Raw genomic sequence first — 56,520 nt, 5'->3', positions numbered from 1 at the left:
CCGCGCCCGGACACGTCTCGCCGCGAGGCCCGTGCAGCGCCCCGCCGAGGCCGGCGACGACCGGCGGCGGGCCCGTGGTGCGGCACCGCGTCCGGTGCACCCGGCAGCGGGATCCGACGGTGCGTCAGACGGGTGCCGGTACGGCTCGGGACGCGTGCGGAAGCCGGCCGATTCCTTGCGGTGGAGGACGAGTTGGCGAACGGGATTGAACATGTCACGCGCCCCGTGCGTATCAAAGGCCATCCAGGCGTCCCCCAACCACCGCTGGACGGTGGCCAGGACCCCCGTCCACAGGAGGTCGAGAAGTTGAGTCACAAGCGAATTCCGAAGCGCAAGGCCGCGATTGCGGCAGGCGGCGTGGTGGCGCTCGGTGCGGCGGCGATACTGCTCCCGAACGCCAACGCCTCCCAGGACGGCGCAACGGAGAACGTCACCCCCAGGACCCTGAAAGCCAAGGACGCCTCACACCTGTCCGCACAGCTCGCCAGAACCCTCGGCGACTCCTACGCCGGCGCGTACTACGACGGTGACAGGCAGCGGCTCGTCGTCAACGTGGTGCGCGGCGACACCGCCATGGCCGCCCGGGCGAGGAAGGCGGGCGCGGTCGTCCGCCAGGTCGACAACAGCATCGCCGAACTGAAGTCCGCCGAGCAGACCTTGAGGAGCAAGGCCGCCATCCCCGGCACGGCCTGGACCGTCGACCCGCGCACCAACAAGGTCCTGGTCACCGCCGACAGCACGGTCACCGGAGCCAAGTGGAACAAGCTGGAGTCCACGGTCGAGAGCCTCGGCTCGGGCATGGCCACTCTGAAGAAGGCCCCCGGGACCTTCAAGACGTTCGCCTCCGGCGGCGACCCCATCTTCTCCCGGGCCCAGGGCGGCACCGTCCGCTGCTCCCTCGGCTTCAACGTCACGGCCTCCGACGGCAGCCCCGCCTTCCTGACCGCCGGGCACTGCGGCGACCCGGGCACGCAGTGGTCGGACTCCGCGAACGGCCGGCCGATCGCCACGGTCGAGCAGTCCACCTTCCCCGGCAGCGACTTCGCCCTCGTCAAGTACGACGACCCGAACACCCAGGCACCGAGCGAGGTCAACGTCGGCAACGGGCAGACCGTCCGGATCAACCAGGCCGCGGAAGCCACCGTCGGCACGACCGTCTTCCGGATGGGCAGCACCACCGGGCTGAACAGCGGCCAGGTGACCGGCCTCAACGCCACCGTCAACTTCCAGAGCGACACCAGCCCGACCGGCGTCGACACCGTCACCGGCCTCATACAGACCACCGTCTGCGCCGAGCCCGGCGACAGCGGCGGCTCCCTGTTCACCCAGGACGGCAACGCGCTCGGCCTCACCTCCGGCGGCAGCGGCGACTGCACCCAGGGCGGCGTGACCTTCTTCCAGCCGGTCACCACGGCCCTCGAGGAGACCGGCGCGACGCTCGGCGCCGCGGCCGGCAACGGCGCGGGCGACCAGGCCGGCGGTGACCAGGCCGGCAACGGCGCGGCTGACCAGCAGGGCGGCGATCAGGCCGGCAACGGCGCGGGCGACCAGGCCGGCAACGGCGCGGCTGACCAGCAGGGCGGCGATCAGGCCGGCAACGGCGCGGGCGACCAGGCCGGCATGGGCGACCAGCAGGCCGGCGGCGGTTACAACTCCGGTGCGGCACGGGGCTCCGGGCGCGGCTGGAACCACTGACGGCACCCTTCGGGCGGCTTCCCCCCTGAGCCGCCCCACGGGTCCGGCCCTCCGGCCGGAGGGCCGGACCGTCAGCCGTCGTCCCGCATGCGCAGCAGGAGCACCGCCACGTCGTCGATCCGCTCCCGCGCCGCCATGCAGCGCTGCACCAGCAGATCGGCCAGCTCGTCCGGCGGCGCGTCCCCGGCCTCACCGAGCTGGTGCCCCAGCTCCGCGATGGCGTTCTCGAGGTCCGTCTCCGGCGACTCCACCAGTCCGTCGGTGTAGAGAAGGAGCGTCGAGCCGGGAGCGAGGCCGACTCGCGTCGTCGTGTACACCGCCGTCGCGTCGATGCCCAGCAGCGGGCCTCCGGCCAGGTCGAGCACCCGCACCCGTCCGTCCGGCAGTCTCAGCAGCGGCGGCGGATGCCCCGCCCGGGACATCACGGCCGAGTGGCTCGCCGGATCGAGCCGCAGATACAGGCAGCTGGCGAACAGTTCGACCCCGAGGTCCATCAGCAGCCGGTTGGTGCTGCGCATGACCTCCCCCGGTTCCTGGCCCACCGTGGTGTACGCCCGTACCGCGGTGCGCAGCTGCCCCATCAGCCCGGCTGCGGTCACGTTGTGCCCCTGCACGTCCCCGATCACGGCGGCCGCCGTCGGCGGGGTGGCCACCATGTCGTAGAAGTCGCCGCCGATCTCCATGTGCTGCGTGGCCGGCAGATAGCGTCCGGCCGCGTCGAGGCCGGCCAGCCGCGGCAGCGAGTGCGGCAGCAGCGCCTGCTGCAGACCGTGCGCCAGCCGGTGCTTGGCGTCGTAGAGCCGGGCCCGCTCCAGGGCCTGCGCCATCAGCCCGCCCAGACTGATGAGCACCGCCCGCTCGTTCGTGGAGAAGTGGTGCGGCTCGGCGTAGGAGAGCACACAGGTGCCCACCGGGCGCCCGGAGGCGATGAGCGGCAGATACGCCCAGGCGGCGAAGCCGTCGGGCACCGAGAGGCAGTCCGGGTACAGCCGCTCCATCTGCTGCCGTGACTCGAAGAAGGCGGGCACTCCCTTGGCCAGCACATGGGCGCCCGGCGTCGGCGCGGTCAGCGGGACCCCGTCGAACATCTCGACGACGCGCGGGTCCTGGTATCCGCGGTGGCCGAGCACATGCAGCCGCCCGGACTGCGAGCCGAGGATCATCAGGGCCTGGCCGCCCACCGCCGGGACGATCTCGTCCGCGATCAGCCGCACCACGTCCCGTACGCTGACCGTCTCGGTCAGCCCTCCGGCCAGGTGCAGCACATGCGAGATGGTGATCAGCCCGGTCCGTTCCGCACCGGGCTCCGGCGCGCCGCGGCTCAGCGCCTCCACCGCCCGGGTCCGGCTGATCCTCATGCTCAGCCCGGTGGTGTCCGGATACATCCGGAACGACAGCCAGTCGCCGGGCGGGCGCAGCGCCACGAAGGAGGTGACGCGCTGGCTGATCAGCGCGGCCCGGTAGCGGTCCTCGTACACCGGGTCGTTCAGCCACGGCACCGACTTCCACAGCGGGACGCCCAGCAGTGTGCTCACGGGCAGGCCGATCAGATCGGCGGCGGCGGGGTTGGCGTAGGAGACCCGGCCGTGCAGATCGAGGGCGACCAGCCCGTACGGCAGCCGCGCCACCAGGCGGGCCGCCTCGGCCGAACCGGGGGCGTCGGCCGCCTCGTCCGCGGGGTCCAGGGTGAGGAGATCGGGCCCGGGGCGCACCGGGCGGTTCTCCGCCGCGGCCTGCTCCAGCTGCGTCGCGAGCCGGTCGCAGGACGCGGTCAGATGCTTCCGCTCCCAGTCGGACAGCTCCGGCGGATGGGACGCGGGCCAGACCACGAAAACGGCCCCGTACACGGCCTTCCCGGTCGCCAGGGGCAGCGCGGCCATCGCGAAGGGATACGGCGCCACGACGGAGATCCGCGGATAGCGGCGGGCCATCTCCTCCTCGTCGCCGACCCAGACCAGCCGCCGGTCGCGCACCGCGTGGGCGATCGGGAACGGCGCGTTCAGCCCGACCCGCTCCCAGGGGGAGGCGAACGTCCGGGGCAGGCCCGCCATCACCGCCATCTCCAGCACCGGCCGGCCGGGCGCCGGCAGATACACCGCACCGGCGTGCGCGTGGACCTCGTCCAGCAGGGCGGCCAGCGCCCGGGACAGCACCGGGCCCTCGGCCGTCCGGTCGGCGGCCGACGGTTCCCGGTGAGGCGCGTTCCCGTCGGACACGCCCGACCACCTCCTCGCTCGGCCGCGCGTGGGTCCTGGCACCCAGACTCCCCCTTGACGGCCCGGCCCGCACGGTGAACCGGACCGCGGGACGGCCGGCAGCACCGGCCGCACGCCCGTCCCCCGGACCACCGCGCACAACGCGCCCCCCGGATCGCCGTGCACACCGCGTACGCCACCGCACATTCGACATGTTTCGAGCGCCGTCCACCGTGGAATCCCGTGAAACCGTCCCAGGGGCTGCACAACCGGGTGATACGCGCTGTAATGGCCACGTGGTCAGTGAGGGAGCTGCGGTACGCAGTACGAGGACACTGCGGGCCGAATCCGCCCTCAGGACGCTCGCCGCCACCTCCGCCCCCGATCGGTCGCGTCGCGTCCTGGAACAGGCCCTGGTCTTCGCCAACGCGGCGTTCGCCGGTGTGTACGTCCCCGGCGCGACGGGCGAGGTGCTGTCCTTGTCGGAGTCGGCCGGTGTGCCGAGGGCCCTGTACGGGGTGAGGGACAGCTACCGCCTCGCCGGGCGGTCCCCGGCCGCCGACGCCCGCCGCACCGGGCGGGCCGTGTGGCTGGGTCCCGAAGAGCTCGCCAGGCGCGCCGATTCCCGGCGGATGCCCGCCGGGAACATGTCCCTGGCCGCGCTGCCGCTGCGCGGACCGGAGGGCGGCGTCCTGCTCGCCGTCACCGAGAGCCCGGTCGGTTTCGACAGCGAGGACCGGGCGTGCCTGGAGCTGATCGCCGAGGCCGTCGCCTGTCCCGCCGCCACCGAGGTCACGCACACCGAGGAACTGCCGCCGGACGCGTTCAGCCTCGCGACGGACAGCGGACGGGTGGAGGTCGGCGACGCCCTCCTCGAACTGTTCGGCCTGAACCGGTCCGGTTTCGACGGCAGGGTCGAGACGCTGCTGGCGCTGACCGTGCCGGAGGACCTGCCGTCGCTGATGTCCGTGGTCGAGGCCGACCACATGTTCAGCGGCGAGCGCGAGCTGGAGTTCCGCGTCCTGCAGCCGTCCGGCCCGCCCCGGTGGGTGCGGCTGCGCGGCCGGCTGCTGCCCGGCGGCGAGGGCCGCCCCGCCCGGCTGGTCGGCACCGTCGCCGACGTCTCCACCCTGCGCCCCGGTGTCACCGACGCCGCCCGGGTCCAGCGGCTCGCCGCGGCCCTGGCGACCGCGGGCACCGTCCACGACGTCAGTCAGGCGGTGGTCGCCGCGTTGCGCGACCCCCTGCGGGCCGACCGGATCGCGCTCGCCGAACTGGAGAACGACCGTCTCGTCGTCACCGCCCTGGACCCGCCCGAACCGGAGGCCTGGCCCGAGCTGTGGCGCCTGCAGTGGCGCACCGAGTGGCCGGACGCCCCGGTGCGGGCCATGCCCACCCTGGCCGCCGTCCTGCGCGAGGGACGCGCCCGGATCTGGTCCGGCGGCACCGACCTGGAGCCGGCTCTCGCCGGGGTCGGCCCCGGCGGTCTCGCGGTCCTGCCGCTGACCGCCGAGGGCCGCACGGCCGGGGTCTGCCTGGTCGGCTGGGACGCCCCGCACGACTTCACCCCCGACGAGCGTGCCCTGCTCACCGCCTCGGCCGGTCTGGCCGGGCAGGCCCTGGTGCGCGCCCGTGCCTTCGACGCCGAGCACGAGCTCGTCGGCATGCTCCAGCGCACCCTGCTGCCCCGCCGCCTGCCGGGGCTGCCCGGTGCCACGGCCGTCGCCCGCTATCTGCCCGCGACGGCCGGTCTGGAGGTCGGCGGCGACTGGTACGACGTGATCCCGCTGGCCGACAATCACGCGGCCCTCGTCATCGGCGACGTCCAGGGCCACAACGCGGGCGCCGCCACCTTGATGGGCCAGATGCGCACCGCCCTGCGCGCCTATGCCACCGAGGGGCACCCGCCGGACGTGGTGGTCTCGCACGCCAACCGGCTGCTGCTGGAGATGGAGACCGACCGGTTCGCCACCTGCACCTATGTCGACGTCGACATGGAACAGGGCACCGCCTGGTGCGTGCGCGCCGGGCATCTGCCGCCCGTGCTGCGCCACCCGGACGGCCGCATCGAGGTCGTGGAGGCCGAGGTCGGCCCTCCGCTCGGGGTCCTGGACCAGGCCGACTTCCCGATGACCCCGCTGCGGTTCAGGCCCGGCACCGTACTCGCCCTGACCACCGACGGCCTGGTGGAGTCCGCCGGCAAGGACATCGACGAAGGCCTGGAGCAGTTCGGCCGCGACCTGGTCGGCGCCGACCCCGCCCACCTCGGCCTGGTCGCCGACGCCCTGCTCGGCGACGCCCGCCGCAATGACGACATCGCCCTGCTCCTGATGCGCTACGACGGCATGGCCGTACGCCCGCTCAGGGAGAGCTGGACGGTGTGGCGGGTGCCCGAGGCGGTCCGGCACGCCCGTCGCTTCACCCGGCGCACTCTGCGCTCCTGGGGGGTGACCGAGGGCATGGACGTCGCTCTCCTCGTCGTCTCCGAGCTGGTCACCAACGCCCTTGTGCACACCGGCGGCCAGGTCCGTCTGGACCTCAGTCTCGTCAACGGCAGACTGCGCATCGCCGTCGCCGACAACTCGCCCCGCACCCCCGTCAAGCCGACCGGCATCGGCTGGGAGGCCACCGGAGGCCGCGGCATCCTCCTCGTCGAGGCCGTGTCGGACGCCTGGGGCGCCGTGCCGGTGGGCGGCGGCAAGCAGGTGTGGAGCGAGGTGCTGCTCGGGTCGTGAGACCGCCCGTGGACCGCGCGAGGCCGCCACACGGGTGCGCCGCGCCCCGGTCACGGCAGGTCGCGGCGCCGTGCGGACCCCTCGTGCTTAGGGTCCTGGGCTGTGTCACACACCTTCGAAGAGCTCGTGGCCAAGCAGCGGGCGGTCGACGAGGCGCACACCCGGGTCGAACAGCTGCGTGAGCACTATGGGTCGCCCGCGCAGGAACGATGGGCCGGACCCCAGAGCGAGACGTACGAGACGGCGTGGCGTGCCTGGCGCGACCTGGTCCGTGATCTGCAGGCCGCCCTGGGCGAGTACGCGAGCGACGAGGGCAGGACCCGTGCCGAGGTCGAGGCCGAGGTGGTACGGGCGGCGCGTTCGACCGGGGAGACCGGGGAGACGGGGCAGGGCGGCGCCGGCGCCCCGGACGGGTCATGAGCCCCGCACGGCGGCCGCGGAGCGAGCGGGCCGGGGCACGTCCGCCGTCGGCGGCAACGGGACGGACCCGGCCGTACCGGCCGGGCCGGAGCCGCGTCCCGGCCGGTTCTCGCGGGCATCCGCCGGCCGGGGCGGGGTACCCGCGGCCCCATGCATGTCTCTTGGTACGAAGCAGCCACCGCGACCTCGGTCCTCGGAGGCGCCGTCATCGTCGTCGGCGGCCTGGTGATCGCCACCGCCCTGGTGTGGGCCGTCCGGCTCGGCATCGGGGTCGCACGGAACGAGCCCAGGACCCCCCGAAGCGGTGAGCACCCGACGCCGCCCGGGTCCGGACCGGTCCACGAGACCCACCAGCGGCGCGAGCCCGCCGAGGTGCCCCGGGCCGAGGAGACCGGCCGGCGGCTGAGCCCGCACGAACTCGGCTCCCCGGGCAGCAGGCCCAGCGGGGACCAGGGCCGCCCGCGCTGGGACGGGGACTCCGGCGGCTCGTTCGGCAGCGGAGGCCCCGGCGGCCGGTGACCGGGTACGGGCGTACCGGGCGGGTTTGCCCCGGCCCCTCGCGGGGGACCCGGCCGGGGCCGCTCGGGGGACACGGACGGAGAGCGGGCGGAGAAGTGACGAAGGACGAGGAGACGTCGTGACCGCGCACACCACCGGGAAGTCCGCCGCGAAGCCCGTTGCCCAGCAGCCCGAGACGGGCTGGGCGGAAGCCCGCCGCCTGCGGAAGAAGAGGGTGCGCACCTGGCTCCCGGCCGTCGAGGACCGTTCCGGACCGCCCCAGGACCGCACGGGTCCCGAGTGGAACATCGTGCGCGGCGAGGACTGAGCGTGTGCGACTGCTGCTGGTGAGCGACACCCATCTGCCCAAGCGGGCCAAGGAGCTGCCCGCGCCTCTGCTCGCCGAGCTTCCCCGTGCCGACGTCGTCCTCCACGCGGGGGACTGGGTCGACACCGCCACCCTGGATTTGCTGCGGAGCCGCAGCCGCCGTCTGATCGGCGTGTACGGCAACAACGACGGACCCGAGCTGCGCGCCCGCCTGCCCGAGGTGGCCCGCGCCGACCTCGGCGGGCTGCGTGTCGGCGTCGTCCACGAGACCGGACCCGCCCGTGGCCGCGAGGCCCGCTGTGCCGCCCGCTTCCCGGACCTCGACGTCCTGGTCTTCGGGCACAGCCGCATCCCCTGGGACACCACCGCGCCCACCGGTCTGCGCCTGCTCAACCCGGGGTCCCCGACCGACCGCCGCCGCCTGCCCCACTGCACGTACATGACGGCCACCGTCGCCGACGGCCGCCTCACCGCCGTGGAGCTGCACCGGCTGCCGCGCTGACACGCGGAGGCCGTCGCGCCGGCACACAGGACCGGCACACAGAAAGGGCGGCCCCTGCAGGGGTCGCCCCGGTCACTCTTCCCTTTCTCGTGTGCGGCTGTTCGGTGAGATCCGGGCCGCTTCGTGGACGGAAGCGGCCCGGGCGCTGCGAGTGTGCGCTGTCACGGACCTCCTTCCGGCGAGGATGTGCCGCACATGTGCCGCAGAGGTCATGCATGCCTCATCCGTCGGAGGCGCGCGTACCCGCCCCTTCGCGGACTCACACCGGTGATCAAGGAAAAAATCTCCTTCACCGGGAAAAATGCCGGAAGGGCAAAACCACAGGTCACAGGGGCAACGCCGGCCGACTGACGACTCATGCGCACCGTGATGAACAGAGGAGCGGACGACCCGCCCCCGGCCCCCGAGGCGCGTCAGGGGCGCCGGAGCCGGCGTACGCCCATGACCAGCAGCACGACGGCGACGGCCGCACCCGCCACCGCGGCGGCCCGCTTGGCCACCGGTGCGCCGGCGGTGCGCAGCAGATCGAGCGGTTCGGACTCCGCACGCTCCGCCGCGGGCCGCTCACGGGCCTCCCCGGGGGCGCCCGCCACGGCGCCCTCGGCGGCCGGGGCCGACGGCGCCCCGGCGAGCCGTTCGGACAGACAGTCGGCGAACTGCCCGACCAGCCGGTCGCCCACCTCCGCCAGCACCCCGCGCCCGAACTGCGCCGGACGGCCGGTCACCGTCAGATCGGTGCGCACCGACACCGCCGTGACACCGTCCCGTTCCTCCAGGGTGCCCGTGACCGTGGCCCGCGCCGTCCCCTGCCCGCGCGTCTCCCGGCCGCTCGCGGCGAGCACCAGGCGACGGGCCGTCTCGTCCTGCTCCTCGAAGACCGCCGTCCCCTTGTACGTCACCGTGATCGGACCCAGCTTGACCTTGACCGACCCGGTCACGGTCCTGCCGTCGTACTCCTCCACGGTGGCCCCCGGCAGACAGGGCGCCACGCGCTCGATGTCGAGGAGCGCCCGCCAGGCGTCGTCGACCGGGACGGGCACGGTGAACTCGTGGTGCAGTTCCATGACATCGTCTCCTCGGCTGTCTCCTCAGCTGTCTCCTCGCCGGCGCCTCGCTCCGGCGCCTCAGGCGGAGTCGGCCGCGTGGATGGCCCCGGAGGTCTCGGTCAGGGGGGCGCAGGTGCCGCCCCAGCGCAGCGCGATGATCTCGGCTGCGACGGACACGGCCACCTCCTCGGGGGTGCGGGCGCCCAGGTCCAGGCCCACCGGGGACCGCAGCCGGGACAGCTCCTCCTCCGACAGGCCGGTCTCCACCAGCCGTTTCATCCGGTCGCGGTGGGTGCGGCGGCTGCCCATCGCCCCGATGTAGGCGGCCGGCCGGCGCAGCGCCTCCTGAAGCAGCGGTACGTCGAACTTCGGATCGTGGGTGAGGACACAGATCACCGTGCGCTCGTCGGTGTCCGTGCCGTGCAGATAGCGGTGCGGCCAGTCCACGACCACCTCCACCTCCGCGGGGAACCGTTTCGGCGTGGCGAACACCGGGCGGGCGTCGCACACCGTGACCCGGTAGCCGAGGAAGACCCCGACACGGGCCACCGCGGTGGCGTAGTCGATCGCGCCGAACACCAGCATCCGCGGCGGCGGGGCGAAGGAGTGCAGGAACACCGTGACGGCGTCCTCGCGGCGCTCGCCGTGCGGGCCGTAGTGCCTCAGCCCCGTGGCGCCCAGGGCGAGTTCACCGCGGGCGTCCGCCGTCACCGCCGCGTCCAGACCGGGCGTGCCCAGGGTGCCCGCCACCGTCCCCGGCCACACCGCGAGCGTCGCCCCGCGCGGAGCCGGACCGTCGACCACGGTCGCCACGGTCACCGGCTCACCGGCGGTGACGGACGCGGCGACCGCGCCGAAGGCCGGGTCGGTCTCGGGACTCACCGGCCTGACCAGGACGGAGATCTCGCCCCCGCAGGTGAGGCCGACCGCGAACGCGTCCTCGTCGCTGTAGCCGAAGGACGCCATCTGGGCCTCGCCGCTCGCCACGACCTCCTGCGCCAGGTCGAACACCGCCCCCTCCACGCACCCCCCGGACACGCTCCCCACCACCTCGTCGTCCGGGCCCACCGCCATCGCCGCGCCCGGCTCGCGCGGCGCGCTGCGGCTCACCGCGACGACGGTGGCGAGCCCGAACGGCACCCGTGCCGCGTACCACCGCTCCAGCACCGGAAGAATGTCCCGCACGCTCAGCTCCCTTCCCGCACATCCGCCGCGGCCGGGGGCTCGGCACCCCGCACCACCGCCGCCAGCCGTTCCAGCGCGGCCAGGCTGTGACCCTCCACGAAGGCGTCCACGCTGGGCAGCGCCGCCGCCATGCCGGCGGCGAGCGGGGCGTACCCGGGACGTGCCTTGCGGGGGTTGGCCCAGATCACCCGGTGCGCGAGCCGGTGCAGACGCCGCATCTGGGCGGCGAGCAGCCGTGGATCGCCCCGCTCCCAGCCGTCGGACAGCAGCACGACCACGGCGCCGCGGGCCATGCCCCGCTGGCCCCAGCGGTCGAGGAACTCCCGCAGCAGCTCGCCCAGCCGGGTGCCCCCGCGCCAGTCGGGCACCGCCTCGGCGACCGCGGCCATGGCCAGGTCCGGGTCCCGGTGCGACAGCTCCCGGGTGACCCGGGTCAGCCGGGTGCCGATGGTGAACACCTCCGTGCGCCGGCCCCGGACGGCGGCGTGCGCGAACCGCAGCAGGGCGTCGGCGTACGGCCCCATGGACCCGCTGACGTCGACGAGCAGGACGACCCGGCGGGGCCGCTCGGTGCGTGCGTGCCGCCGCAGCAGCGCCGGCTCGCCGCCGAGCCGCAGCATGTCCCGCACGGTGCGGTGCGGATCGACCTCCCCGCGCCGGGCCGGCCGCCTCCGCGCGGTGCGCCGCGTCTGCCCGCGCAGCGCGAACGCGGCCAGCAGCCGGCGCACCTGCGCACGTTCCGCGGGATCGAGAACCGCCACGTCGCGGTGGCGCAGGATCTCCACGGAACTGGCGAGCGAGGCGACGGGCGGACCCTCCCGCTCCCCCTCGGCCGGCTCGGCGGGCGGCCCGCCGGGCGCGTCCCGCACGACCGGCCGCAGCCGGGGCAGCGGAACGGCGGCCCGTGCCGCCCGGGCGGGATCCCGGTCCGTGCCGAAGTAGGCGGCGAACACCCGCTCGTACCGCTCCAGGTCGTCCCGGTCCCCGCACAGCGTCAGCCGGCCGGCCCAGTACACATCCGCCCGCACCCCGGGCCGCAGCACCGCCACGGCCCGCAGAAAGGCGTGCACCCGCTCGGCGCTCACCGCGACACCGGCCGCCCGCAACGACCGCGCGAACCCGAGCAGCACGGCATCGGCCCCGAGCGGCCCGTCCGGCGCCGGTGCCGTGCCGCACGGCGCCCGCCAGTCCCCGCCCGCCCCCCTCTCCCCGCGGCGTTCCCGCTCCACACCGATCACGCTCCCCGCCGTGCGAGGGCCGCCGCGAAGTCCAGGCCGCGGGCGCGCTCCAGGTCCTCGCGGTACTTCAGCACCGAGCCGAGCGTGGCCACCGCCAGCTCCGCATCGACCTCGGTGGCGCCGAGGGCGTCCAGGGCACGGGCCCAGTCCAGGGTCTCCGCGACACCCGGGGGCTTGAGCAGATCCTCGGCACGCAGGGCCTGCACCAGCGCGGTGACCTGCTCGGCCAGCCGCGCCGACACCCCGGGCAGCCGGCGGCGGACGATGGCGAGCTCACGGGCGAAACCGGGATGGTCGAACCAGTGGTACAGACACCGCCGCTTCAGGGCGTCGTGCACCTCCCGCGTGCGGTTGGAGGTCAGGACCACCACCGGCGGCACCTCGGCCCGCAGCGTGCCCAGTTCGGGGACCGTCACCTGGAACTCCGACAGCACCTCCAGCAGGAACGCCTCGAACTCGTCGTCGGCCCGGTCGATCTCGTCCACCAGAAGCACCGACGGCTGCGTCTGCAGCGCCCGCAGCAGCGGCCGGGCGATGAGGAACCGCCGGTCGTACAGCTCGCGTTCCAGCCGGTCGGCGTCCCGGACCCCGGCCGCCTCGGCGGCCCGCAGATGCAGCAGCTGACGGGGGAAGTCCCAGTCGTACAGCGCCTGGGAGGCGTCGATGCCCTCATGGCACTGCAACCGGATCAGCGGGGCGCCGAGCGCCTCGGCGAGGGCGGCGGCGAGCGCGGTCTTGCCCACGCCCGCGTCGCCCTCGCAGAAGACCGGACGGTGCAGCCGGAGCGCCAGGAAGCAGGCCACGGCCAGCCCGTCGTCGACGAGATATCCCGTCTCCTCCAGACGAGCCCGTACCTGCTCGGGGCTGTCGACGGGGATGATCGGCACTCACCCCATTCCGGCGGCGGCCAGGACCGCCCGCTTGGTGAGCACCCGCGCCAGATGCGCCCGGTACTCGGGCGAGGCCGACGCGTCCCGCGAGGGCCGTGTGCCCTCCGCCGCCGACTGCGCCGCCCGCGCCACCGCGTCCGGGTCCCCGGCACCGGCCAGCGCCTCCTCCGCGGCAGTGGCACGCAGCGGGGTGGCGCCCATGTTGGTCAGCCCGATCCGCGCCTCGGCGATGCGCCCGTCGTCGCGCCGCACCAGCGCGGCCACGCCGACCATCGCCCAGGACTGGGCCACCCGGTGGAACTTCTCGTAGCGGTACCCCCAGCCCTCCCGCTTCGGCACCCGTACCTCCACCAGGAGCTCGTCGGGGGCCAGCGCGGTCTGCAGATAGTCCGCGAAGAAGTCGCGCGCCGGGATCGTGCGCCGCCCGCCGGGACCCGCGGCCACCAGCTCGGCGTCCAGCGCCAGCGCCACCGCGGGCAGGTCCCCGGCCGGGTCGGCGTGCGCGAGCGAGCCGCCGAGGGTGCCCCGGTGCCGTACGGCCGGATCGGCGACCGTCTCCGTGGCCTGCGCCAGCAGGCCCGCGTACCGCCGCACCAGCGGGTCGTGGACCACCTCGTGATGCGTGGTCAGCGCCCCGATGGCGAGCATGCCGCCGTCCTCGCGGACCCCGCGCAGCCCGGGGATCCGCCCGATGTCGACGACCAGTTCGGGAAAGGCCAGCCGCAGCCGCAGCAGCGGCAGCAGGCTCTGCCCGCCGGCCAGCACCTTCGCCTCCTCGCCCGCGTCGGCGAGGAGGCGCACGGCCTCGTCCAGGCCGGCGGGCCGGACGTAGTCGAATGCGGGGGGAATCATGCCGAGGCCTCCTTCTGCGCCGTGCCGGACGGCTGCGCCGCCCGGACGGCCTCCCAGACCCGCTCCGGTGTGCACGGCATCGGCACGTCGTGCACACCCAGGGGCCGCAGCGCGTCCACGATCGCGTTGACGACGGCCGGGGTCGAGGCGATCGTGCCCGCCTCGCCGACGCCCTTGACCCCGAGCGGGTTGGTGGAGGCGGGCGTCTCGGTCCGGTCGGTGACGAACTCGGGCAGATCCGCCGCCGACGGCACCAGGTAGTCGGCCAGCGTGCCGGAGACCAGGTTGCCCTCCGTGTCGTACACCGCCTCCTCGTACAGAGCCTGTGCGATGCCCTGGGCGAGACCGCCGTGCACCTGTCCCTCGACGATCATCGGGTTGATCACCCGGCCCACGTCGTCCACGCAGACATAGGACCGGATCCGGGTCCGCCCGGTCTCGGTGTCGACCTCGACCGCGCACAGATGGGTGCCGTGCGGATAGGAGAAGTTCTCCGGGTCGTGCACGTGTTCGGCGTTGAGGGTGGGTTCCATGCCGTCGGGCACGTTGTGCGAGATGAAGGTCTCGAAGGCGACCTCCTGGATGGTCTTGCGTGCCTCGGGCGAGCCCTTGACGGAGAACACCCCGTTTGTGAACTCCAGGTCGTCCTCGCTCGCCTCCAGCAGGTGCGCCGCCACCTTCCGTGCCTTCTCCACCACCTTCTCGGCGGCCCGGTGCACGGCCGCCCCGCCCACCGCCAGCGAGCGCGAGCCGTAGGTGTCCATGCCCTGCGGGGCCGTCTGGGTGTCGCCGTGCAGCACCTCGATGTCCTCGAACGGCACGCCCAGGACGTCCGCGGCGATCTGGCTCCAGGAGGTCACATGCCCCTGCCCGTGCGGGCTGGTGCCGGTGACCACCTCGACCTTGCCGGTGGGCAGCATCCGGATGCTCGCCGCCTCCCAGCCGCCGGCCCCGTACCTCAGGTCCCGCAGCACCCGGCTCGGGGCCAGTCCGCACATCTCCGTGTACGTCGACACCCCGATGCCGAGCCGTACGGGATCCCCGCGCTCGTTGCGCTCGCGCTGCTCGGCCCGCAGCTCGTCGTAGCCGAACAGGGCGAGGGCCTTGTCGGTGGCCGCCTCGTAGTGGCCGCTGTCGTAGGTCAGGCCCGCGATCGTGGTGTACGGGAACTCCTCGTGCCGGATCCAGTTGCGGCGCCGCACCTCCACCGGGTCCAGGCCCACCTCGGCGGCCAGTTCGTCCATGATCCGCTCGATGGCGTACGTGGCCTCCGGGCGACCGGCGCCGCGGTAGGCGTCGGTCGGGGTGCGGGTGGTGAACACCCCGGTGCAGGTGAACTCGTAGGCGTCCATCTTGTAGATCCCCGGGTACATGAACGCGCCCAGGATCGGGATGCCGGGCGTGACCAGCATCAGATAGGCGCCCATGTCGGCGAGCAGATCGACCTTGAGGCCGAGCAGCCTGCCCTCCCGGGTCGCGGCGAGCTCGATGTCCTGGATCATGCCGCGGCCGTGGTGGGTGGCCAGATAGCCCTCGGAGCGGGACTCGGTCCACTTCACCGGCCGTCCCAGCTTCCGGGCGATCGCCAGCGCGAGGGCCTCCTCGCCGTACACCTGGAGCTTGGAGCCGAAGCCGCCGCCCACGTCGGGGGCGACCACCCGCAGTTTGTGCTCGGGGACGCCGGTGACCGTCGACAGCATGATCCGCAGGATGTGCGGGATCTGGGTCGCCGAGTACACGGTGTACTCGCCGGAGGCGGCGAGCGGGGCGACGACGACCGCGCGCGGCTCCATGGCATTGGGGATGAGCCGCTGCTGCCGGTAGCGGCGCTTGATCACGACATCGGCGCGCTCCCTGACCGACGCGTAGTCCTCACCGGTTTTCAGCGGCCACACATAGGCACGGTTGGTGCCCTTGTCGGCGTGGACCAGCGGGGCTCCCTCGGCGAGCGCCTCCTCCAGGTCCAGCACCGGGGGCAGCGGCTCGTAGTCGACCTCGATCGCCTCCAGCGCGTCGGCGGCGGCGTACCGGTCGCGGGCCACCACGACCGCCACCGGGTCGCCGGCGTGCCGCACCTCGTCGAGGGCGAGCGGCGGGTGGTCGGGCAGGACCATGTCCTCGGTGACGGGCCAGGCACAGGGCAGCGACCCCAGGTCATCGGCGAGGTCGCGGCCGGTGAACGCGGCGACGACGCCGGGGCGTTCGAGGGCGGGGGAGACGTCGATGCGCTCGATGCGGGCGTGCGCCATGGGGCTGCGCAGGACGGCCAGGTGCAGCAGTCCGGGGACGCCGATGTTGTCGGTCCAGTTGGTCTGGCCGGTGATCAGCCGCGCGTCCTCCTTGCGGAGCCGGGCGCGGCCGACCTCGGGTGCGACGGCCTGGTCGGTCATGCCGTCACCTCCTGGGTGCTCTGTCGTGCGGATGCGCTCGTCTCCTCGGCGGCGGCGAGCACCGCCCGGACGATGTTCTGGTAGCCGGTGCAGCGGCACAGGTTGCCCTCGAGCGCCTTGCGTACCTCGTCGGGGCCGGGGCGGGGGTTCTCCCGCAGCAGATCGCGCGCGGCCATGATCATTCCGGGGGTGCAGTAGCCGCACTGCAGGGCGTGCTGCTCGTGGAACGCCCGCTGCAGCGGCGTCCACTCGCCGTCGCGGGCCAGCCCCTGGACGGTGGTCACCTCGCACCCGTCCGCCTGGACGGCCAGCACCGTGCAGCTCTTGACGCTCACACCGTCGAGCTCGACCGTGCAGGTCCCGCAGTTCGAGGTGTCGCAGCCGATCGGGGTACCGGTCAGGCCGAGCCGGTCGCGCAGATAGTGGACCAGCAGGAGACGGGGCTCCACGTCGTCCTCGTAGGCCGTGCCGTCCACCGTGACCGAGATGTAGGTCATGTGCCCTCCAGGACCTTATGGGCATGAGCGAGGGAAATCAGCGACCTCGTGATGTATGTCACTCTATGTCCACGTTCTGGGGGCGGCGAGTGGTGCGCATGCGGGAGGACGGGCGCCGGGCCCGGTCGCCCCGTGTTCCCGCGGTCCGCCCGGGGCCGTCCGGTGCGATGAGGGGTCCCCGCCGGGTCGAGAGGCCGAGAGCGCGGGGGAGCGTGCGCGCACACGACGGAGGGCCGTCCGCGTACCGGGGGTACGCGGACGGCCCTCGTGTGCGGACCCGTCCGAGTCCTGCGTCCGGGTCCTGGAGGAGCAGGTCCCGGCTCCCCGTACAAGGGTGTGCCGGATCTCATCCGCCGGGTGGGTGAGGGAACGGGCGGGCCGTCACCCCGCCGACGGCCCCGTCCAGCCGGCCGGCACATGGCCCAGACGGACCCGCTGCGGATGGTCGCCGACCGGGACCGACGTCACCTTCCGCCCGGTGGCGAAGTCGATGGCCGTGACCTGGTCGGAGCCGCTCTCCGAGACGACGCAGCTCTTGCCGTCGCCGCTGACCGTGGCCCAGTAGGGCTTGGAGGCGGTGACCAGCGGGCCCTCCTGCAGGGTCGCGCGGTCGACGACGGTCGCGTAGTCGTCCATGGTGCCGGCCACGCACAGCTTGGTGCCCTCGGGGTTCATCGAAAGGCCGTGGTGGCGTGAGTCGTTGACCCAGGTGGTGCGGTCCTCGCTGGTCTGCGGGTTCTTCGGCAGCGTCTTGACCCGGGTGATGGTGTCGGAGGCGACGTCGTACTCCAGGAAGCCGTTGAAGAACGACACCTGGAAGTACAGCTTGGACTCGTCGGGGGAGAAGACCGCGGGCCGCACCGCGTCGGAGAAGTTCTTCAGGCCGATCGCGTCCAGGCGCGGGCGCATGTCGATGTTCCGGACCTGCTTGTACGTCGTGGCGTCCGCGACGGTGATGCGCCGGTCGCCCTTGGTCCAGTCCCAGAACGGGTCGTCCAGCGCGGTGTGGACCTCCCCGATGGACATGTTCCAGAGGTACTTGCCGTCCCGGGTGAAGATGTTCTCGTGCGGCTTGTCGCCGGTGGCGAACGAACCGAGCTGCTTTCCGGTGTTGATGTCCAGCACATGCACGGTGTTCGCGGTGGAGGCGGAGACCGCGACCCGGGTGCCGTCGGGGGAGACGGCCATGTGATCGGAGCGGTAACCGGCCACGGGGAAACGCCAGTTGATGTTTCCGCTGGCCAGGTCTATCGAGACGACGTCGGCGAAACTGGGCCGGGAGACCACCACGGACTTCCCGTCCGGGGTGGAGTACATGTCGTCGACGAACTGGTCGTGGCCCTCGCCGACACTGTTCCGGATCACCTGGAAGTAGATCCACCTGATCGGGTCGGCGTTGATCTCGGCCATCCGTTGCTTCTTGTCGGGGATGACATTGATACGGCCGATCTTCGCGAAGTCACCGCTGGACTTCAGGACATCGGCGGTGCCGTCCCAGTTGTTGCCGACGAACAGGACCTCCCGCAGCCCGGCCGGGTCCTGCGGTGCCGCGGTGGCGGTGGTGGGGGCGGCGACGGCCAGGGCCAGGGCGGCGGCCATGGAGCAAAGGTGCCTGATTCTGACAGCAGGCATGACTGCTCTCTTCTCTGTGATGGGGAGCCGGGATTCTGAACACCACTGGTTTCACAGTTGACTTACTGAAAAGTAAGGAGGGGGCGCCTGCTTCACAAGACCGTGTACACGACAAAATTGGAGCGGGCGTACGAAGGGGGAGAGCGTGGCGGGCAGACTGAGGGCGCCGACCGGCCGTTACGGCGGCAGATCGGCCGCCGAGCGACAGGCCGAGCGGCGCCGCCGCTTCCTGGACGCGGCACTGCGACTGTTCGGCGACACCCCCGGCTACCGCGCGACGACCGTCGCCGCGCTCAGCGAGGCCGCCGGACTGTCGACCCGTCAGTTCTACGAGGAGTTCTGCACCCTCGAGGACGTTCTGGCCGCCCTTCACCTCGAGGTCAACGCCTGGGCCGAGCAGGCCGTCCTGGACGCCCTCGCCGAGGCCGGGCGACTGCCGCTCGCCGAACGCGTCACCGCTCTCTTCCGCGCCTACGCCGCCAATGTCACCTCGGACCCGCGCCGGGTCCGCATCGCCTTCGTCGAGATCATCGGCGTCAGCCCGCGTCTGGAGGAGCAGCGCCTTCGGCGCCGCTCCCGCTGGGTCGATCTCATCTGTGCCGAGGCCCGGGCCGCCGCCGAGCGCGGCGAGGCGGCGCCCCGCGACTACCGGATCGCCGCGACGGCCTTCATCGGCAGCGTCAACGGCCTTCTGCACGACTGGAGTGCGGGCTGGGTGGAGGCCTCCCTGGACGAGGTGGTCGACGAACTGGTCCGCCAGCTGCTGGCCATCCTGCGGCCACCGGGCTGGTGTCCTGAGACATAGCCGGCCGGGGACACGGCGTGTCCCCGGCCGGGCGGATCCGGGCCGGCCGGGAGCCGGCCCGCGACCTCACGGCCTGCCTCTGTTCTTTTACTTGTCCTGCTCGTTCTGCTCGTCCCGGTCGTTCTGCTCGTTCTATTCGTTCTATTCGTCCCAGGCCTGGATCATGACCTGATCGGCGATCCTGCCGTCGCGCAGCGAGACCATGGACTCGGCGAGCACGCGCACGCCGTCCGGATACTCGCAGGACTCGACATAGGCGGCGTGGTCGCCCTGCAGGACGCACTGCTCCAGCTTGTGCGTCATGTCGCGGCCGTAGATGTCGTCCAGCATCGAGCCGATCTCCTCGCGTCCGCGCAGAACCTTGGGATGGCTGGGCGGGGCGTCGCGGTCCACGATGCGGATCTCCGCGTCGTCCGCGTACAGCGACAGCAGCGCGGACGCCGTGTCTCCTTCGATGCCGCGGCGCAGCGTGTCGATGTCGAAGACGGGGCTTGACCTGGTAGCCATGGGGTGACCTCCTGCGGGGGCGGCGGTCCGGGAGGAGCGGGCCGCGGCGGGTTTCACTCTTCGAGACTCCTCCGCTGCGGTGAGCCGGGCAAACGCAGCCCGGTCGCCGCGCTTGTCGGTGCTTTGCCGATCCATCGCGCGTAGGGTCGAGGGGGACGGAACCGCTCGACGGAAGGGGACAGCACCATGGCGCAGGAAGTGCGCGGCGTGATCGCACCCGGGAAGAACGAGCCTGTGCGGGTCGAGACGATCGTCGTGCCGGATCCGGGGCCGGGTGAGGCCGTCGTACGGGTCCAGGCCTGCGGCGTCTGCCACACCGACCTGCACTACAAGCAGGGAGGCATCAACGACGAGTTCCCGTTCCTGCTCGGTCATGAGGCCGCGGGCGTGGTGGAGTCGGTCGGCGAGAACGTCACCGACGTCGCACCCGGCGACTTCGTGATCCTGAACTGGCGGGCCGTGTGCGGCACGTGCCGTGCCTGTGAGCGCGGGCGGCCCTGGTACTGCTTCGACACCCACAACGCGCGGCAGAAGATGACGCTCACCGACGGCACGGAACTCTCCCCGGCCCTCGGCATCGGCGCCTTCGCCGAGAAGACCCTGGTGGCGGCCGGCCAGTGCACCAAGGTCGACCCGTCCGTCTCCCCGGCGGTGGCCGGTCTGCTGGGCTGCGGTGTGATGGCCGGCATCGGCGCGGCGATCAACACCGGGAATGTCGGCCGCGGCGACTCGGTCGCCGTCATCGGCTGCGGCGGCGTCGGCGACGCGGCGATCGCCGGGTCGTACCTGGCGGGCGCGGCGAAGATCATCGCCGTCGACATCGACGACCGCAAGCTCGAGACCGCCCGCACCATGGGCGCCACGCACACGGTCAACTCCACGAAGACCGACCCGGTCGAGGCGATCCGCGAGCTGACCGGCGGCTTCGGCGCCGACGTCGTCATCGAGGCCGTGGGCCGCCCGGAGACGTACCGGCAGGCCTTCTACGCCCGTGACCTGGCCGGCACGGTCGTCCTGGTGGGCGTACCGACGCCGGAGATGAAACTGGAACTGCCGCTGCTGGACGTCTTCGGGCGCGGCGGTGCGCTGAAGTCGAGCTGGTACGGCGACTGCCTGCCCTCCCGGGACTTCCCGATGCTCATCGACCTGCATCTGCAAGGACGCCTGCCGCTGGACAAGTTCGTCACCGAGACCATCCAACTGGACGAGGTGGAGAAGGCGTTCGAGCGGATGAACTGCGGCGACGTGCTGCGTTCGGTGGTGGTGCTGTGATGGCCGCGCGCATCGAACGCGTCGTCACTTCCGGGCAGTTCACGCTCGACGGCGGCACCTGGGACGTCGACAACAACGTCTGGATCGTCGGCGACGACCACGAGGCGATCGTCATCGACGCCGCCCACGACGCCCAGGCCGTCGCCAAGGCCGTGGGCGACCGGCGGCTGACCGCGATCGTGTGCACCCACGCCCACAACGACCATGTCAACGCGGCCCCCGCCCTCGCCGATCTCACCGGTGCGAAGATCTGGCTGCACCCCGACGACATGCCGCTGTGGCGGATGACCCACCCGGACCGCGAACCCGACGAGCACCTGGCCGACGGCCAGGTGATCGAGGCCGCGGGCGCCGATCTGAAGGTCATCCACACGCCCGGCCACGCCCCGGGCGCGGTCTGCCTCTACGACCCCGGACTCGCCACGGTCTTCACCGGCGACACCCTCTTCCAGGGCGGTCCGGGAGCCACCGGGCGCTCGTACTCCGACTTCCCGACGATCATCGACTCGATCAGGGACCGTCTGCTGACGCTGCCACCGGAGACGAAGGTCCTCACCGGTCACGGCGACTCCACCACCATCGGCGCCGAGGCCCCGCACCTTCAGGAGTGGATCGACCGCGGTCACTGACGGACGGACGCGGGCCGCACGAGCCCGGAAACCGCTCGTGCGGCCCGGTCCGCGGCGGCTCCTCGGCGGACCGGCCGCAGCCGCACACGCGGACGCCGCATACGACGAGTCGACCGCCCCATGGGGCGGACCGGCCGCACAGGACGAGCCGGTCGAAGAACCGCGCAGGACGAGTCGATCGAAAAAGTGCCGGCCCAAAACGTACCGGCCGTAAAAGACGACAGAAGATGTCCGGTTTCCCCGGCACCCTCGGTAACGGCAATCGCACCGACGGGACGACACACAGGAGGCCGGGTATGCCGGGTCCGCTGCAGGGCAAGGTCGCGCTGGTCGCGGGAGCGACACGGGGAGCGGGGCGGGGAATCGCGGTGGAGCTCGGCGCGGCCGGTGCCACCGTGTACGTCACCGGACGCACCACCCGCACCCGCCGCTCGGAGTACAACCGCCCCGAGACCATCGAGGACACCGCCGACCTGGTGACCGAGGCCGGCGGCCACGGCATCGCCGTACCCACCGACCATCTGGAGCCGGACCAGGTGCGTGCCCTGGTGGACCGCGTCGAGCGGGAACAGGGCCGGCTCGACGTCCTCGTCAACGACGTCTGGGGCGGGGAGCATCTCTTCGCGTGGGACACCCCGGTGTGGGAGCACGATCTCGCCGACGGGCTGCGGCTGCTGCGCCTGGCGGTGGAGACCCACGTGATCACCAGCCACTTCGCCCTGCCCCTGCTGCTGCGCCGCCCCGGCGGCCTGGTGGTGGAGATGACCGACGGCACCGCCGAGTACAACCGGGACACCTACCGCGTCAACTTCTTCTACGACCTCGCCAAGGCGGCCGTCCTGCGCATGGCCTTCGCCCTCGCCCATGAACTCGGTCCGCGCGGTGCCACCGCCGTCGCCCTGACGCCCGGCTGGATGCGCTCGGAGATGATGCTCGACCACTACGGGGTGACCGAGGAGAACTGGCGCGACGCCCTGGAGAAGGTCCCCCACTTCGCCATCTCCGAGACTCCCCGCTATGCGGGCCGTGCCGTCGCCGCCCTGGCCGCCGACCCGGACGTGGCCCGCTGGAACGGCCGGTCCCTCTCCAGCGGCGGTCTCGCCCAGGTCTACGGCTACACCGATCTGGACGGCAGCCGTCCCGACGCCTGGCGCTACCTCCGCGAGGTCCAGGACCAGGGCAAGCCGGCGGACACGACCGGCTACCGGTGACCGCGCACCCCGTCCGCCCACCCGGTCGTCCGCTGCGCCGAGTCCGGCGCAGCGGGCTCGGCGCACGGGAAGGGGACGGACCACTGGGGCCGTCCGGAACCCGCCGGAGGCGGGTGTCACCGTCTCGTTCCATGTGAGTCGCAGCACAACCAATCGCCCCCGGCGAGCGTCTGGGTGTCCAGAAGCGCAGAAACGCACCGAGCGCCGGCACACCGGACATCAAGGATCGAGGGGAGAGGGGTTGTCATGAGAGATCTGGGCAGACGGGGCGCGGTCTTACTGGCCGTCACAGGACTGGTGGCGCCGCTCACCCTCGTGGTCGGCGCCACGCCCGCGCAGGCGGCGAGCTGCACGAAGAAGGCCGGGCCGTACCAGAAGAAGGTGGAGAAGTTCCTCGGCCGGCCGGTCGACGGACGGCAGTCGTCCGCGGACTGCAAGGCCATACGGGCCTTCCAGAACAAGCACGGCATCAGGCCGAACATCGGCTACGCGGGTCCCGTCACCTGGGGCGTGATGGATCTGATGAACAAGCAGAAAGCCGTGGGCAAGAAGCCCAACAAGGCCGGCAAGTGCCCGGTGAACAAGGGCCGGATAGCCTGCGTCAACCTCACCCTCCAGCTCAGCTGGATCCAGGACGGCAGCCGGCTGGTGTACGGGCCCGTGCCGGTGCGCACCGGCCGCAAGGGATACCAGACGCGCACCGGCCTGAAGAAGATCTACTGGCGGAACATCGACCACGTCTCGACCATCTACAACGTGCCCATGCCGTACAGCCAGTTCTTCGACGGCGGCCAGGCCTTCCACTCGGCCGGTCTGAGCATGTGGAACCCGCCCGGCTCGCACGGCTGCGTCAACATGACCTCGAAGGACGCCAAGAAGTACTGGTCGCTGCTGAGGACGGGCGACGACGTGTACATCTACGGCCGCAAGCCGGGCACCTGAGCGCGGGCGGACACCGGCGCCCGGCGGCGGTTGAATCGCGAACTACCGCCGGGCTCCTGGTGAATGGACGTGATGAGCAACACGGTCCGATAGGTCCGTATCGCTCGTACTTATTCACAGCGCCTTCACCTCGGGCGGCCTATGCTTCACGGCATGTCCACCACTGTTGAACTCGTCTCCGAGCGATCGGCCGCGGAGGTCAACGAGGAGATCCGGGCCCTGTGGCGCCGGTCGGGCGGGACACTGACCAGCGAGCAGCGCGAGGAGTACCAGCGTCTCGTGAGGGAGTGGGCCGCCGCTCACTCGTCGCTCAGGGCCGCCTGAGCCGTCTCTCCTCCGCGGCCCCGCCCCCGGGCTCGCGGACCCCTCTTCCGGGCACCCATGGGTCCATGGGTGCCCTGTCTCACATCAAGTGCCCTTCCCGGGCCGTCCCCGACGGGCTCCGGACGGCGGCCGGCCCCGGTCAGCCCCAGGTCGCCGAGTAGTACCGCTGATAGGCCTTTCGCTCCTGTTCCGTGCGGATCCAGCGGGCGGCGACCAGGACGATCAGGCTGCCGGCGATGACCATGAGGCCGGGGCCGACATTCGAGGGGTCGGAGAGACGGGAGAGCAGGGTGGTGCTGCCGGTGCCGCCGGTGACCGGGGCGGAGGAGCCGGGGGAGGCGGCGTCGGGGGCGACGGCGCTCTGGGGGGTCTCCTCGGAAGACGAGCCGGAGGACGTCCCGGTGTCCTGCTGCGGCGGCGCCACGATCAGCTTCACGTCGAGCGCGGCCAGCGCCTTGGTGACCGGCTGGAAGAACGTCGTGCCGCCCGTGGTGCAGTCGCCGCTGCCGCCCGAGGTCACTCCCAGGGCGATGCCCTCGGAGAACAGCGGGCCGCCGCTGTCGCCCGACTCGGCGCACACCGTCGTCTGGATCAGACCGGTGACGGTGCCCTCGGGGTAGTTCACGGTCGCGTTCAGACCGGTCACCTCGCCGGTGCGCAGCCCGGTCGTGCTGCCGCTGCGGAACACCCGCTGCCCCACGACCGGATCGGCCGCCCCCGTGATCCGTACGCCCCTGCCGCCGCCGATCGCCACGATCTCGGCGCCCTGGCCGGCACCGCCGGAGGTGTACTGGACCAGGGAGAAGTCACCGCCCGGGAAGGAGGACTTGACGGTCCTGCCGAGTTCCTGGCCGCCCTGCCCGTCGGCGAACCAGATGGACCCCGTGGGCCCGCAGTGCCCGGCGGTGAGGATGAAGTCGCGCTGCCCGTCGGTCACGTTGAAGCCGGCCGAGCAGCGTCCGCCGGTCGACAGCATGGCCTGCGCCCCGTTGAGGCGGGTGGTGAAGGTGCCCTTGGTGCGCTGCATGTGCACGAAGGTGCCGATGCGGTTGGCGACCTTGGTCATCCGGCTCCAGTCGGCGGCGGAGACGGTGCTGTCGGCCTGGACGATCACCCGGTTGTTGCGGTAGTCCATCACCCAGGCCGTGCCGGGCACGCGCGGCGCGGCACGCAGGGTCGCGGTGGCCGCCTTCAGCTCGTTCATGCTGTGCCGTACGAGTTTGGCCTCGGCGCCCGCCTGCCGTACCTCGGCCGCCGCCTTCTCGTCGGTCACGGCGACGACCGGCCGCCCCTCGGCGTTGATCCAGCTGCCCGCGGTACGCGAGGTTCCCAGCCGTGCCACCAGCTCGGAGCCCTTGTCGGCGGCGGCCGGCCGCGCCGTGCTGCGCAGGGTGGCGGGGGCACCGGGAGTCTCACCGGCCATCGCCGCCTGCGTGACCATCGCTCCTCCGAGAACAAGTCCCGCGACGGCCGTCAGCCGTGTCACTCGCCGGACGACTCGTCGTCGTACGTGCCTCATGCCTGGCTCCCCGAACCCCGAACACACGGTCTCAACACCTCAACACCGCGGGGCACTCCGGTCGTTGAGCGCCCTGTCCTTCATACGGGGCGCGGCACGGCCGTGTTCAGCGCGCGGGTGATCTTCTTCCGGGGCGCCGGCCGGCGGGTGAGCGGCACCCCGGAGTCGGCCCACGGGCTCCCGCCGGGAGCCGTCCGCGGGCGGCCCGGGGCAGGACCGGTCCGGGCAGGTACCGGACGGAGGCCGCGGCGGCAGCGGGCGTGCGACGTCCGTGGTGCGGCCGGTGGGTGCGGTGTCGCGGGTGGTCAGTCGGTGACGAGGTCCTCCGGTGCCGACCGGGCGAGTTCGACGAGGGTGCCGAGCGCCTGGGAGAGGACGTCCGGCGGGGGCGAGGCGAGGCCCACGCGGATGGCGTTGGGGGCATGGTGGCGGCCGACGGCGAACGCGGCCGCGGGCACGACGCCGATGCCGTGCCGTGCGGCGGCCGCGACGAAGGTGTCCGCGCGCCAGGGCCGGGGCAGCTGCCACCAGCAGTGGTAGGAGCGCGGATCGCTTTGCACGGTGAAACCGGCGAGATGCCGGGCTGCGATCTCCTGCCGTACGGCCGCTTCCCGCTGCTTGGCCTCGACCAGCTTCCTCACGGTGCCGTTCTGCTGCCAGCGGTGGGCGGCTTCCAGGGCGAACCGCATGGGGGCCCAGCCGCCCGAGCGCAGAGCGGCGGAGATCTTGCCCGCGAGGGCGGGAGGTGCCACGGCGAAGCCGAGTGTCAGGCCGGGCGCGACGCGCTTGCTCAGGCTGTCGATCAGCACGGTCCGTTCGGGGGCGTGGGCGGCGAGCGGCGGCAGTTCGTCCCGCAGGAAGGCCCAGATGGCGTCCTCGACCGCGGGGATGCCGAGCCGCAGCAGCACCTCGGCCAGCTGCTCGAGGCGCTGGGCGGGCAGGGAGAGCGAGAGGGGGTTGTGCAGCCGGGGCTGTACGTAGACGGCGTGCAGGGGGGTGCCGGCGTGCGCTTCCTCGACGGCCTCGGGAATCAGGCCGGCGTGGTCCATGGCCAGGGGGACGAGGGTGATGCCGAGCCGGGCGGCGACGGCCTTGACGACGGGGTAGGTCAGCTCCTCGACGCCGAGTCGCGCGCCGGGCGGCACCAGTGCGGTGATGACGGCCGAGAGGGCCTGCCGCCCGTTGCCCGCGAACAGGATGCGCTCCGGGTCGGGGCGCCAGCCGCCGCAGGCGAGGATGTCGGCGGCGGACTCCTGGACGGCCGGGAGGCCGGATGTGCCGACCGGGCGCAGGGCGCGGCCGAGTGCGTCGGGCCGCAGCAGTGCGTCGAGCCCTTCGGCGAGGAGGGCGCTCTGCTCCGGTACGGCCGGGTAGTTGAGCTCCAGGTCGATCCGGCTGCCGGCCGGTTCGGTGAGCGCGGGGGCGGATGCCCCGGAGGCGGCCGGTACCGCCCGGACGAAGGTGCCCCGGCCGACCTCGCCGACCGTCAGACCCCGGCGGGCCAGCTCCTGGTACACGCGCGCGGCCGTGGAGTCGGCGATGCCGTGCTGCCGTGCGAACTCGCGCTGCGGGGGAAGCCGGTCGCCGGGCCGGAGAATGCCGGCTCTGATGTCCTCGGCCACGGCGTCGGCGACGCTCCGATAGTCCTTCACGGCGTGCTCTCCCCTCGCTGGTCGCTTCACCCGGCCATAGTATTGCACCGAGAGCAATGCTGTCATTGCATCGAGTTATTGCCTCCCTTATGCTCCGGATATTGCATCGAGTCCGGAAGGGGGCCTGAACGCAGTGAACACGGCTACGCGATCCGGGTCGCCGCTCGGCCGCATCCCCCTGCCCTCGCCCGACTGCCGAAGCTGCGGTTTCACATCCGGCCTGATCCGGCAGGACGCGATCGCCGACACGCTTCAGGAGTACGCGGCCGGGTGGCAAAGGCTGCTGCGGGCGCCGGGGCTGAGCGGCCGCCGTACCGGTACGCCCTCCTGGTCGCTTCTGGAGTCCGGCTGCCATGTGCGGGACATGTGTCTGCTGTTCCACACCCGGCTCGATGCAATTCTCGGGCAATCGCTGATTGCACCGAGATTATCCGTGGGAGTGGGTACGGACACCGCCCGGCGCTATCGGGACGAGGAGCCGCAGCAGGTGGCGGAGGAACTGGGGCGGGCCGCCGAGGCTCTGGCCCGCCGTCTGGCCGCGCTCACCGACGACGACTGGGAGCGCGGCGATCCGCGCCTGGCCGACCCGAGGCTCACCGTCGGCTTCTTCACCCGTCATCTCCTCCACGACATCGCGCACGACCTGGCCAGGGCAGTGCGCGAGAGCAGCGGACAGTGAGCAAGCGGGCAAGCGGGCGAGGGAGGGATTTTCATGGTGGAACCGAGCGGGGTCCTCGGTGTGACGGTGGTGGCCCTGGGCATGGTGCTCACCCCCGGCCCGAACATGATCTATCTCGTCTCCCGCAGCATCACCCAGGGCAGGCGTGCCGGAATGGTCTCCCTCGGCGGTGTGGCGGTGGGCTTCATGGTGTACCTGGTCGCCACGAACCTGGGCCTCTCGGTCGTCTTCATCGCCGTACCGGAGCTGTACGTCGCGGTGAAACTGGCCGGCGCGGCCTACCTCGCCCATCTCGCCTGGAACGCCCTGAAACCAGGCGGAATCTCCGTCTTCGCCCCGCAGGACGTGCCGCACGACTCGCCGCGCAAGCTGTTCACGATGGGCCTGATGACGAACCTGCTCAACCCGAAGATCGCCGTCATGTACCTCTCGCTCATCCCTCAGTTCATCGACCTGGACAAAGGCCACGTCCTCCTTCAGGGCCTCGTCCTCGGCTCGGTCCAGATCGTGGTCAGCGTCGCGGTCAACCTCACCATCGTCCTCGCCGCCGGCACGATCGCCGTTTTCCTCTCCCGCCGTCCCTCCTGGCTCAGGGCGCAGCGCTACATGATGGGCACGGTGCTCGGCGCCCTCGCCGTCTCCCTCGCGGTCGACACCTCGGGCCCGGCCAGGGCGAGCTGACCGCATACCGGCGTCGGTCGTCGCCGGGTTCTGCCGCTTCGGCCGGCGGCCGTCGGCGTCCCCCGGCGTCCGCCGCCGCCAGGACTGCGGCCAGGACTGCGGCCGGGATCATCCCCCCGGGTGCCGTCCACGGCCCGTCCGAGCGAGGGTCTCGTCGGTGCTCACCAAACGGACGGACACATCCGATCGGCCGGCCACCTCCTCGAGAGACACCCCCTAAGCTTGGCGCATGGACGACAACACCCTGGTGGAGCGGCTCGCGGCCGGGAAGTACCTGCTGATCACCAGCTATCGCAGGAACGGCACCCCGGTCGCCACTCCGGTGTGGGTGGTGCGCGACGGCGACGCGCTCGGGGTGTGGACGGCCGCCGACTCCTGGAAGGTCAAGCGGATCCGCAACCGCGCCGACGTCCTCGTCGGCCCCTGCGACGTACGGGGCAACCCCACCGGCGAACAGGTGCCGGCGACAGCGGAGATCTGCGACCCGGCCACCACCGCGCGCTACCGCGCTCTCATCGCCCGCAAGTACGGCGTGCTGGGCCGCCTCGTACTGCTGGGCAGCCGACTGCGCCGCGGCACCCAGGGCACCGTCGGGATCCGGGTGACTCTCTGAACCCGGGGCTCCTCCGATCCGGTCCGATCCGGGCTCCTCCGCTTCCGGGAGCCCTCCGATCCGGTCCCTCTGCCTCCGGGCGCTCTGATCCCGGCCCCTCCTGCTCCAGGGGATCCCTTTGGCCCCGAGTGGCAGGAAAACGCCCCGTATTGCCGGTGCCCGGCGTGGCAGCGACCGGCCCATGGGTCCGCCGGGCTAGTCTGCGGGCGCTGCCGACACGACGGGGCTGGTGCGGTGAAGGGGATCTGGGCCACGGGCCGCAGGGCCGGACAGTGGCTCGCCGGTCATGCCGGCTGGTGTCTGGGCGTCTCCCTGGCACTTCACGTCCTCGCCGTCGTCACCCACCCGACGGACCCGCTGGACCTGCGTGTCTACCGCGAGGCCGCACCGCACGTGCTCTCCGGGGGCCTGTACGACTACGCGCTGTGGACCGTTCCGCCCATTCCCCGGCTGCCGTTCACCTACCCGCCCTTCGCGGCGCTGCTGTTCCTGCCGCTGGCGCACCTTCCGTGGGCGGTGCTGGTCGCGCTCTGGCAGACGCTCTCCGTGGCGGCGCTGCTCGTCGTCGCCGGGTGCGCGGTGCGGTTGCTGGACCCGCGTCCCGGCGATGTCCGGGTACGGGAACGCGCCCTGCTCTGGGCCGCCGCCGGGCTGTGGCTGGAACCCGTGCGGCACACCCTCGACCAGGGGCAGGTGAACCTGCTGCTGGGCGCCGTCGTCCTGTGGGGGCTGACCGTGCCGCGTGCGGCGGCGGGCCGGGGAGCGGGGGTGGGGCTGGCGGCGTCGGTGAAGCTGACCCCGGCCGTCGGCGGACTGTATCTGCTGGCGACCCGGCAGTGGCGGGCGGCGGCCTGGGCCGTCGCGACCGCCGCCGCGGCGGCGGTCCTGGCCTGGTGCGTCGCCCCGCACGAGTCGGCACGCTACTGGTCGGCGCTCGTCACGGACACCCGGCGCGTCGGCCCGGTCTGGTCGGTGCGCAACCAGTCCCTGCACGGGGCGCTCAGCAGACTGCTCGGGCAGGACACCGCCCTCTCCACGATTCTTCACGGGGTGGTGCTCGCCCTGGTGACGGTGGCGGCGGCCCGGGCCGTGCGCGCGGCGGTACGGCGGCACGACCTGCTCGGCGCCCTCGTGGCCGTGGAGCTGTACGGGCTGCTGGTGTCCCCCGTCTCCTGGAGCCACCACTGGATCTGGTGCCTGCCCGCCATGATCTGGCTGGCCCACGGCCCCCTCGGGCAGCGCCCGCTCGGCAGGATCATGCTCGTCCTGTGGGCCCTGGCGACCGTCACCCGGGTGGTGCCGTCCCTGATCCGGGTCGAGGACCAGCAGGTGCACGCCGGTGCCTATCCGGCGCTGCTCGCCTGGCCCGGTTGCGTCTACGCCGGGTGCGCGGTGCTGACGCTGGTCGCGATCGCGCGAAGGGCCGGGGGAAGCAGAGGACCGGGCGCGGCCCTGAGTGCCGTGCCGCGGCGGAGCCGGGCGGACGAGTCCTTTGGGCACCGGCCCGGTTGACGGAAGGTCAGGTCCAGGCGCGGTACGGCTCGTCGATCAGCTGGAAGACGGGCTCGCCGCGCACCGGGTCCTTCGCCGTGGACAGCCGGACCCGGTCACCGCTGTGGATGCCGATGGGCGGTCCCATGACCCGGCCGCGCACGATGAAGCCCTCGCTCATCTCGATCAGGGACACGTTCCGCGCGGCGGGAGTGTTGCGGTGCACCACCGTGGAGTGGCGGACCGTGCCGACGCCCTCGCTGCGCTCGGTCCGCAGCTCGCTGCCCCGGCAGACCGGACACAGCAGCCGCTGGTACATGGCGGTGCGGCACCAGGTGCAACGCTGGAAGTACAGGGCCTCCGGGTCGTCGGCCCCGGACTCGAGGAGGCCGGTCACGGAGCCGACTGCCGGACGAACGGCGTTTCCTGAGTGGTGGTACACGCTGGTCAACTCCCTGCGCTCGGCCGGAAATCCCACGTGCGCGGCGCATCCGTGCACGCATGTGCACAGATGTCCGTGCCGCTGTGCACGGCCACAGGGTATGGCACTCAGTGTCACTCGTAAAGGTGTCCGGTCGCCCTGATGTTCCGTTACTTGGGGAAGGGGTGGTCTTCGCATCGGTTCCGGGGGAAAGCCGAGGTGAGAACGGGTGTCCGGGGTGGATGTCCATGGCACGCAGTGTCGTCCGTGCTGGACATCCCATGCGGCGGGAGGGGCGGAGCACCTGGCAAAGTAACCTTTCTGCGCCCTTGTTGCCTCCGCTTCCCAGCCCGTCCGTCCTGTCTTCCGTCCGTCCTACTCCGTCCGCCCGGCATCACGCCTCAGGAGCCCCCCATGCCCTTCGCGCGTCCCCGTCTCCTCTACGTCACCGACCTGGCGTACCCGGCGCGCGGGCGCCGCTACTGCGACGAGGACATTTACCTGACCTCCCGGCTGCGCGAGGACTTCGGCCTGGCCCTGTGCCACCCGAGGGACGCGGCCGCGCTGATGGACGCCTTTGAGGCCGTCGTCGTCCGCAACAGCGGGCCCGTCCTGGCGTACCGGGAGGCCTACGACGACTTCAGGGCCCGGGCCCTGGCCCGTGCGATGCCGGTCTACAACCCGCTCACCGGCCGGGCGGACATGGCCGGCAAGCAGTACCTCCTCGACCTGACCGCCGCCGGACATCCGGTCATCCCCACCGTCGACCGGCCCGAGGACCTCGACCGGCTGCCCGCGGCCGACCGGTACGTGGTCAAACCCAAGCTGGGCGCCGACTCCATGGGGCTGCGCATCGTCACCGCCGACGAGCTGCCCGGCCTCGCCGACGGCACCGTCCTGATCCAGCCGCACATCGACTTCGCCTACGAGGTCTCGTTCTACTTCGTCGACCACGACTTCCAGTACGCCCTGTACGCCCCGGACCCGGAGCGGCGCTGGGAGCTGCGGCCGTACGAACCCACCCCCGAGGACCTGGAGTTCGCCCGGCGCTTCATCGACTGGAACGGCCTCGACCACGGCATCCAGCGCGTCGACGCCTGCCGCGCTCCCGGCGGCGGGCTGCTGCTGGTCGAGCTGGAGGACCTCAACCCCTACCTGTCCCTGGACGCCCTGGACGACACCCGCAGGGACGCCTTCGTCGCCGCGCTGAAGTCCTCCCTGCGCCGCTTTCTCGCCACCGGCGGCCGCACCGCCGCCCGGTGACGGCCGGAGCCCTTGAACCGGCGGCGCGGCAGACACGTATCACTCCCCGGGACGAGGGCCGTGCACACGGACGGAAGGAGCGCCGAGTGTCGAAACCGCCGGAACACGGGGAGCCGTACGACAGGACGCCCCTGGAGCCGGTGCGGGTCATACGGCCCCGGCGCACCGACGCCCTCGCCGAGCTCATCAAGGCGTTCAAGGAGGCGCAGGAGCGCGAGCGCGAGGCCGGCGACGACCGCCGGGGCACGGTGCGGCCGACGCCCCCCGCACCCGCGGAGGAGACGACCGAGGAACTGCCGCCCGTGCCGCCCGCACCGCCCCCGGGATCTCCGCTCTCGGGGCCCGCGCCGCAGAGCGCACCGGACCGGACCCTCACCGGGGCGGGCAGTGGTCTGCGCCGGGCCGCCGTCGCGGTGGCTGTCGTCGCGGCCGCCCTGATCGGCTTCGGCTGCGCCCTGCTGCTGCCGGCCAGGAGCGCGGCCGACGCCGCCTCGGCCGCGCGGCCGTCCGGCAACGCCTCCGCCGCCACCGCCTCCACGGTCACCGCCACCGTGTCGATCGACCCGGACGGCCCCGGCACCCTGCGCGAGGGCGACACCGGCCCGGACGTCGTCGCACTGCAGCGGCGCCTCCTGCGCATTCCGGACGTCTACCGCGACGGCTCCGTCAACGGCCACTACGACGGCACGCTGAAGGAGGCCGTGGCCCGCTTCCAGCTCTGGTACGGCATCAGCGGCGACGAGAGGGGCGTCTACGGCGACGACACCCGCCGCGCCCTGGAGTCCCGTACGACGCTCGACGACGGATAGGACGGACAGGGCGGACAGGACGGACGGACAGGGCGGACAGGACGGGCGGCGACGGCGGGACAGGGCGACAGGGCAGACGGGACAGCCGAACAAGCGGAATAAAAGGGTATATGGGGCGATCGGGGGTGATGTCCGGGCCGGGGCTGCGCAGGGGCGTGCCGGCCCGGAGGGGCTGACGAGGGGTCAGCGCTGGGTGCCGTGCTCCACCAGGGCCTCGGTCACCGCGCGGACGCTGCGGGCGATGTGCTGCAACTGCAACAGCTCCGCCGCGTACAGCTTGATCGTGTGCTCGATGGTCGACTCGGACACGCCGAACCGGGGCAGTTCGGCGCGAGCCGTCTGCAGGGCGGTGCGGACCACCCGGATCTCCTGCTGGACCTGGATCTGCGCATGACGGGCGAGCAGCACCGGATGGCGGATCAGTGCGGGGTAGCTGCCGTAGCGTGCCGGCACCAGTCCGCGCAGCCACTTGGTGGCCGAGCGCTCCCAGTCGTAGCTGCCGGGGGCCTTGACCTGGCAGGGCCAGTCCGGGCTGATGCGCGTGGTCGTCAGGGGCATGGTCTCGCTTCCGGGTGTGCGGCGTCGGGAAGGGACGTCCGGCAGGGGGGAGGCCCCGGCCTAGGGGATGACCGGGGCCGCCGTGGGCTCGCACAGGCGAGGCCCGGTGGGTACTCCGTACGCCGGCGCCGGAGGGAGACGGCGGCGCAGGGGTGCCCGTGTGCGGGGCGAGCACGGCCGGGCAGTGGACCGGCCGTGATCCGTGAGCAGTATTTATATATGCCGTCCACTTTGCAAGACGTATGAAAACATTCATGTCCGCTCTGAATGCCGGCCCTCGCCCCGGGGACGTCGAACCCGGTCGGCCCGCTCCCGGTCACCCCGCTCCGGGAGGACGGCTCACTCCGGGAGGAAGAACTGGTGCTGGTCGGCGACCTGCTCGTACTCCTCCAGCCGTGCCTGGGTCCGCTCGGGGTCGGCGTCGGTCATGGCCTGCAGCAGCGCCGCGCACATCACAATGGGCGCCGCGTAGGAGTCGAAGACCAGACGGGAGCCGGTGCCGGTGGCGAAGGTGACGTCGGCCTCCTCGGCGACCGGTCCGAGCGGCAGGTCGGTGATCAGGGCCACCTTGAGTCCGGCGCTGCGGGCGACCCGTACGGCGGCCAGGGTCTCGTGGGCGTGCCGGGGCATGGAGAACGCCAGCACCCAGGTGCCGCCGGCCTCGCGGGACTGCAGCAGCGCATCGTAGGCGACGCTGCCGCCGCGGGTCACCAGCCGCACATCCGGGTGGATGCGCCGTGCCGCGTAGGCGAAGTACTCGGCGAGCGACACCGAGATGCGCAGACCCAGCACGGTCAGCGGGGTCGACTGCGACAGCTTGCGGCCGGTGTCGATCACGCGGTCGGGGTCGGCGAAGTCCCGGCGCAGGTTCTCCAGGTTCTCGATCTCGGCGTCGACGGCCGCCTGGAGTTCGTTGCCCCGGTCCTCCTGGGCCGTTCCCGGTCCGCCGGCCAGCGTCTGCAGCGCGATGGACTGGAGCCGTTCGCGCAACGCGGGGTAGCCGCTGAAACCCACCGCCGCGGCGAACCGGGTCACCGACGGCTGGCTGACGCCGACCCGGTCCGCCAGTTCCGTGATCGACAAGAACGCCGCCTCGGCGATGTTCTCGATCAGGTACTGGGCGATGCGACGCTGCCCGGGAGACAGGTGCGGCCCGTCGAAGAGCGCTCTGAGCTGGGACGCCGGGGCGGCCTGAGCGGGGGGCGCCGTCTTCCCCGAGGTGATCGTGGATGCCTGTGCGCGGACTTGCTGCGGCGATGGCACCGAGGCGCCTCCTTTGTCTCCCACGGACGCCCAACATAGCCCACTCGCCGTCGTGACCAGCATGGGTGCGCACAAGGAACCGGCCATCGCCGCTGCCGCGGCCGTTCCCGCCCGTGTCCGCCGCGCCCCACCGGGCGCCCCGGCCCGGCTCAGGCCGCGCGCCGGCCGGCCGGCACGGCCGTCTGCGGCACGACCAGGTCCGCGCGGTGCCGGGTCGCCGCCACCAGCTCCGCATTGCGCTGGTCGGTGCCCAGCACCCACTCCACCGCCTCCTGGTGCGTCTTGCCGAACTGTTCGTGACGGGCGACAAGACGGCGGATGCGCTCGTCCTCGTCGAGCTCGCAGAACCACACCTCGTCCAGTTCACGCCGCACCCGCGCCCAGGCGCCGGTGTCCAGCAGCAGGTAGTTGCCCTCCGTCACGACCAGCCGGGCCGACGGCGGCACCGGGATCGCGCCCGCCAGCGGCTGTTCCAGGACCCGCTCGAAGCCGGGCGCGTACACCGTATCGTCCCGCTCCTCGCGCAGCCGGCGCAGCAGCGCCGCGTACCCCGCCGCGTCGAAGGTGTCCGGGGCGCCCTTGCGGTCCAGACGGCCGAGCCGGGCGAGTTCGGCGTCGGCGAGATGGAAGCCGTCCATCGGGACGTACGCCGCCCATGGCCCGCCGTCGCCGTTCAGGGCCCGTACCAGATGCCCGGCGAGGGTCGACTTGCCCGCACCGGGGCTGCCCGCGATGCCGAGAAGTGCGCGGCGCCCGGGCGCGGCGAGAGCCCGGGCACGGGTGAGGAGGTCGTCGAAGGTCAGCTCCACACGCCACAGTGTGGCACCCGGGCGGTGACGCCCACCGGCTGGTCGCGCTCACCCGTCTGCCGGAAAGTGCGCCGCATACGGAGCCCGGCGCCCCCGCGAAGCCGCCGCACGGGGAAGAGTGCCCGGTATGACACGGTTCGGTCTGCCCGATGACATCACGGCGTGCCTCTTCGACCTGGACGGGGTGGTCACCAGAACGGCCACGGTGCACGCGGCCGCCTGGAAGGAGACGTTCGACGCGTTCCTGCGGGAACGGGAGGGCGCGGACTTCCGGCCGTTCGACCCGGTCGCCGACTACGACGAGTACGTCGACGGACGCCCCCGCGCGGACGGGGTGCGCACCTTCCTCGCCTCCCGCGGCATCCGGCTGCCCGAGGGCAGCCCGGACGACCCGCCCGACGCGCGGACGGTCCACGGGATCGGCAACCGCAAGAACGCACTCCTGCTGCAGAGGATCCGTGCGGGGGGCGTGGAGCCGTACGAGGGCACGCTCCGCTACATCGAGGCCGTCCGGGCCGCGGGACTGAGGACCGCGCTCGTCTCCTCCAGCGCGAACGCCCGTGACGTCCTGCGCTCCATCGGCGCCGAGCACCTCTTCGACGTCTGCGTCGACGGAGTGGTCGCCCGTGAGCGCGCGCTGCCCGGCAAGCCCCACCCCGACACCTTCCTGGCCGCCGCCCACGACCTCGGCGCCGCCCCCGGGCGGGCCGCCGTCTTCGAGGACGCGCTGGCCGGCATGGAGGCGGGCCGCTCGGGCCGCTTCGGATACGTCGTCGGTGTCGACCGCGTCGGGCAGCGCGACGCCCTGTACGCGCACGGCGCCGACGTGGTCGTCGAGGACCTCGCCGACCTCCTCGCCGCGGGAGGTGCCGCATGATCGTCCACGGGGCGTACGCCGTCGAGCCGTGGCGCGTGCGCGAGACGGAACTCAACCTCGACGTCCTCGCCCAGAGCGAGTCCCTCTTCGCGCTGTCCAACGGGCACGTCGGCTGGCGCGGCAACCTCGACGAGGGCGAACCGCACGGCCTGCCCGGCTCCTACCTCAACGGCGTGTACGAGGTGCACCCGCTGCCGTACGCGGAGGCCGGCTACGGCTACCCCGAGTCCGGCCGGACCGTCATCAACATCACCAACGGCAAGGTGCTGCGGCTGCTCGTCGACGACGAGCCGTTCGACCTGCGCTACGGCCGGCTCGTCTCCCACGAGCGCGTCCTCGACCTGCGCCGCGGGGTGATGGAGCGGGTCTGCGAGTGGTGCTCGCCGGCCGGGACCCGGATCCGGGTGCGCGCCACCCGGATGGTCTCCCTCACCCAGCGTTCCATCGCCGCGGTGGCCTACGAGGTGGAGGCGGTCGACCGCCGGGCGCGCGTGGTCGTCCAGTCGGAGCTGGTGGCCAACGAGCAGCTGCCCCCGTCCGGCGGCGACCCGCGGGCGGCGTCGGTCCTGCAGTCCCCGCTGCGGCCCGAGCAGGACTTCGCCCACGGCCACCGATTGCGTCTGGTGCACCGCACCCGGCACAGCGGCCTCAGGGTGGCCGTGGCCGCCGACCATGTCGTCACCGGTCCCGAGCCGACCACGACCGTCTGCGAGAGCCACCCCGACCTGGCACGGCTGACGATCGGCTCCGTCCTGGAGCCGGGGCAGAAGCTGCGGGTGGAGAAGTTCGTCGCCCACGGCTGGTCCAGCACCCGCTCCCTGCCGGCGATGAGCGCCCAGGTGGACGCCGCCCTGGTGGCCGCAGGGGACGGCGGCTGGGCCCGTCTGGCCGACGAGCAGCGGGCCTGTCTCGACGACTTCTGGGCATGCGCCGACGTCGAGGTGGACGGCGACGAGGAGATCCAGCAGGCCGTCCGCTTCGGTCTCTTCCATGTGCTGCAGGCCGGGGCCCGCGCCGAGCAGCGGGCGATCCCCGCCAAGGGGCTGACCGGATCCGGCTACGACGGGCACGCCTTCTGGGACACCGAGATGTTCGTGCTGCCCGTGCTGGCCCACACCCTGCCGGAGGCCGTGGCCGAGGCGCTGCGCTGGCGGCAGAGCACCCTGCCCGCGGCCCGGGAGCGCGCGGCCCAACTGGGGCTGCGCGGCGCCGCGTTCCCCTGGCGGACCATCGAGGGCCGGGAAGGGTCGGCGTACTGGCCCGCCGGGACGGCCGCCTTCCATGTGAACGCCGGCATCGCGCACGCGGTGGTGCACTACACCGAGACCACCGGCGACGAGGACTTCGAACGCGACACCGGGCTCGAACTGCTCGTGGAGACCGCCCGTCTGTGGCGCTCGCTCGGCCACCACGACCACCGCGGCGTCTTCCACATCGACGGCGTCACCGGCCCCGACGAGTACAGCGCGCTCGCCGACGACAACACGTACACCAACCTGATGGCCCGCGCGAATCTGCTGGCCGCCGCCCGGGCCGTCGAACGCCACCCGAAGGAGGCGGAGCGCCTCGGCGCCGACAGCGAGGAGAGCGCCTCCTGGCGGGACGCCGCCGAGGCCATGCACATCCCGTACAACGCCGAACTGCGCGTGCACGAACAGCACGCGGGCTTCACCCGCTACCAGCGCTGGGACTTCGCCGGCACCCGCGCCGACCAGTACCCGCTGATGCTGCACTTCCCCTACTTCGACCTGTACCGCAAGCAGGTGGTCAAACAGGCCGACCTGGTGCTGGCGATGTACACCTGCAGCGCCGAGTTCGACGACGCGCACATCGCCCGCAACTTCGCCTACTACGAGCCGCTGACCGTGCGGGACTCCTCGCTGTCGGCCTGCGTCCAGGCCGTCATCGCCGCCCAGGCGGGGCATCTGCGCCTCGCCTACGACTACACGGCCGAGGCGGCCCTGATGGACCTGGAGGACCTGGAGCACAACACCCGCGACGGGCTGCACATCGCGTCGCTGGCCGGTACCTGGATGGCGCTGGTGGCCGGATTCGGCGGCGCCCGCAGAGCCGGCGGGACACTGGAGTTCGCGCCGCGGCTGCCGGAGAAGTTCAGCCGCCTCGCCTTCAGGCTGCTGTTCCGCGGGCGGCGGCTGCGGGTGGAGATCACCCGGCAGAGCGCCGCGTACGCCCTGCTGGACGGACCGCCCCTGACGATCCGCCACCACGGAACCCCGGTCGCGCTCCGGCCGGACACCCCCGTGGACCGTCCGGTCCCGCCCCCCGTGCACCGGCCCGCCCCGGAACAGCCCCCGCACCGCAAGCCCAACACCCGCTTCGGCCCCGGGAAGCGGACGGCGGGCGTCACACGCCGCGGCCGGTGAGCAGATCGCGCAGGGTCCGCTCCTGCTCGGGGCTCAGCCCGGTCACGAACTGCCGCAGGGCGGCGGCCGGGTCCGGGCCCCGCTCCAGGGCGTCGTGCATCGCCTGCGCGGTCAGCTCCGCCGCGCTCTTCGTGGGCCGGTAGGCGCCCCGCCTTCCGTCCGCCTCGCGCAGCACCAGGCCCTTGTCGTGAAGGCGTTTGAGGATGGTGTGCACGGTGTTGTAGGCCAGGCCGCCGATCTCCGACTGGATCTCGGACGGCGTCAGGGGCCGTTCCGTGGCCCACAGGGCAGCGAGGACCTCGCTCTCCAGCTCTCCCGAGCCGCGTCGTCTCGTCCTGCCGTGAGGCCCTCTGCCAGCCATGCCCTCAACCTTACAGCGTGTAGGGAGTCGGGCGTCCGGAGGCATTCCGCCCGGCACACAAGCCCAACACGGGGTAGCTTGTTCCTGTTTCCGCTGTTTTATTCCTGCTTCCTGCTGGTAGTTCTCTCGATGTCTCCTGGACGTCTCCTGGAGTTCCTGGACGTTCCGTGGATGCCTCCAGGGCGTTCCCCGGTCGTCTCCCGGACCATTCCGGTGCGTACAGGGGTGAGGGGTGGAGATGGCCGACAGTGCGCACGCCGTACTCGCCGGGACACGGCGATCCGGACCACCGTCCGGCTCCCGCCGCGGTGGCCGGGAGCACGGCGAGGCCCTTCTCGCGGCGGTGGCCGCCGCCTTCACCCTCGCCCAACTCCTCCTGGTCCGCCCCGGCATGGGCCTCGGCTGGGACGAGACCGTCTACGTCAGCCAGGTCAGCCCGCACGCACCGGCCGCCTTCTTCAGCGCCCCGCGCGCCCGCGGCATCTCCTGGCTCGTCGCACCGGTCGCCTCCTGGTCCTCGTCCACCGCGCTGCTGCGCGTCTACCTCGCGGTGCTCTCCGGTCTCGCCCTGTACCTGGCGCTGCGCGTGTGGCGGCACGCCTTCCCGCCGCGCGTCCTGGCCCTCGCCGGCGCCCTGTTCGCCACCCTGTGGGTGACGCTGTTCTACGGCCCGCAGGCCATGCCCAACTACTGGGTCGCCATCGGCGCCCTGGCCTGCGCGGGCTGTTTTCTGCGCGTACGGCACGACCGGCGCGACCGCGCGGCACTGGGAGGCCTGGCCGGCGCCGCCGCCTTCATGGCGCTGATGCGCCCCATGGACGCGGTCTGGGTCGTCCTGCCGCTGCTCGTGCTCGCCGCGCTCGGACGCCACGGGAGGCCGCTCGCCGCCCTGCTCGCCGGAGTGGCGGCCGGCTCCGCCCCCTGGGTGATCGAGGCCCACACCGGTTACGGCGGTCTGCTGCGGCGGCTGTCCGACGGCTCGGCCATCCAGGGCGGCCTGGGCTGGCACTTCGCCGTGGCCGACCAGTTGCGCAGCCTGGGCGGACGCACCCTGTGCCGCCCCTGCACCGGGGCGATGCCCCACCCGGCGGTCACCGCCTGGTGGTACGTCCTGCCGCTGCTCGCCGTGCTGGGCCTCGCCGTGGCCCTGCGCGCCCGGCGGGCCCTGCCCACCCTGGTGGCCCTGGCCTGCGCCGCCACGGCCGCCTTCCCGTACCTGTTCCTGATCGGATACGCGGCCCCGCGCTTCCTGCTGCCCGCCTACGCCCTGCTCGCGATCCCGGTCGCCGACGCCCTCGTCCACCTCGTCAGGAAACCCGACGGCCAGTGGCGCCCCCTGGCCCTGTCCCTGGTCGCCCTCGGCCTCGCCGGGCATCTGGTCGTGCAGTACGCCGTCCTCACCCACACCGTCCAGCGCACCACCGCCGACCGCCGGGTCTGGGCCGGCATCGCCGCCGACCTGCACCGCCTCGGGGTGCGCCCGCCCTGTCTGCTCACCGGCGAGGAGGCCATCCCCATCGCCTTCTACACCGGCTGCGGCTCCGCCGCGACCGACGGGCCCAACGCCAACACCACCCGGGCGGACATCGAACGGACCGCCCGGCGGCTGCCGGTCGCCACCCTCACCCCCCTTGACGGCGCCCCGCCCGCCTACGCCCGCACCTGGCCCTCCCACCGGTCGGGCGACCTGCGCCTGTACCTCGGCCCCCGGGCACAGGGCGACGCCGGTCCGTGAGGCCGTGCCGCCCGCCGCCGTGCCCACGGTGCGTACTCATGACGCGTGCTCACGGTGCCTGGGTGGGCCGGGCTTCCGCGTCCTCCGTGCGCTGTGCCTCCGCACGGTGTGCTTCCGGGGGCCGGGCCTCTGCGCGCCGCCCGCCGTGCCGGGCACCACGGGCGCCTTCCCGGCGACTCCCGCCGGACCCGTGGGAGTCCTCCCGCGGGCGGCCGGCGCTCTCCTTCCCGGCCACCGCCTCCCGGTCGTCCGGCCGCTTTGGTCCCGGGCCGGCCACGAGACGGACGGGCAGCCACCGGGCCGCCGCACCCAGGCACACGCCGAGCCAGCCGACGGCGAACAGCCAGCCGCCGACCACATCGGTGAACCAGTGCACCCCGAGATACACCCGGGTCAGCCCCACCAGCGCGCCCCAGCAGCCGACGACGAGACAGATCGCCGTACGACCGTGCGGGGCGCGCACGACCATCGCCAGGATCACCAGTCCGGCGACGAGCGCGGAGGTGGTGGCGTGCCCGGACGGGAACGACCAGTTCGAGGCGTGGGTCAGCCACTCCTGCCGGGGCGGGCGCGAACGGGCGACCAGCTCGAGCACACCGTGACGCGCGGCCTGTCCCGCCACCAGACAGACCAGACCCAGGGCCGCCGCGGCCATACGCTGCCGGGCCGTACGGCCGACGACGAGGCCGGCCAGCACGACGAGCAGATACGGGAAGGCATCCGTACCGGTCGCGGTCAGTCCGCGGGCCACGGCCACCGCCACCTCCGGGCGATGGCCGAGGGACCAGGACAGCAGGGCGTCGTCCACGGGCAGGGGTGTGCCGCGGCCGTCGACGACCAGGCAGAGCACGGCGAACGCCGCCCACGCGCCGAGTCCGATGCCGCCCGCGAGGACGACGACGTTCCTGTGCCGAGCCGGCTTCATGACACTCATGACGCTCATGACACCAGCAAACGGGCACCCCGGTGGCGCTTTCGGACGCCCGGCGCGTCCCCCTCGGCCGGCCCGGCGGCGGCCACGAGGACCACGGCACCGGCCATGAGGAAGGCCGCACGGGGATTGGACCGGGGCTCACGGGAAACGCGGATCACGGCACGCCGACCGCTCCAGCCGCCGCGAGGAGGACCCCGTGAGCACCGACCCCATGGCCGACGACGTCCACCAGCCCACCGGAGGCAACGAGGAACAGGAGGACGCCGCGCCACTGGACCTGCAGAACGCGGTGGACGAGCGGACCTACGACGACATCCTCGACGAGGGCTATTCCCCGCCGGAGAAACCGCTGGGCGTCACCAAGTACGGCACGACGGCCGCCGAACAGCACGAGGGCGAGAGCCTCGACCAGCGGCTGGCCCAGGAACAGCCCGATGCGGGCGAGTCGCAGGGCGGCGCCGTGGGCGACCTGCCCGGCGGCGAGGGCGAACCGGCCGACCCCGAGGCGGGCACGGACCGCGCCGGCCGCCTCGTCGCCCCCGACGAGGGCGCCCACCCCGACACCACCGGGGAGGAGATCGCCACCGACCGGGGCATCGACGCGGGAGCCGCCACCGCGGAGGAGGCCGCCGTCCACGTCGTCGACGACGACACGCTGCCCTGAACGGCCCCGGGAACACCCCCTGAACCGGTCGTCCGCCGCAGCCGGCCCGATGGAGAACCCGATGGAGAGGAGGCCGGAACCCCGGGGATCCGGCCTCCTTCGGCCCGAGGCCCGCACGCCGCGCGCACGGGCTCGGGCACGACGACCCGGGGCGCCGTGCGGACCCCGTTCGGCCCGGTGGCAGGACATCGCTCCCACGGGAGCCGGCCCGGTCCGAACGGCACCCCGGTTCTCAAGGCAGCAGCTTGTCCAGGGCGGCCGGACCCTCCGCTTCGAGCTTGCGCTTGGCCCACTCCAGGTTGCGTGGGGTGAGGTCACGCCCCGCGGCCAGCACCACGTCCTCGGGGGAGACCTCGGTGCCGGTACGGGCGTGCAGGAGGCGGTCGGGGGTGCAACGATCCCCCGGCGTGCGAGATGCATCGGGCTGTGACGTCGACATGTGTCCTCCTTGGAGCCGACGGGGTCCCCGCTCGGATCCGCCGGACGGTGGCTTCCGCGCTGCGGGACGCGGGACCTTCTCCTACGATTGCCCGCCGGGCCGAACCCTGCATCCGGAAGGAACCCACCACACGGCAGAGGCACCCGCCCCGCACCGGAGATCTGCCGTTCCCACCCGCACCGGGGAACCCCACCCGCACCAATCCGCCATTCCCGCGCTCACTCCTAAGCTGGAAGAGCGGGAAGGGAGGCGCCGCGATGGCCGACACCCGAAACCGGCAGCCCGGGCAGGGCGCCCCCTGCTGTGTGCCGATCGCCGACCACGGTCTGATCGGCGATCTGCGCACCGTCGCCCTCGTCGGCACCGACGGCACGATCGACTGGTACTGCTGCCCCTCCTTCGACGCCCCGAGCGTCTTCGCCTCCGTCCTGGACGCCGAGCGCGGCGGCTGCTTCGAACTCGCCGCGGTCGAGTCGGCCCGCACCAAGCAGTTCTACTTCCCCGACACCAATGTGCTGATCACCCGGTTCTTCACCGAGGACGGCGTCGGCGAGGTGCAGGACTTCATGCCGGTGACCGCGGACCACCAGGAACCCGTCGAGGCCGAACGGCACCGGCTCATCCGCCGGGTGCTGTGCGTCCGCGGCACCCTGCCGTTCCGGGCCCGGGTGGCGCCCCGCTTCAACTACGGCGCCGACCCCCACAACCTCCGCCTGGAGGGCCGCACCGCCCTGTTCGAGTCCGCCGGGCTCGCCCTCTCCCTGACGGCCACCGTGCCCCTGGAGGCCGACGGGTCCGACCTGCGGGCGGAGTTCAAGCTCGCCGAGGGCGAGTCGGCCGTCTTCGCCCTGGACCAGGTCGGCGGCGCCGTGGCCCCGCGGCGGTGCGCCCATGCCGAGGCCGAGGAGCAGTTCGCCGCGACGGTCGCCTACTGGCGCCGCTGGCTCGCCCAGTCCCGCTACCGCGGCCGCTGGCGGGAGATGGTCCACCGCTCCGCCCTCACCCTGAAGCTGCTCACCTACGCCCCGACCGGCGCCATCGTCGCCGCGCCCACCACCAGCCTGCCGGAGCGGATCGGCGGCGAGCGCAACTGGGACTACCGCTACGTCTGGGTGCGCGACGCCGCGTTCGCCGTCTACGCGCTGCTGCGGCTCGGCTTCGCCGGTGAGGCCGAGGCGTTCATGCGGTTCCTGACCCGGCACATCAGCCCCGGCGACGGCAAGGGCACCGGCCCGTTGCAGGTCATGTACGGCATCGACGGCCGCACCGACCTGCCCGAGCGGGAGCTCTCGCACCTGGAGGGACACTTCGGCTCCGCCCCCGTACGGGTCGGCAACGCCGCCGCCGACCAGCTCCAGCTCGACATCTACGGCGCCCTGATCGACTCCGTCTACCTCTACGACAAGTGGGCCCAGCCGATCTCCAGCGGCCAGTGGGACGACGTGTCCGCACTGGTGGAGTGGGTCTGCGAGAACTGGGACCAGCCCGACGAGGGCGTGTGGGAGACCCGGGGCGGCAGGAGGAACTTCCTGTACTCCCGCCTGATGTGCTGGGTGGCCGTCGAACGCGCCATCCGGCTGGCCACCCACCGTGGTCTGCCCGCCGACCTGGTGCGCTGGCGGGAGAGCCGGGACGCCATCTACCGCCGCATCATGAACCGAGGCTGGTCCGAGAGGCGGCAGGCCTTCGTGCAGTGCGAGAACGGGGACGTGCTCGACGCCGCCGTCCTGATGATGCCGCTGGCGAAGTTCATCGCGCCCACCGACCCCAAGTGGCTGTCCACCCTGGACGCGCTGACCGAGGACCTGGTCTCCGACTCGCTCGTCTACCGCTACGACCCGCAGGCCAGCCCCGACGGGCTGCGCGGTGACGAGGGCACGTTCTCCATCTGCTCGTTCTGGTACGTGGAGGCCCTCACCCGGGCCGGCCGCCTCGACGAGGCCCGCCTCGCCTTCGAGAAGATGCTCACCTACGCCAACCACCTCGGCCTGTACGCCGAGGAGATCGGCCCCACCGGCGAGCAGCAGGGCAACTTCCCGCAGGCGTTCACCCATCTGTCGCTGATCAGCGCCGCCTACAACCTCGACCGGGCGCTCGGCTGACACTGTCGGCACCGTGCGCCCGACACCGTGCGCCGCCGGGGCGCGGGAAGGCGCCCGGCGCGCACCGGCGGCGAAGGCCGAGAAGCCCGCCCGACCGGCCCGGACCCGCCGAGGACGGGGGAGGGGAAAGCGGGCCGGTGTGCCGTGCCTCAGCCGGTGCGGTCGCCGGCCGGTGCCGGGAGGGGCTGCTCGGCCCAGATGACCTTGCCCGGAGGCAGGGAGCGGGTGCCCCACCGCTCGCTCATCCCGGCGACGAGGAACAGCCCGCGGCCGCCCTCGTCCGTACTGGCGGCGTGGCGCAGATGCGGCGAGGTGCTGCTGCTGTCGAAGACCTCGCAGATCAGGGCGCGGTCGCGCAGCACCCGTACCCGGATGGGCTCGGCGCCGTGGCGGATCGCGTTGGTGACCAGCTCGCTGAGGATCAGCTCGGTGGTGAACGCCAGCTCCTGAAGCCCCCACCGGTCCAGCTGCCGGCCCAGCGCGGCGCGCACGTCCGCGACGGCCGCCGGATCGCCCGGCACGTCCCACTCGGCGACCCGGTCGGGACCCAGGGCCCGGGTGCGGGCGACGAGCAGCGCGATGTCGTCGCCCGGCCGGAACGGCCTCCGGGCTTCCAGCACGGCCCGGCACGTCTCCTCGGGCGACGCGCCGGCCGAGGACAGCGCGGTGCGCAGCGCCTCGAGACCGGTGTCGATGTCCTGCTCCCGGCTCTCCACCAGCCCGTCGGTGTACAGCACCAGCCGGCTGCCCTCCGCGAGTTCCAGCTCGGCCGTCTCGAACGGCAGTCCGCCCAGCCCGAGCGGAGGGCCGGCGGGCACCTCGGGGAAGGTCACACCGCCGTCCGGTGCGATCACCGCGGGAGGCGGATGACCGGCGCGGGCCACGGCACAGCGCCGGGAGACCGGATCGTAGATCGCGTACAGACAGCTCGCGCCGGTCACGGGGGCGTCGGCGCCGTCCGCCCTCTCGTCCTGGTCGATGCGGGCGACCAGCTCGTCCAGCAGCCCCAGCAGTTCCTCGGGCGGCAGGTCCAGGGCGGAGAAGTTGCTGACCGCGGTCCGCAGCCGTCCCATCGTGGCCGCGGCGTACAGCCCGTGTCCGACCACGTCCCCGACGACGAGCGCGACCCGCGCCCCGGACAGCGGCAGGACGTCGAACCAGTCCCCGCCCACGCCCGCCTGCGCGGGCAGATAACGGTAGGCGATCTCCAGGGCGTCCTGCTCGGGCAGACTGCGCGGCAGCAGGCTGCGCTGCAGGGCGACCGCCAGCCCGTGCTCGCGGGTGTAGCGGCGGGCGTTGTCGATGGAGACCGCGGCCCGCGCCACCAGCTCCTCGGCCAGGGCGAGCTCGTCGGCGTCGAAGGGCTCCTTCCCGGGCGACCGCCAGAAGCTGACCAGGCCCAGCAGCAGATTGCCCGCCCGTACCGGCACGGCGATCAGCGAGTGGGGACCGGCCTCCAGCACCTGCTCGGTGCTGCCGGGGTTTTGGGCGCGCCGGTCCAAAGCGGCCTCCAGGCGGGGTTCGAGGACCGGCCGGCGGGTTCGGAGACTGTGCGCCTGCGGCGAGGAGGGCGCGAAGCGGATCCGCCCGTCGACCGGATGCAGCGGGGCGTCCTCGCGGACTCCGCCGTACGCCGTCCGTCGCAGCACGGACCCCGGCTCCGGGTCCTCGCCGGCCGGCACGGCGTCGTACAGGTCGACGGTGGCACAGTCCGCGAAGCGGGGAACGACCACCTCGACGAGTTCCTCGGCGGTCCGGGTCACGTCCAGCGTCGTGCCGACACTCACTCCGGCGTCGTGGAGCAGACTGAGATGTTTCCGGGCCTCCTCCGCCCGGCCGGACAGAGCGCGCAGCTCCGTGGAGTCGCGCAGGGTGGCCACGCTGCCCGACGGGCCGCCGTCCAGGTGCGTGGGCCGCTGGTTGATCGCCAGCAGCCGGTCGCCGACCAGGTGCACCTCGTCGGTGGCGGTCCGGCCGGAGGCCAGCAGGCCGGCGGTGCCGGGATCGAGCCCGAGGTCGAGCACAGGGTGCTGCTCGGCGTCCTCGGGCAGACCGAGCAGACGGCGCGCCTCGTCGTTGGCGAGCAGCAGCCGTCCGCCGGCGTCGACGATGAGCACGCCTTCACGGACGGAGTGCAGCACCGCGTCGTGGTGCTCGTACATCCGGGTCATCTCGCCCGGGCCCAGCCCATGGGTCTGGCGCAGCAGCCGCCTGCTGACCAGCGCCGTTCCCGCCGTGGCGAGGGCGAGCCCCACGGCTGCGGCGCCCAGCACGACCGGCAGCTGCCGGTCCGCGAGACCGCCCACGCTCTCGATGGTGATGCCGGCCGACACCAGACCCATCACTTTTCCGTCCGGTGCCTCGACCGGGACGACGGCCTGCACCAGCGGGCCGATGGTGCCGTCGGCCTCCTCGACGACGGTGCCGCCGTTCAGCGCGGGCCGGAGGGTGCCGACGAACTTTGTGCCGATGCGGTCCGGCTCGGGGTGGGTGTAGCGGATCCCCCGGGTGTCCATCACGACGACGAAGTCGACGCCCGTCTCCTTGCGGGCGGCCTCGGCCCGCGGCTGCAGGACCGCCGTGGGGTCGGGCGCGGCGAGCGCCTCACGGGTGCCCGGCGCGTCGGCGAACGCCCCGGCGACGGCGAGGGAGCGGGTGCGGGCCTCCTGGACGTTGTCGTGCCGCACCTGCAGCACCAGCGCCACCACTGCGGCCACGACCAGCAGCAGCACGATGACGACCTGCAGCAGGAACATCTGCCCGGCCACACTGCGCCCGCCCAGCGCCGCTCTGTCCCCTGCCGGCCGCCACCGCCCGCCCTGCTCGCGTGCTCGTCGGCCGGGACCGGGCGCGGGCCGAGGGCGCCGGTCGCCGAAGCGGTGGGCCGACCGGGGACCGGTGCGGCCCGGGAGTCGGGCCATGTGCCCTGTCTACACTCCCGCACCCGCCGGGGCGAGAGGACGGCGGCGGGGAGGCCCCGATCGTGCACGAGGGCGCTCCCGGCGCGGTGCCGCGTTCCGGCGACGAGCGGGGTTGCGCGCACGGCCCCGGACACCCTCGCCCGCTGGTGGAGGACGACGGTGCGCGCGGGGTCACCCGCCGGCACCGCGGGCCGCCGCGACCGCCTGTGCGGCGTATCCGCGTCCGAACAGCACCGTGTGCACCAGCAGCGGGAAGAGCTGGTGCAGCCCGATGCGGTCGCTCCAGCCGTCGGCGAGCGGCGCGACCTCCTGGTAGCCCTCCAGCACGCGGTCCAGGTGCGGGCAGCCGAACAGGTGGAGCATCGCCAGGTCCGTCTCCCGGTGCCCGCCGTGCGCGGCCGGGTCGATCAGCCGGACCTCGCCGTCGGCGCCCCACAGCACATTGCCGTTCCACAGGTCCCCGTGGAGCCGCGCGGGCGGTTCGGCGGGGCCGGCGCACTCGGGCAGCCGCTCCAGGGCGCGTTCGATCACGGCCGCCTCGGCGGGCAGCAGGGTGCCGTCGTCGACCGCGCGGCGCAGATAGGGCAGCACCCGGTGCTCGGCGTACCACTGCGGCCAGTCGGTGCCGGGGACGTTGCGCATCGGCGCGAGCCCGATGTACGCCTCCCGGGGGCCGCCGGGCGGCGGCGCGCCGAACGCGGGCGCCCCGGCGGCGTGCAGGGCGGCCAGATCACGGCCGAACCGGACCGCCGCCCGCGGGCTCGGCCGGCCCCGCGGCACCCGGTCGGTGACCAGCCAGTGCCGGTCGTGGCCGTGCACCGCGGGAACCCGCACCGCGTCCGCCTCGGCGAGCCAGCGCAGCCCCGCGGCCTCGGCGCGTGTCGCCTCCGGACCGTCACCGCGCTTGACCACGACCACCCGGCCGTCGTCGAGGGTCACCTCGGCGACGGCCCCGGACAGCGGGCGCCGTCCGGTCACCCGACGCCCGGTCAGCCGGGCGGCCGCGGCACCCGGGTCGTCCTCGCCGGCACCGGCCGGTGGCCGGCCGGTCATGCGGCAAGACGCTCGCGCACCCAGGCGAGCAGACCGGGCGTCGCGGCCTCGATCATGTCCAGCACCTCTTCGAACCCCTCCGGACCGCCGTAGTACGGGTCGGGCACATCGAGGTCGCCGGTCGCCTCCGGGTCGAAGGAGCGCAGCAGCCGCACCCGGGAGGGGTCGTCGACGAGCCGCCGCAGCGCCTTGTCGTGGCCGCCGTCCATGGCCAGGAACAGATCGGCGTCCAGATGCTCGGCCCCGATCTGCGCGGCCACGTGCTCGACCGGATAGCCGCGCCGCGCCAGCGCCTCACCGGACCGCTCGTCGATGGGTTCCCCGACATGCCAGGGGCCGATCCCCGCACTGCTGACCCGCACCGCGTCCTCCAGCCCGGCCCGGCGCAGATGCTCGGCGAACACCAGGGCGGCGGACGGCGATCGGCAGATGTTCCCGCTGCAGACGAAACAGATGTGCACGGCCCCCAGGGTACGAGGGGCACCGCGCACCGCCGGCACCGCATTGAGCCAACGGCACCGCATCGGGCCGCCGGCACCGGGGGCGCTCCCCGAGGGCCGGACGGCCGGACAGCCGACCGGACGGTCAGGTGATCGGACGGTTGGATGGTCGGACGGTCGGCTGACTGGGTGATCGGACCGTCGGACAGCCAGGTGGCCGGATGGTCAGGTGATCAGGCGATGGGGTGATCGGGTGATCAGGTGGTCCGCAGGGTCCTCTTGGCGAGTTCGTAGGCGGGGAGCATCTGCCGGTGCTCCTCGGTGTCCAGGCCGCCCAGGTGCAGGACGACCGGGCCCTTGGGGGTGCTGACGGCCAGGGCGTGTTCCTGCTTCGGCTCGTCCAGGAGCTCGCCGGTGCGGACGTACTCGACCTCGACGCCCTCGAGCCCGCCCGCACGGAACGGGCGGTACGTCTCCTTGCTCACGGAGCCCTCGGCGGCCACGAAGGCCCGCAGCACCGTACGCGCGTCACCCGCGTCCGGGTCACCGGTCCACACGCGCAGGAAGCCGATGTGCCCGGCGGGCTTGGCGTCGATCTCGCACGCGGCGGTCACCGGACCCTGGCGCAGAAGCGCGTCGGTGATCTCCGCGGTGGCGGAGGAGTCACCGGCCGGCCGGTCCACGGCCTTGGCCTTCCAGTCCGCGGCGATGTCGAAGGTGACGGGAAGGACGCAGGCCGAACCGCGGGCGCCGACGGAGCCCCCGCTGCGGGCGGCGGTCGCCCCGCTCGTCGCCTCACCCGTCGCCCCACCTGTTGCCTCACCCGTCGCCGTGGCGGACGCGCCGGCGGCCGGAGCCGTGTCGTCCGCCGACTCCGACGGCCCCGAACACGCCGTCAGCATCCCGCCCAGCAGCGCCACCACGGCCGCCGTGACCCGCCACGCCGTCCCCGCCCTGGTCCCCACCACATCTCCCCTCTCCCGTTTTTGTCGGCGCGTCACTGTAACGGAGCGCAGCGCGCACACTCCGAGCGCCCCGCTCCGGGAGGTGGGGGAGCGGTCGGGGACGGCCGTCGCGGGAGGGCGAGACCCACCAGGCCCGCCCTGCCGGCCCGGCCGGCACCGCTCCCCGCGGGCACGGGCCGCCTTCGGCGCCGCGCCCCTGACGGACGTGGTGGAGGCCACACCTCGAAGGGGACCTGCGTCATATTTCTTCCCGAGGGGCGGAAGCTACCGTTCTACGCGTCCTTTTTGTCCGTGAACAGCGTGAACGGTCCGGAAGTGCACGAAGACCTCTCCCCGCTCATCGCCGCCACCACCCACTGGCTGACCAGCGCGTACCCCGCGTCCGGCGGTACGCTCGCCGCCGCCCTCTGCGAGGTGCAGGCACGCCAGGCGGTCACGGTCGCGGCCTGGCTGCGCTACCCGACGCCCATGGACGCCGCACTGGTCACGATGGCCGGCCCCGGAGGCTCCGCCCGCCTGGACTGGATCACCGGCGCGGACGGCGCCGGGACCGACGGCCCGGACGCCCACGCCTGGCGCACCTGGGTCGACGAGGTCGTCGCGAGCTGGGCCGCCTGCCTGCTCACCGACCCCGGCCTGGCCGGCCGCGCGGTGGACGAGTTCGCCGCGTCCTCGGCCGTGCCGGTCGAGTTCCGCCGGCTGCTCGACCCCGACGACAGCGACCGCCGCGCGGCGGCCCTCCTGCGCCACCCCGACCTGGTGTCCCCGGTGGCCGGCCTCCACCGCGCCGAACTCCTCACCCGCCTCGCCGGGGGCTCGGCCCTGGCGGCCTGAGCCGGCGGGACGGCCGGCGCCGGTCGCGCACGGGGGACGGGCCGCGGGAGGTCACCGTGCCCCCAGCACCTCGCCCACCGCCTCCTGCACCACCGGCAGGGCCGCTGCGCGGTCCGAGGGGATCAGACCGATGCGGGTGCGGCGGTCCAGGAGGTCGGATGCGTCGAGAGCGCCCTCGTGGCGCAGGGCCCAGACGAGTTCGGCGCGGGTGACGGGGTGGCCGTCCAGGACGGGTTCGCGCAGCCGCGGGTCCCGGTCGCCCAGGGCGTGGACGGCCGGGGCCTCGGTGCCGTAGCGGCGGATCAGACGGCGCGGTGCCGGGAGAGCGGCCAGCAGCCGGGGCGAGGCGGCGCCGACGAGCGGCAGGGCGGCCGTGGGGGAGGGGCCCGCGGCCAGGCGGCGCACGGCGACGGCGGCGTCGACCGCGTCCTCGGCCATCCGGCGGTAGGTGGTCAGCTTGCCGCCGACCACGGTGATCATGCCGTCCGCGGAGGTCAGCACCGCATGCCTGCGGGAGAGGTCCGCGGTCCGCGGTGCCGCGCCGGACCCGGCCGCCGGGGCGGTGTCCAGCAGCGGACGCAGGCCCGCGAACGCGCCGGCCACGTCCTCGCGGCGGACGGGGACCTCCAGGGCGGAGGCCAGCACGTCGAGCAGGAAGCCGATGTCGGACTCGGGGACCTCGGGCACGTCCGGGACGTCGCCCTCGACGGGTTCGTCGGTGAGCCCGACGTAGACCCGGCCGTCGTCCTGCGGCAGCACCAGCACGAAGCGGTTGGTCTCCCCGGGCACCGGGATGTGCAGCCCGGCCGGCAGCGGACCGAGCAGGCCCTCGCGCAGCACGAGATGGGTGCCGCGCGAGGGCCGTACCCGGATGCCGTCCACCAGGCCGCCCGCCCACACCCCGGCGGCGTTGATCACGGCACGGGCCCTGATCTCGCCCTCCTCGCCGGTCAGTTCGTCCCGCACCCGGGCGCCTGAGCCGGTCAGTTCCAGGGCCCGCACCCGGGTCAGGATCCGCGCGCCGCGGCCCGCCGCCGTACGGGCGATCGCGGTGACCAGGCGGGCGTCGTCGGTGAGCCGGCCGTCCCAGGACAGCAGACCGCCGCGCAGACCCGGGCGGCGCACGGCGGGCGCGAGATGGCGGGTCTCCACCGCGGAGAGCCCGCGCGGCGCCGGCAGTGTGGCGCGGGCGGTGCCCGCCGCCAGCCGCAGCCCGTCGCCCGCACGGAAACCGGCCCGGGCCAGGGCGGCCTGACGGCGCGGGACCAGCGGGGTGAGGGGCAGGACGAACGGCTGCGCGCCGACCAGATGGGGAGCGGTGCGCTCCATCAGCACCCCGCGTTCGACCGCGCTCTCGTGCGCGACGCCGAACTGCGCGGACGCGAGATAGCGCAGCCCGCCGTGGACCAGCTTGGAGCTCCACCGGGAGGTGCCGAAGGCCAGGTCGTGGGCGTCGATCGCGGCGACGCTCAGTCCCCGCGCCGCGGCGTCCAGCGCGGCCCCGGCGCCGGTCGCGCCGAGACCGACCACCAGGACGTCCACGGTCTCGCCGCCGACGGTCCGGGCCAGTTCGCGCGCCCGGCGCCCGGCGGTGAGGGAGGTGCCCGGGGGCGTGCGGCCGCCCCCGGCGGCGGGGATGCTGCCGGAGCTCATGGCGTCAGGGTCCTCTCCAGGAGGGTCCGCAGTTCCGCGAGGAGCGCCTCGCCGTTCAGCTCGGGGTCCTCCTCGTCGGTCATCGTGCGCAGCGACAGGGCGAAGGACTGGACGACCAGCAGCAGGGACCGGGCCTGCCGTCCGGCGTGCCCCGTGCGCACCGATCCGTCGGCGTGCCCCTCGCGCAGAAGGCCGGCGAGCCGTTCGAGCAGGGCCTCCTGGCTGGCTCCGCGCCGGTCCAGCACATAGGGGAGCAGCAGCTCGGGGTCCACGTCGACGATCTTGCGGAAGAGCGGGTGGGCGCGGAACTCCCTCACCCCGGCCACCAGTCCCTCGACCAGCCGCGTCCGGGTGTCCGTCCCGGGCCGGGGCTCGGGCATCGCCCGGTCGGCCGCCTCGGTCCACTCCCGGGTCATCAGATCGCCGACCAGGGAGCGCACATCGGGCCAGCGCCGGTACAGCGTCATCCGGGACACGCCCGCCCGCCGGGCCACGTCGGTCAGGGTCGTACGGCGGACCCCGACCGCCAGGACGCAGTCGCGCACGGCGTCGAGCACGGCGTCGCCGTCCGAGCGGGCCGCGGGGGCCGGGCGGACCGGGTCCGCCGCACCATTGTGACGAATAGGCGTCATGTGTCACAGTGTAACGCCACGGCGTGACGCCGCGGCACTCTTCGACCACGACCGGTGAGGAACGACGCTCATGAACATGCCGGATGTGCCGGACATGCTGTGGAACGGCTGGGGCGACCCGGCCAGGACCACACCGCTGCCCGACACGGTGACCGGGCTGCTGCGCGACCTGCTCGGCATCAGGCCCCGCGCCACCGCACCGGTCGCCCTGGACGCCCTTCCCGTGCCCGCCTCACCGCTGACCGACGCCGCCCGCCGCGCCCTGCGCGAGGCCGTCGGCGGCGACGAGCACGTCCGCACCGACCCCGAGTCCCGCGTCCGCCGCACCCGCGGCAAGTCCACCCCCGACCTGCTGCGGATCCGCCGCGGCGACGTCACCGACGTCCCGGCGGCCGTGGTCCTTCCCGCGGACCACGACGAGGTGCTCGCCGTCCTGCGCGCCTGCGCCGCGCACGGCCTGGCCGTCGTCCCGTTCGGCGGCGGCACCTCCGTCGTCGGCGGTCTCGCCCCCGAGCGGCGGCGCCCCTTCGTCGCCCTGGACCTGCGCCGCATGAACCGGCTGCTCGCCCTCGACCCGGTCTCCCGCACCGCCACCCTGCAACCCGGGCTGCGCGCCCCGCGGGCCGAGGCACTGCTGGCCGAACACGGCTTCACCCTCGGCCACTTCCCCCAGTCCTACGAATGGGCCACCCTCGGCGGATTCGCCGCCGCCCGCTCCAGCGGACAGGCCTCCGCCGGCTACGGCCGCTTCGACGAGATGGTGCTCGGCCTCACCCTCGCCACCCCCGAGGGCACCCTCGAGGCCGGACGTGCCCCGCGCTCGGCGGCCGGTCCGGACCTGCGCCAGCTCGTCCTCGGCTCCGAGGGGGCCTTCGGCGTCATCACCTCGCTGACCGTGCGGCTGCGCCCGCTGCCGCAGACCCGCCTGTACGAGGGCTGGCGCTTCGCCTCCTTCGAGGAGGGCGCCACCGCCCTGCGCAAGCTCGCCCAGGACGGGCCGCGGCCGACCGTCCTGCGCCTGTCCGACGAGACCGAGACACTGGTCGGCCTCGCCCAGCCCGACGCCATCGGCTCCCCCGGCAGCCGGCGGGACACCGGCTGTCTGGCGATCGTCGGCTACGAGGGCGCCGAAGAGGACACCGCCCACCGCAGACAACGCGCCGCGGACGTCCTGCGCGCGTGCGGCGGCACCTTCCTGGGCGAGGAGCCCGGCGAGCGCTGGGCCCACGGCCGCTACGCGGCGCCCTATCTGCGCGACGCCCTGCTGGACGCGGGCGCGTTCGTCGAGACCCTGGAGACCGCCGCCTTCTGGTCCCGTCTGCCCGGGCTGTACGCCGCCGTCCGCGAGGCGCTCACCACCGCGCTCACCGCGGCCGGCACCCCGCCCCTGGTGATGTGCCACATCTCGCACGTCTACGAGAACGGCGCCTCGCTGTACTTCACCGTGGTCAGCGCCCAGGGCGAGGACCCGGTGGCCCACTGGGCGCCCGCCAAGCGGGCCGCGAACGAGGCGATCGGAGCCGCGGGCGGCACCATCAGCCATCATCACGGCGTGGGCACCGACCACCGCGAGGGGTACGTCCGGGAGGCCGGCCCGCTCGGGGTCGAGGCCCTGCGCGCCGTCAAACGGCGCCTGGACCCGGCCGGTCTGCTCAACCCCGGCATCCTGCTGCCCCTCGACTGACACCCGCCGACCCTCTGCTTGCCCCACCACCGACCCGCGTTCCGCCCGGAGGCCCACCGATGCGCCAGTTCACCGCCGTCGTCAACCCCACCGCGGGCGGAGCCGCCGGGGCCGCGGCGCTGCTGCGGGTGGCCAGGGTGCTGAGGGAGGCCGGCGCCGACGTGGAGACCGAGTACAGCCGCAGCCTCGCCCACGCCCAGGACCTCGCCCGCCATGCCGGACAGCGGGGCCGTGTCGTCCTCGCCGTGGGCGGCGACGGCATCGCGGGCAGTGTCGGCGGGGCCCTCAGCGGCACCGGCGCCCTCTTCGGACTCGTCCCGGCCGGCCGCGGCAACGACTTCGCCCGCGCCCTCGGACTGCCCTCCGACCCGGACGAGCTGGCCGGGATCCTGCTGCACGGCACCCCGCGCCGGATCGACACCGTCGAGGTGGAGTCGGCCGCCCACCGGCGCACCGTCGTCCTCGGCAGTGTGTACGCGGGCGTCGACGCGCTCGCCAACCGGTACGCCAACCGCTCCAGGCTGCTGCGCGGCGCCGCCTCCTACTACGCCGGCGGGCTGCGGGCCGTCGCCACCTGGCGGCCGGCCGGCTACCGCGTCACCGTCGACGGGGAGGAGCACCTCCACCGCGGCTACACCGTGGTGGCCGCCAACTCGCCCTACTACGGCTCCGGACGCATGATCGCTCCCGGCGCCCGCGTCGACGACGGCCTGCTCGACGTGGTGATGATCCGTCACGCGCCGCGCCGGCTCTTCTTCGCCCTGATGAACGAGCTGAGGACCGGCGCGCACACCGACCGCCCGGAGGTGCGGGTCCTGCGGGGCAGACAGGTCCGCATCGAGGCCGACCGCCCCGTGCCCTACGGCGCCGACGGCGAGGTCGAGGCCGTCCTGCCCGTCACCGCCCGGGTCCTGCCCGGCGCGCTCGCCGTGCTCTGCTGAGCGTCGCCGGCCGCCGCCGGCCCGATCCGGGCGAGGGTCCCGGGCACGGGAGGATCAGGCACGGGAGGACCGGGCGCAGCCCCAGGCCGACATGCCCTGCAGGGCGGCCAGCCGCTTCGCCACGGCGATCTGCTGCTTCCGCGTGGCCTTGTCCGCCCGGGGCGCGTACTTCAGCCCGCCGGCGGCGATCCAGCTGGACTGGCGGAACTGCAGCCCGCCGTAGTACCCGTTGCCGGTGTTCGCCTTCCAGTTGCCGCCCGACTCGCAGGCGGCGATGGCGTCCCAGTCGGGCTCGGGAGCGGCGGCCGGGGCCCGGGTCGCCGCCGGCCAGCCGGCCAGCGCCGCGGTGG

At 73.4% G+C, this 56,520-nt stretch carries 52 protein-coding genes; 26 read left to right on the top strand and 26 right to left on the bottom strand.

Annotated features, from left to right (window positions below; all coding sequences use genetic code 11):
• The first annotated feature begins 306 nt into the window (after nt 1-306).
• Nucleotides 307-1,695 carry a S1 family peptidase gene (locus ABD224_RS19610; RefSeq protein WP_344051634.1) on the top strand — a complete coding sequence of 463 codons (1,389 nt, stop codon included), beginning with the start codon at nt 307-309 and terminating at the stop codon, nt 1,693-1,695.
• Between the two features lie 71 nt (nt 1,696-1,766).
• Here the strand turns inward: ABD224_RS19610 and ABD224_RS19605 are convergent, their stop codons facing one another.
• Nucleotides 1,767-3,911, bottom strand: a complete 2,145-nt coding sequence (locus ABD224_RS19605) for a PP2C family protein-serine/threonine phosphatase (protein ID WP_344051632.1) — start codon at nt 3,909-3,911, stop codon at nt 1,767-1,769.
• 275 nt (nt 3,912-4,186) lie between these two features.
• Between ABD224_RS19605 and ABD224_RS19600 the strand changes: the two genes are divergently transcribed.
• From ABD224_RS19600 to ABD224_RS19580, 5 genes are all read left to right on the top strand, one after another.
• Complete coding sequence (locus ABD224_RS19600; RefSeq protein ID WP_344051630.1) at nt 4,187-6,625, top strand: SpoIIE family protein phosphatase; 2,439 nt, start codon at nt 4,187-4,189, stop codon at nt 6,623-6,625.
• Nucleotides 6,626-6,727: 102 nt separating this feature from the next.
• Nucleotides 6,728-7,045, top strand: a complete 318-nt coding sequence (locus tag ABD224_RS19595; protein WP_344051628.1) for a hypothetical protein — start codon at nt 6,728-6,730, stop codon at nt 7,043-7,045.
• Between the two features lie 150 nt (nt 7,046-7,195).
• Nucleotides 7,196-7,564 carry a DUF6479 family protein gene (locus tag ABD224_RS19590; protein ID WP_344051626.1) on the top strand — a complete coding sequence of 123 codons (369 nt, stop codon included), beginning with the start codon at nt 7,196-7,198 and terminating at the stop codon, nt 7,562-7,564.
• Nucleotides 7,565-7,682: 118 nt separating this feature from the next.
• Nucleotides 7,683-7,871 (top strand): hypothetical protein, encoded by a 189-nt coding sequence (locus ABD224_RS19585; RefSeq protein ID WP_344051624.1) that lies wholly within the window; start codon nt 7,683-7,685, stop codon nt 7,869-7,871.
• 4 nt (nt 7,872-7,875) lie between these two features.
• On the top strand, nt 7,876-8,373 hold the full coding sequence (locus tag ABD224_RS19580; protein ID WP_344051622.1) for a metallophosphoesterase family protein: 498 nt from the start codon (nt 7,876-7,878) through the stop codon (nt 8,371-8,373).
• Between the two features lie 413 nt (nt 8,374-8,786).
• Here the strand turns inward: ABD224_RS19580 and ABD224_RS19575 are convergent, their stop codons facing one another.
• From ABD224_RS19575 to ABD224_RS19540, 8 genes are all read right to left on the bottom strand, one after another.
• Complete coding sequence (locus ABD224_RS19575) at nt 8,787-9,437, bottom strand: SRPBCC family protein (RefSeq protein WP_344051619.1); 651 nt, start codon at nt 9,435-9,437, stop codon at nt 8,787-8,789.
• A gap of 60 nt (nt 9,438-9,497) precedes the next feature.
• Entirely contained in the window at nt 9,498-10,604 is a 1,107-nt protein-coding gene (locus ABD224_RS19570) for an XdhC family protein (protein ID WP_344051617.1), read from the bottom strand.
• 2 nt (nt 10,605-10,606) lie between these two features.
• The gene (locus ABD224_RS19565) at nt 10,607-11,734 is read right to left on the bottom strand and encodes a vWA domain-containing protein (protein WP_344051664.1); all 1,128 of its coding nucleotides are present in this window, start codon (nt 11,732-11,734) and stop codon (nt 10,607-10,609) included.
• Between the two features lie 104 nt (nt 11,735-11,838).
• Complete coding sequence (locus ABD224_RS19560) at nt 11,839-12,729, bottom strand: AAA family ATPase (protein ID WP_344051614.1); 891 nt, start codon at nt 12,727-12,729, stop codon at nt 11,839-11,841.
• Nucleotides 12,730-13,584, bottom strand: coding sequence for an FAD binding domain-containing protein (locus ABD224_RS19555; RefSeq protein ID WP_344051612.1), 855 nt, complete (start codon nt 13,582-13,584; stop codon nt 12,730-12,732). It abuts the gene before it with no gap.
• Nucleotides 13,581-15,974, bottom strand: coding sequence for a xanthine dehydrogenase family protein molybdopterin-binding subunit (locus tag ABD224_RS19550; protein ID WP_344051610.1), 2,394 nt, complete (start codon nt 15,972-15,974; stop codon nt 13,581-13,583). The genes ABD224_RS19555 and ABD224_RS19550 overlap by 4 nt, the downstream gene beginning before the upstream one ends.
• Nucleotides 15,971-16,471, bottom strand: coding sequence for a (2Fe-2S)-binding protein (locus tag ABD224_RS19545; RefSeq protein WP_344051608.1), 501 nt, complete (start codon nt 16,469-16,471; stop codon nt 15,971-15,973). Before ABD224_RS19545 ends, ABD224_RS19550 begins: the two co-directional genes overlap by 4 nt.
• Before the next feature lie 381 nt (nt 16,472-16,852).
• Nucleotides 16,853-18,103: a YncE family protein gene (locus ABD224_RS19540; RefSeq protein WP_344051605.1), complete on the bottom strand. Its 1,251-nt coding sequence runs from the start codon at nt 18,101-18,103 to the stop codon at nt 16,853-16,855.
• Nucleotides 18,104-18,248: 145 nt separating this feature from the next.
• On the opposite strand from ABD224_RS19540, the gene ABD224_RS19535 reads away from it, so the two are divergent.
• Complete coding sequence (locus ABD224_RS19535; RefSeq protein WP_344051603.1) at nt 18,249-18,908, top strand: TetR/AcrR family transcriptional regulator; 660 nt, start codon at nt 18,249-18,251, stop codon at nt 18,906-18,908.
• Nucleotides 18,909-19,049: 141 nt separating this feature from the next.
• Here ABD224_RS19535 and ABD224_RS19530 read toward each other — a convergent pair whose 3' ends face one another.
• Nucleotides 19,050-19,415 (bottom strand): nuclear transport factor 2 family protein, encoded by a 366-nt coding sequence (locus tag ABD224_RS19530; RefSeq protein WP_344051601.1) that lies wholly within the window; start codon nt 19,413-19,415, stop codon nt 19,050-19,052.
• 186 nt (nt 19,416-19,601) lie between these two features.
• On the opposite strand from ABD224_RS19530, the gene ABD224_RS19525 reads away from it, so the two are divergent.
• From ABD224_RS19525 to ABD224_RS19505, 5 genes are all read left to right on the top strand, one after another.
• Entirely contained in the window at nt 19,602-20,687 is a 1,086-nt protein-coding gene (locus tag ABD224_RS19525) for an S-(hydroxymethyl)mycothiol dehydrogenase (protein ID WP_344051599.1), read from the top strand.
• Nucleotides 20,687-21,316, top strand: a complete 630-nt coding sequence (locus tag ABD224_RS19520; RefSeq protein WP_344051597.1) for an MBL fold metallo-hydrolase — start codon at nt 20,687-20,689, stop codon at nt 21,314-21,316. Before ABD224_RS19525 ends, ABD224_RS19520 begins: the two co-directional genes overlap by 1 nt.
• A 296-nt stretch (nt 21,317-21,612) precedes the next feature.
• Nucleotides 21,613-22,527 carry an SDR family oxidoreductase gene (locus ABD224_RS19515; protein ID WP_344051595.1) on the top strand — a complete coding sequence of 305 codons (915 nt, stop codon included), beginning with the start codon at nt 21,613-21,615 and terminating at the stop codon, nt 22,525-22,527.
• A gap of 246 nt (nt 22,528-22,773) precedes the next feature.
• On the top strand, nt 22,774-23,469 hold the full coding sequence (locus ABD224_RS19510; RefSeq protein WP_344051593.1) for a L,D-transpeptidase family protein: 696 nt from the start codon (nt 22,774-22,776) through the stop codon (nt 23,467-23,469).
• A 141-nt stretch (nt 23,470-23,610) separates the two neighbouring features.
• Nucleotides 23,611-23,793: a hypothetical protein gene (locus ABD224_RS19505; RefSeq protein WP_344051591.1), complete on the top strand. Its 183-nt coding sequence runs from the start codon at nt 23,611-23,613 to the stop codon at nt 23,791-23,793.
• Between the two features lie 139 nt (nt 23,794-23,932).
• Here ABD224_RS19505 and ABD224_RS19500 read toward each other — a convergent pair whose 3' ends face one another.
• On the bottom strand, nt 23,933-25,312 hold the full coding sequence (locus tag ABD224_RS19500; protein ID WP_344051589.1) for a S1 family peptidase: 1,380 nt from the start codon (nt 25,310-25,312) through the stop codon (nt 23,933-23,935).
• A 305-nt stretch (nt 25,313-25,617) separates the two neighbouring features.
• The gene (locus ABD224_RS19495) at nt 25,618-26,964 is read right to left on the bottom strand and encodes an aminotransferase-like domain-containing protein (RefSeq protein WP_344051587.1); all 1,347 of its coding nucleotides are present in this window, start codon (nt 26,962-26,964) and stop codon (nt 25,618-25,620) included.
• 133 nt (nt 26,965-27,097) lie between these two features.
• On the opposite strand from ABD224_RS19495, the gene ABD224_RS19490 reads away from it, so the two are divergent.
• The 4 genes from ABD224_RS19490 to ABD224_RS19475 all read left to right on the top strand — a co-directional run bounded on the left by ABD224_RS19490 (nt 27,098) and on the right by ABD224_RS19475 (nt 30,449).
• The gene (locus ABD224_RS19490) at nt 27,098-27,643 is read left to right on the top strand and encodes a DinB family protein (protein ID WP_344051585.1); all 546 of its coding nucleotides are present in this window, start codon (nt 27,098-27,100) and stop codon (nt 27,641-27,643) included.
• A gap of 33 nt (nt 27,644-27,676) precedes the next feature.
• Entirely contained in the window at nt 27,677-28,324 is a 648-nt protein-coding gene (locus ABD224_RS19485) for a LysE family translocator (protein ID WP_344051583.1), read from the top strand.
• Between the two features lie 229 nt (nt 28,325-28,553).
• Entirely contained in the window at nt 28,554-28,937 is a 384-nt protein-coding gene (locus ABD224_RS19480; RefSeq protein ID WP_344051581.1) for a PPOX class F420-dependent oxidoreductase, read from the top strand.
• Nucleotides 28,938-29,171: 234 nt separating this feature from the next.
• Nucleotides 29,172-30,449 (top strand): glycosyltransferase 87 family protein, encoded by a 1,278-nt coding sequence (locus ABD224_RS19475; protein ID WP_344051579.1) that lies wholly within the window; start codon nt 29,172-29,174, stop codon nt 30,447-30,449.
• Between the two features lie 7 nt (nt 30,450-30,456).
• Here the strand turns inward: ABD224_RS19475 and ABD224_RS19470 are convergent, their stop codons facing one another.
• Nucleotides 30,457-30,870, bottom strand: coding sequence for a Zn-ribbon domain-containing OB-fold protein (locus ABD224_RS19470; protein ID WP_344051577.1), 414 nt, complete (start codon nt 30,868-30,870; stop codon nt 30,457-30,459).
• A 393-nt stretch (nt 30,871-31,263) separates the two neighbouring features.
• Here ABD224_RS19470 and ABD224_RS19465 point away from each other — a divergent pair, with 393 nt between their 5' ends.
• Together ABD224_RS19465 and ABD224_RS19460 are read left to right on the top strand one after the other, a co-directional pair.
• Nucleotides 31,264-32,112, top strand: a complete 849-nt coding sequence (locus ABD224_RS19465; RefSeq protein WP_344051575.1) for an ATP-grasp domain-containing protein — start codon at nt 31,264-31,266, stop codon at nt 32,110-32,112.
• 86 nt (nt 32,113-32,198) lie between these two features.
• Entirely contained in the window at nt 32,199-32,921 is a 723-nt protein-coding gene (locus tag ABD224_RS19460) for a peptidoglycan-binding domain-containing protein (RefSeq protein WP_344051573.1), read from the top strand.
• A gap of 183 nt (nt 32,922-33,104) precedes the next feature.
• Here the strand turns inward: ABD224_RS19460 and ABD224_RS19455 are convergent, their stop codons facing one another.
• From ABD224_RS19455 to ABD224_RS19445, 3 genes are all read right to left on the bottom strand, one after another.
• The gene (locus tag ABD224_RS19455; protein WP_344051571.1) at nt 33,105-33,479 is read right to left on the bottom strand and encodes a hypothetical protein; all 375 of its coding nucleotides are present in this window, start codon (nt 33,477-33,479) and stop codon (nt 33,105-33,107) included.
• Between the two features lie 339 nt (nt 33,480-33,818).
• Nucleotides 33,819-34,742, bottom strand: a complete 924-nt coding sequence (locus ABD224_RS19450; RefSeq protein WP_344051569.1) for a MurR/RpiR family transcriptional regulator — start codon at nt 34,740-34,742, stop codon at nt 33,819-33,821.
• A 149-nt stretch (nt 34,743-34,891) separates the two neighbouring features.
• Complete coding sequence (locus ABD224_RS19445) at nt 34,892-35,551, bottom strand: nucleoside/nucleotide kinase family protein (RefSeq protein ID WP_344051567.1); 660 nt, start codon at nt 35,549-35,551, stop codon at nt 34,892-34,894.
• A 127-nt stretch (nt 35,552-35,678) separates the two neighbouring features.
• Between ABD224_RS19445 and ABD224_RS19440 the strand changes: the two genes are divergently transcribed.
• Together ABD224_RS19440 and ABD224_RS19435 are read left to right on the top strand one after the other, a co-directional pair.
• On the top strand, nt 35,679-36,428 hold the full coding sequence (locus ABD224_RS19440; protein ID WP_344051565.1) for a beta-phosphoglucomutase family hydrolase: 750 nt from the start codon (nt 35,679-35,681) through the stop codon (nt 36,426-36,428).
• Nucleotides 36,425-38,812, top strand: a complete 2,388-nt coding sequence (locus ABD224_RS19435) for a glycoside hydrolase family 65 protein (RefSeq protein WP_344051563.1) — start codon at nt 36,425-36,427, stop codon at nt 38,810-38,812. Before ABD224_RS19440 ends, ABD224_RS19435 begins: the two co-directional genes overlap by 4 nt.
• Here the strand turns inward: ABD224_RS19435 and ABD224_RS19430 are convergent.
• Nucleotides 38,793-39,173, bottom strand: a complete 381-nt coding sequence (locus ABD224_RS19430) for a BlaI/MecI/CopY family transcriptional regulator (RefSeq protein WP_344051561.1) — start codon at nt 39,171-39,173, stop codon at nt 38,793-38,795. The genes ABD224_RS19435 and ABD224_RS19430 overlap by 20 nt on opposite strands.
• 238 nt (nt 39,174-39,411) lie before the next feature.
• On the opposite strand from ABD224_RS19430, the gene ABD224_RS19425 reads away from it, so the two are divergent.
• A complete protein-coding gene (locus tag ABD224_RS19425) occupies nt 39,412-40,908 on the top strand; it encodes a hypothetical protein (protein WP_344051559.1) in 1,497 nt (498 codons plus the stop codon).
• A 49-nt stretch (nt 40,909-40,957) separates the two neighbouring features.
• Here ABD224_RS19425 and ABD224_RS19420 read toward each other — a convergent pair whose 3' ends face one another.
• Nucleotides 40,958-41,851 (bottom strand): phosphatase PAP2 family protein, encoded by an 894-nt coding sequence (locus tag ABD224_RS19420; RefSeq protein WP_425581014.1) that lies wholly within the window; start codon nt 41,849-41,851, stop codon nt 40,958-40,960.
• A gap of 187 nt (nt 41,852-42,038) precedes the next feature.
• On the opposite strand from ABD224_RS19420, the gene ABD224_RS19415 reads away from it, so the two are divergent.
• Nucleotides 42,039-42,506 (top strand): DUF5709 domain-containing protein, encoded by a 468-nt coding sequence (locus tag ABD224_RS19415; RefSeq protein WP_344051557.1) that lies wholly within the window; start codon nt 42,039-42,041, stop codon nt 42,504-42,506.
• Between the two features lie 232 nt (nt 42,507-42,738).
• Here the strand turns inward: ABD224_RS19415 and ABD224_RS19410 are convergent, their stop codons facing one another.
• Nucleotides 42,739-42,945, bottom strand: a complete 207-nt coding sequence (locus ABD224_RS19410) for a hypothetical protein (protein WP_344051555.1) — start codon at nt 42,943-42,945, stop codon at nt 42,739-42,741.
• 257 nt (nt 42,946-43,202) lie between these two features.
• On the opposite strand from ABD224_RS19410, the gene ABD224_RS19405 reads away from it, so the two are divergent.
• On the top strand, nt 43,203-45,047 hold the full coding sequence (locus ABD224_RS19405; protein WP_344051553.1) for a glycoside hydrolase family 15 protein: 1,845 nt from the start codon (nt 43,203-43,205) through the stop codon (nt 45,045-45,047).
• Between the two features lie 149 nt (nt 45,048-45,196).
• On the opposite strand, the gene ABD224_RS19400 is transcribed toward ABD224_RS19405, so the two are convergent.
• From ABD224_RS19400 to ABD224_RS19385, 4 genes are all read right to left on the bottom strand, one after another.
• Nucleotides 45,197-47,968, bottom strand: a complete 2,772-nt coding sequence (locus ABD224_RS19400; RefSeq protein WP_344051551.1) for a SpoIIE family protein phosphatase — start codon at nt 47,966-47,968, stop codon at nt 45,197-45,199.
• A 171-nt stretch (nt 47,969-48,139) separates the two neighbouring features.
• Complete coding sequence (locus ABD224_RS19395; protein WP_344051549.1) at nt 48,140-49,021, bottom strand: fructosamine kinase family protein; 882 nt, start codon at nt 49,019-49,021, stop codon at nt 48,140-48,142.
• Nucleotides 49,018-49,482, bottom strand: coding sequence for a low molecular weight protein-tyrosine-phosphatase (locus ABD224_RS19390; protein ID WP_086793612.1), 465 nt, complete (start codon nt 49,480-49,482; stop codon nt 49,018-49,020). Before ABD224_RS19390 ends, ABD224_RS19395 begins: the two co-directional genes overlap by 4 nt.
• A 236-nt stretch (nt 49,483-49,718) precedes the next feature.
• A complete protein-coding gene (locus ABD224_RS19385; RefSeq protein ID WP_425581012.1) occupies nt 49,719-50,426 on the bottom strand; it encodes a lipoprotein in 708 nt (235 codons plus the stop codon).
• A gap of 315 nt (nt 50,427-50,741) precedes the next feature.
• Between ABD224_RS19385 and ABD224_RS19380 the strand changes: the two genes are divergently transcribed.
• Nucleotides 50,742-51,260, top strand: coding sequence for a tudor domain-containing protein (locus ABD224_RS19380; protein ID WP_344051546.1), 519 nt, complete (start codon nt 50,742-50,744; stop codon nt 51,258-51,260).
• A gap of 51 nt (nt 51,261-51,311) precedes the next feature.
• On the opposite strand, the gene ABD224_RS19375 is transcribed toward ABD224_RS19380, so the two are convergent.
• Nucleotides 51,312-52,913, bottom strand: a complete 1,602-nt coding sequence (locus ABD224_RS19375) for a glycerol-3-phosphate dehydrogenase/oxidase (RefSeq protein WP_344051544.1) — start codon at nt 52,911-52,913, stop codon at nt 51,312-51,314.
• On the bottom strand, nt 52,910-53,545 hold the full coding sequence (locus ABD224_RS19370; RefSeq protein ID WP_344051542.1) for a TetR/AcrR family transcriptional regulator: 636 nt from the start codon (nt 53,543-53,545) through the stop codon (nt 52,910-52,912). The genes ABD224_RS19375 and ABD224_RS19370 overlap by 4 nt, the downstream gene beginning before the upstream one ends.
• A 94-nt stretch (nt 53,546-53,639) precedes the next feature.
• Between ABD224_RS19370 and ABD224_RS19365 the strand changes: the two genes are divergently transcribed.
• Both ABD224_RS19365 and ABD224_RS19360 read left to right on the top strand, forming a co-directional pair.
• Nucleotides 53,640-55,229, top strand: coding sequence for an FAD-binding oxidoreductase (locus ABD224_RS19365; RefSeq protein ID WP_344051658.1), 1,590 nt, complete (start codon nt 53,640-53,642; stop codon nt 55,227-55,229).
• Between the two features lie 59 nt (nt 55,230-55,288).
• On the top strand, nt 55,289-56,170 hold the full coding sequence (locus ABD224_RS19360) for a diacylglycerol/lipid kinase family protein (RefSeq protein WP_344051540.1): 882 nt from the start codon (nt 55,289-55,291) through the stop codon (nt 56,168-56,170).
• A gap of 54 nt (nt 56,171-56,224) precedes the next feature.
• Here ABD224_RS19360 and ABD224_RS19355 read toward each other — a convergent pair whose 3' ends face one another.
• Nucleotides 56,225-56,509 (bottom strand): transglycosylase family protein, encoded by a 285-nt coding sequence (locus ABD224_RS19355; RefSeq protein WP_344051656.1) that lies wholly within the window; start codon nt 56,507-56,509, stop codon nt 56,225-56,227.
• Between the last annotated feature and the right edge of the window lie 11 nt (nt 56,510-56,520).

Origin of the sequence: Streptomyces thermoalcalitolerans (assembly GCF_039525155.1) — a bacterium.
GTDB lineage: Bacteria > Actinomycetota > Actinomycetes > Streptomycetales > Streptomycetaceae > Streptomyces > Streptomyces thermovulgaris.
Note: the sequence above shows the minus strand (reverse complement) of the source record. Positions and strands in the feature narration are given on the sequence as shown.

What these genes read in the sequence shown, in the direction of transcription:
- ABD224_RS19365 (WP_344051658.1), top strand. Translation starts at nt 53,640, where the DNA reads ATGCTGTGGAACGGCTGGGGCGACCCGGCCAGGACCACACCGCTGCCC.
- ABD224_RS19525 (WP_344051599.1), top strand. Translation starts at nt 19,602, where the DNA reads ATGGCGCAGGAAGTGCGCGGCGTGATCGCACCCGGGAAGAACGAGCCT.
- ABD224_RS19410 (WP_344051555.1), bottom strand. Translation starts at nt 42,945, where the DNA reads ATGTCGACGTCACAGCCCGATGCATCTCGCACGCCGGGGGATCGTTGC.
- ABD224_RS19430 (WP_344051561.1), bottom strand. Translation starts at nt 39,173, where the DNA reads ATGGCTGGCAGAGGGCCTCACGGCAGGACGAGACGACGCGGCTCGGGA.
- ABD224_RS19420 (WP_425581014.1), bottom strand. Translation starts at nt 41,851, where the DNA reads ATGAGCGTCATGAGTGTCATGAAGCCGGCTCGGCACAGGAACGTCGTC.
- ABD224_RS19465 (WP_344051575.1), top strand. Translation starts at nt 31,264, where the DNA reads ATGCCCTTCGCGCGTCCCCGTCTCCTCTACGTCACCGACCTGGCGTAC.
- ABD224_RS19480 (WP_344051581.1), top strand. Translation starts at nt 28,554, where the DNA reads ATGGACGACAACACCCTGGTGGAGCGGCTCGCGGCCGGGAAGTACCTG.
- ABD224_RS19400 (WP_344051551.1), bottom strand. Translation starts at nt 47,968, where the DNA reads ATGGCCCGACTCCCGGGCCGCACCGGTCCCCGGTCGGCCCACCGCTTC.
- ABD224_RS19375 (WP_344051544.1), bottom strand. Translation starts at nt 52,913, where the DNA reads ATGAGCTCCGGCAGCATCCCCGCCGCCGGGGGCGGCCGCACGCCCCCG.
- ABD224_RS19485 (WP_344051583.1), top strand. Translation starts at nt 27,677, where the DNA reads ATGGTGGAACCGAGCGGGGTCCTCGGTGTGACGGTGGTGGCCCTGGGC.
- ABD224_RS19505 (WP_344051591.1), top strand. Translation starts at nt 23,611, where the DNA reads ATGCTTCACGGCATGTCCACCACTGTTGAACTCGTCTCCGAGCGATCG.
- ABD224_RS19530 (WP_344051601.1), bottom strand. Translation starts at nt 19,415, where the DNA reads ATGGCTACCAGGTCAAGCCCCGTCTTCGACATCGACACGCTGCGCCGC.
- ABD224_RS19575 (WP_344051619.1), bottom strand. Translation starts at nt 9,437, where the DNA reads ATGGAACTGCACCACGAGTTCACCGTGCCCGTCCCGGTCGACGACGCC.
- ABD224_RS19550 (WP_344051610.1), bottom strand. Translation starts at nt 15,974, where the DNA reads ATGACCGACCAGGCCGTCGCACCCGAGGTCGGCCGCGCCCGGCTCCGC.
- ABD224_RS19545 (WP_344051608.1), bottom strand. Translation starts at nt 16,471, where the DNA reads ATGACCTACATCTCGGTCACGGTGGACGGCACGGCCTACGAGGACGAC.
- ABD224_RS19555 (WP_344051612.1), bottom strand. Translation starts at nt 13,584, where the DNA reads ATGATTCCCCCCGCATTCGACTACGTCCGGCCCGCCGGCCTGGACGAG.
- ABD224_RS19500 (WP_344051589.1), bottom strand. Translation starts at nt 25,312, where the DNA reads ATGAGGCACGTACGACGACGAGTCGTCCGGCGAGTGACACGGCTGACG.
- ABD224_RS19425 (WP_344051559.1), top strand. Translation starts at nt 39,412, where the DNA reads ATGGCCGACAGTGCGCACGCCGTACTCGCCGGGACACGGCGATCCGGA.
- ABD224_RS19405 (WP_344051553.1), top strand. Translation starts at nt 43,203, where the DNA reads ATGGCCGACACCCGAAACCGGCAGCCCGGGCAGGGCGCCCCCTGCTGT.
- ABD224_RS19590 (WP_344051626.1), top strand. Translation starts at nt 7,196, where the DNA reads ATGCATGTCTCTTGGTACGAAGCAGCCACCGCGACCTCGGTCCTCGGA.
- ABD224_RS19440 (WP_344051565.1), top strand. Translation starts at nt 35,679, where the DNA reads ATGACACGGTTCGGTCTGCCCGATGACATCACGGCGTGCCTCTTCGAC.
- ABD224_RS19395 (WP_344051549.1), bottom strand. Translation starts at nt 49,021, where the DNA reads ATGACCGGCCGGCCACCGGCCGGTGCCGGCGAGGACGACCCGGGTGCC.
- ABD224_RS19520 (WP_344051597.1), top strand. Translation starts at nt 20,687, where the DNA reads ATGGCCGCGCGCATCGAACGCGTCGTCACTTCCGGGCAGTTCACGCTC.
- ABD224_RS19455 (WP_344051571.1), bottom strand. Translation starts at nt 33,479, where the DNA reads ATGCCCCTGACGACCACGCGCATCAGCCCGGACTGGCCCTGCCAGGTC.
- ABD224_RS19515 (WP_344051595.1), top strand. Translation starts at nt 21,613, where the DNA reads ATGCCGGGTCCGCTGCAGGGCAAGGTCGCGCTGGTCGCGGGAGCGACA.
- ABD224_RS19435 (WP_344051563.1), top strand. Translation starts at nt 36,425, where the DNA reads ATGATCGTCCACGGGGCGTACGCCGTCGAGCCGTGGCGCGTGCGCGAG.
- ABD224_RS19510 (WP_344051593.1), top strand. Translation starts at nt 22,774, where the DNA reads ATGAGAGATCTGGGCAGACGGGGCGCGGTCTTACTGGCCGTCACAGGA.
- ABD224_RS19370 (WP_344051542.1), bottom strand. Translation starts at nt 53,545, where the DNA reads ATGACGCCTATTCGTCACAATGGTGCGGCGGACCCGGTCCGCCCGGCC.
- ABD224_RS19540 (WP_344051605.1), bottom strand. Translation starts at nt 18,103, where the DNA reads ATGCCTGCTGTCAGAATCAGGCACCTTTGCTCCATGGCCGCCGCCCTG.
- ABD224_RS19360 (WP_344051540.1), top strand. Translation starts at nt 55,289, where the DNA reads ATGCGCCAGTTCACCGCCGTCGTCAACCCCACCGCGGGCGGAGCCGCC.